The following is a 56,155-nucleotide window of genomic DNA, read 5'->3' as shown; positions in this document are numbered from 1 at the left end:
CTGGTCAGCATGGTCGCGGCCACCGACTCGGTGCCGCCCGAGCTGTTCCCGGCCGAGCTGACCACCTCGGTCACCCTGGCGATGGGCGACGACCGCCACACCGGACGCGAGCTGTGGACCGGCATCGGCGGCGGCCTGCGGGCCTCGGCCCCGATCGTGGTCACCGTCGGCGCCGACACCTTCGACTGGGAGCTGCAGGCCCCGCCGGTCGAGCGCATCTCGGCGATGGCCGAGCGCATGTCGGACCCGCCCGTGGACGTGCGCCGGTGACGCGGCTGCCGCGCACCGTCGCCGCTGCCGCCCTCGTCGTCCTGGCCCTGCCGCTCAGCGGCTGCGGCCTGTTCGGTGGCGACGACGACGAGCAGGACGTCCTCGACATCGAAGCCGGCCAGTGCTTCGTGCTGCCCGACGAGGTGCAGGAGCAGGTCTCCGACCTCGAGCGCGTGGGCTGCGACGAGCCGCACGACCGCGAGTCGTTCGCGGTGATCCCCTACGAGGCGCCCGACGGTGAGACCGACGCCGACGTCTTCCCCGGCGACGAGGCGCTGACGACGTTCGCCGACGGCCGCTGCGCCGACGCCTTCGGCGACTACACCGGTGTGCCCTACCTCGACTCCGACCTCTACTTCACCTACCTGCTGCCCTCGCCGCGCTCGTGGCAGGGCGGCGACCGCGACGTCGTGTGCTTCGCCTTCGACCCCGGGCAGCGCCTGTCGACCTCGCTGCGCGGCGACGCGCCCGCCCCCACCCCGACCCCCAGCTGAGGAGACCGCCGTGCCGAACCCCGTCGTCACCGGAGCCATGGCCATGTGCAGCTTCGGCGTCGCGCCGTCGACGCTCAACTTCCTGCCGACCAAGCGGGTCACCGTCGAGGGTCGACCGGTCGGCACGGTGCCCGACACCATCCCCGCGGTGAACATCCCGCCCTTCGGCATGTGCACGAGCCTGGCCAACCCGCAGGTGGCCGCGGCCACCTCGGCCGCGCTCGGCGTCCTGACCCCGATGCCGTGCATCCCGACGATGGCCGGGCCGTGGAAGCCCGGCGCGACCCGCACCATGGTCGGCGGGCTGCCGGTGCTCGACGCGGCGTCGACGTGCAACTGCGCCTACGGCGGCGTCGTCACGATCTCGATGCCGGGCGCCGTCCGGACCCAGGTGAGCTGACCCGACCGGTCACTCGCTGGTCGAGCCGCCCTGGTTCGCGGAGCGAACCTGGGCGAGTCGAAGCCGCCACGGCCGGTCTGACGTCCGGGCCACGGTGGTCGGGTCGAGAGGTCGCTTCCGGGATCTCGACTCGGTCGACCCGCCAGCGCGGCTCGACCGGCTCGATCAGCGATGGTGGCCCGGCTCGACCGGCGGTGCTCCTAGCGCCGCACGTCGCGCGGCGTGCGCCGCCAGGCCGGGTCGACCCAGGCGAAACGGCCGGGGGCGGGGCGGGTGCCGTCGACCAGCCCGCGCACCATCTGCGCGAGCTCGGCGGCGCACCCCTCGACACCGCGGGAGGTAGGGCCGGCCTCGGCGAGGTGCAGCAGGACGGCGACCAGGCGCAGCCACTGCTCGGGCCCGGCGACGTGCCGGACGTCGGCGCGCGGGTGGGCGCGACGCCAGGGCTGCAGCGCCTCCAGCGTCGCGATGTCGGGGCGGTCGCCGATGAGCGTGAGCTCGTGCACGCGGTCGGGACGACGCGACGGCAGCCGGGCCTCGAGCGGCGCACGGGCCGGGCCGGCGCCGGGCCGGGGCCGGGTGGGTGCCCGCTCCTCGGCCGCGCGCAGGGCGGCGAACGCGCGGAGGGGTCCGTGCCCGGTCTCGGCGTCGCGGGCGTCGCCGCGCTGCTGCTGCCCGGCCGGCGCGTGGTGGCGGGTGCCGCGGGTGCTGCCGGCCGGGACGAGCGAGACCGCCACGAGCCGCAGGTCGCGAGCGACGACCAGGCCCACGACGTCGGCGACGTGGGCGACGAGCGGCGGGTCGGTGTCGAGGCGGAACGTGGACAGGCCGTGCGGGCGCACCCCGTGCTCCTGCCAGGCCCGGCCCACGGTGCTGTGGCCGATGCCGAGGTGCGCGCCCAGGGTGCGGGCGCTCCAGTGCGACAGGCCGGAGGCCCGCGGCGGCGGGCGCAGGGTCGCGGCGACGATCGCGGCGTCGTCGAGCGCGCGGGTGAGCGGCCGGTCGCGGTCGTGCAGGCCGCCCAGGCCGTCGACCTCGTAGCGGTGCAGCCACAGGTGCACGGTCTGACGGGTCGTGCCGAGGGCGGCGGCGACCTCGCTCGGGCTGTGCCCGCGCCCGCTCAGCAGCACCCCGCGCGCACGGACGGCGAGCGCCGACCCGCCCGCGGCCCACGCCGAGAGCTGCGGCACGTCACCGGGCCGGACGACGCGGGCGCGGCCGCGGTGCGTCGGGGGAGCGGCGAGCGGAGCCAGACCCCACGGGTCGGCCGCCACAGTCGCGTCGTCCTGGGACACCCCCATAGGTATATGTAATCAACGGGGGCCAAAGCTCCGCAGGCGAATCGCGAAACCTCAACGATGCAACTGCCCGGACGTCACGTTCGATCTCGTCACCCGACCTTTGCACCCACGCAGCGCCCCACGAAGCGGAGTTCCAGATGCCCACCTACACCGCACCCGGTGTGTACGTCGAAGAGGTTCCCTCTTCGCAGAAGATCCTCTCGGCCGCCCCCACCGCCGTCGCGGCGTTCGTCGGCTTCACCGAGCTGGCCCCGACCGACGACCCGAACGACCCGCAGGGCCTGGCCCCGCGCCTGGTCACCAGCTGGACCCAGTTCGAGAGCCTCTACGGCGGCTTCGCGAAGAACTGCATGCTGCCCCTGTCGGTCTACGGCTACTTCGCCAACGGCGGCTCCATCGCCTACATCTGCCGCGTGCCGAACACCGAGCCCGCCGGTGAGCCGTCGCGCCTCGAGCTCCCGGCCGCCGACCGTGCCCTGGGCCTGCCCGTGGCCGTCACCAGCGTCGAGCCCGACGCCGCCATCACGATCGCCGTCACCACCGACGACATCGGCGACGGCGACGACGAGGGCCCCGCGACCTTCACGATGACCGTGCTCGAGAACGGCGAGCCGGTCGAGACGTTCTCCGGCCTCGGCTTCGCCAAGGGCGACGACAACGTGGCCACCAAGGTCAACGCCACCTCCACCAAGGTCAAGGTCGAGCTCAACCTCGACGACGACGCCGACGTCGCCAGCCAGCTCGAGCTGGTCAAGCCCGGCTTCTACGACCTCGAGAAGGCCGCCCCGGTCCCGGTCGCGGTCAACGGGCGCAAGTTCGCCGGCTCCGAGTCGGCCCGCGCCGGCATCAACGGCCTGGCCGTCGCCGAGGACGTCACGATGGTGATCGTCCCCGACCTGGTCACCGCCGCCACCAAGGAGGACGGCAGCCTGGACCTCGGCCTGTGGAAGGCCGTGCAGACCGCCCTCATCTCGCACTGCGAGCAGAACGGCAACCGGATGGCGGTCCTCGACGCGCCTCCCGGCATGAGCCCGCAGCAGATCAAGGAGTGGCGCAGCGAGGTCGCGATGTACGACTCGGCCTACGCCGCGCTGTACTACCCCTGGATCAAGGTCGAGAACCCGATCGGCGTCAACGGTGACAGCGAGATCCTGATGCCGCCGTCCGGCCACATCGCCGGCGTCTGGGCCCGCACCGACGACACCCGCGGCGTGTGGAAGGCCCCGGCCAACGACACGATGCGCGGCGTGCTCGACATCGAGCGCTCGGTCACCCAGAACGAGCAGTCGCTGCTCAACCCGATCGGCATCAACTGCATCCGTCCGTTCGGCACCCGCGGCATCCGCATCTGGGGCGCGCGCACCCTGGCCTCCGACACCGACTGGAACTACATCAACGTCCGTCGCCTGTTCAACATGGTCGAGTCGACGATCCTCGAGGGCACGCAGTACGCCGTCTTCGAGCCCAACGACATGGCCCTGTGGGAGGGCGTCAACCGCACCGTCAGCGGCTTCCTCCGCGGCCTGTGGACCGCGGGCGCCCTGTCGGGCCTGTCGGCCGACGAGGCGTTCTACGTCAAGTGCGACGCCGAGACCAACCCGCCGGAGTCCATCGACGCCGGCATGCTCGTGGTCGAGGTCGGCATCGCGCCGGTCAAGCCGGCCGAGTTCGTCGTGTTCCGCATCAGCCAGAAGAAGCAGGTCGCCGGCTGATCGCCGGTCACCCCCACCCGACCCCAGACCGCAGAGAAAGCTGAGTACTACCGATGCCCAACGATGCCCTCATCTCGACCGACCCGATCGTCGCGCAGAACTTCTACCTGGAGATCGCCGGCGAGAACATCATCCTGACCGGCGTCTCCGGTCTCGACGTCGAGGCCGACGTCGTCTCCATCCAGCAGGTCGGCAAGACCGGCCGCTCCGAGATGGTCAAGACCCGCGGCAACATCAACAAGGCCGCCGACATCTCGATCACCCGCATGGCGCCCATGGACGCCATGGCGGACCCGATCTGGAAGTGGTTCAAGGACATCCGCGACAAGGGCATGGGCGGCACCGCCCGCACGGCCAACCGCAAGGACGGCTCGATCGTGCTCTACGACGGCGCCTTCGCCGAGGTCGGCCGGTTCAACTTCTCGAAGGGGTGGCCGAGCAAGATCGCGACCGACGCGGTCAGCACCGACTCCAACGAGGCCGTGAAGGAGACCATCACCCTGGTCATCGAGCGCCTCGACAGGGTCAAGTGAGCAGTCTCCGCACCTCGTACGAGTTCACGTTGCCGCGAGGCTACGTGGACGAGGACGGCGGCCTGCACCGCAAGGGCACCATGCGGCTCGCGACGGCGCGCGACGAGCTCGCGCCGTTGCGGGACCCCACGGTGCAGGGCCCGGACGACCCCCGGTTGACCATCCTCGTGCTCACGAGGGTGGTCACCGGTCTCGGGACGCTCGACCAGATCAACTCCCACGTCATCGAGGGCCTGTTCGCCGTCGACCTCGCGTTCCTCCAGGACTTCTACGGGGTCATCAACTTCGGCAACCAGGAGGAGTTCGAGGCGCTCATCGCGGCGCAGGAGTCGACGACGCTCGTCGGCTCGCCAGCCTCGCGGCCGGCGGTCGAGGTCGCGCCGGCCGACGACGTCGCCGAGCCGTCGGAGACGTCGTCCGAGGACTCGTCGGACGACATGTCCGGCGGATCCAGGCCGGGTGTGACCGGGCGGGTCTCGTACGGCGCGGGGTGACCGTGCCGTGATGCGTTATCCGAGCGATGCCATCTGGCAGGAGGTCGCCTACCTGGCGTACCACCTGCACTGGCCGCTCGACGAGCTGCTCGACCTCGAGCACATGGACCGGGTCCGGATGGTGCGGGCGGTCGTCTCCCTGAACGAACGAGCGTGGCAGGTGGTGCGTGAACATGGCCAGTGACAGCGGCGGCGTCGCCGTCGAGCTGCTCGGCGGCGACGTCCCCACCGCCAACCGGTTCCTCTTCGAGCTCGACGGCGTCGAGATCGGCATCTTCCGCGAGCTGCAGGGCCTGCAGGTCACGGTCGGTGTCCACGAGTTCCGCGAGGGCGGGCAGAACGGGTTCTCCCACCGGGTCCCGGGCCGGATGACGTGGCCCAACATCGTCTTCCGGCGCGGGGTCACCGCGGGCAACGCGCTGTTCGACTGGCTCTCGAAGAGCTCGGGCGAGGGCTTCGCGTCGTCCGGCAACAAGCTCACCCGCTCGACCGGCGCCGTGACGGCTCTCGACCACCAGGGCAACCGTCTGCGCGCCTGGGAGCTGATCGACGTCTTCCCCGTACGGTGGAAGGGACCCGACTTCTCCGTCGACAGCCAGAGCCCGCTTGAGGAGGAGCTCGAGGTCGCCCACCACGGATTCCGCGCCTCGACCAAGGTCTGACCCCCACCACCCACGACCGGACGGACGATGACCCAGCAGCACGACCACGAGCGGCCCGAGCCCTGGCTCGGGTCCAGCGTCGTACGCCGGTTGCGCAAGCCCGGCCCGCCGCTGGGTCGACCGTTGCCGACCCGGGTGGGGTCCATCGCCTCGGCGGTCTCCCGCTTCGCCGCGAGCACCTCGCGCCCGGTCGACATCCGCCGCGCGCTGGCCGGGCCCGAGCCGGCCGTCCGGCCCCCGCGGTGGTGGACCGGCCCGTCGACCGACGAGTCCGAGGCGGCGCAGCCCGTCGCCTCGCCCGCCACCTCGCGAGCCTGGCGCACGATCGCGGCGCGGCCGACCAGCGGCTCCCGGCCCGCGCCCTCATGGCGCACGACCGGCCCCGACGCCGCCGTGGTGCGGCGCACGCCCGCGACCGCCGACCAGCCGGACCAGCCGGACCAGCCGGACCAGCCGGACCAGCCGGCCCAGCCGGCCCAGCCGGTCCCGTCGGCCCCGGCGGTTCCGTCCGGCTCGATCGCTCCGTCGTCCGACCCCACCTCGGCCGCACCAGCCGGCCCCGGCGGGCCGGCCGAGGTCGTCGCACCCGACCAGGTGCCGTCGGCAGCGTCCGCGACGTCGGCAGCACCGACCCCCGTTCCCGCCGTCGCCACGGCCCCGGCGTCCGGCGGGCCAGCCCCGGTGCGACGGGCCACGCCGTGGCTCGCCCCGTCGCGACCGGTGGTCGCCGACGACCTCCCTGAGCGCCGGTTGCCGCGGGCCGCGCGCGCCGTCCCGCAGGAGCAGACCTACTCGCCCGGCGGCATCCTCGGCGGACTGACCGCCGAGGTCGCCCAGGTGCGCCGGCACACCGAGGTCCAGGCCGCCGGCCCCATGCTCACCGCGACCGACCACGCCCGGCTCCAGGCCGCGCGCCGCGCAGCCGCGCCGCCGCCCGAGCCGCCCGTGCGGCGCACGCCCACCGCGGCTCGACCCGCGGGTGGCAGCGCACCGGCACCGGCACCGGCACCCGCGCCGGCGGCCCCGTCGACCGCGGCGACCCCCGAGGCGCAGGTCCGGCGCACCGCCGCCACCGGCCCCGACGACGACCACGGTGACGCCGGCCGGGGCGGACCGACCGACCCGCCGACACCGCCGAGCTCCCCGGGCCCGCCCGGCTCCGGACCGGCCCCGACGCCGCCGCCCGCGACCGGACCGACGGCGGCGGCGGACACCCCGAGCCCGTCCCCGTCGGCACCGTCGGCACCGTCCGCACCGTCCGCGTCGTCGGCACTGGCCCCGTCGTCCACGCCGACCACGACGTCAGCGGCGGACACCCCGAGCCCGTCCCCGTCGGCACCGTCGGCACCGTCCGCACCGTCCGCGTCGTCGGCACTGGCCCCGTCGTCCACGCGGACCACGACGTCAGCGGCCTCGGAGGCGCCGACGTCGTCCGACACCCGGCCCGCTGCGCGCGGGATGGACGTTCCCGCGACCATCGCCCGCTCGGCCGACCCCGCGGCACCCGTGTCAGCGGTGTCACCGCCCGCGACACCGTCGTCGACCTCCTCCCCGGCAGCGGGACCCTCGTCGGCCCCTTCGGCGCCGTCGCCCGCAGCCGCGCCGCGCGCGCAGTGGCAGCTGGGGGGAGCCGGTTCGCGGCTCGCCGTGCGCCGCTCCGCGATCCGCCGCCGGGTGCACGGCGTCACGCAGGCGGTCGCGCCGCTGCGTCGCGAGGCCGTGCCGGTGCTCGACGGTGCCGTCCGCGCCGCCGAGCCCGTCGCGGCGGCCGGACCGTCCCTGATCGCCGGCTCGACGCCGGTCTCGGCACCGGCCCTCGCCGGTGCCGCCCGCCGCGAGCAGTGGTCGGCCTCGAGCGTCGTGATGCGACAGGCCGGCCGCACCGCCGCCCGGCCCCTGAGCCGCACCCCGGTCACCACCACCAGCCTCGCCCCCGCGGCTGCTGGTACGAGCCCGACGCAGGCCGGCTCCGCCGCGGTGGCAACCGCGGCGCCCAGGCACCTGCGCGCCGTGGCCCCCGCCGGGCAGCCCGCCGGCCAGCCCGCCGAGGGGCGTCGTGTCGCTCGCACGCCCGCCTCGACCACGTCGCCGACCACACCACCGAGCGCCTCGACGGGCTCGACCGACACTCCTGCGAGCCCCGCGGCCGGCCGCGCCCCGGGCACGTCGCCTGGCACGTCGCCGGACACGTCGTCGGCCGGACCGTCATCGTCGTCGACCACATCGGCGGCGCCCTCGTCGGGCGTCGCGGTGGGCGTTTCGTCGGACCTGCCGTCCGGCGACGGGTCCGGCCGCCCGGCGTCCCTGGCCCGAGCCTTCGCTGCGGGAGCCGCGCCGGCCGAAAGCGTCGTGCCGGCCGGTGCCGACCCGTCCCTGCCGCACGCAGTCGGCTCCCTGCCGACGTCGTCCCCGTCGGGGTTGCGCAGCCTGCGTCGGGTGTGGGGCGGCGAGGCCCTCGCCCCCGCGACGGACATTCGTCGGCTGCCGGTCGGCACCAGCGCGGTCCCAGCCCTGCCGTCCCCGTCCCCGTCGTCGCCGGCGCCGCAGTCGTCGACGCCGCCGAGGGCGACGTCGTCGCCGACGAGCGGACCAGGCCCCGTCGGCAGCGCCCCGAGCCGACCCGGTGCTGCGCCGTCGTCCTCGCCGTCGTCCTCGCCGTCGTCCTCGTCCTCCTCCTCGTCCTCGCCCGCCGAGAACGGTGCCGGTGCCGCGCCTGCCGGACGATCCGCCGAGGTCCGGCGGACGGCGTCCGCCGCCGCGACCGGTGGCTCCGTCGACGGTCCCGGTGCCACCTCGACGATCTCGCCGGCCGCAGTCACGGCCACCGCGCCCACGGCCGCGTCCGAGGTCGCCGCCCCGCAGGTCGCGCGGGTCGTCGGCTCACTCGGGGGCCTGCCAGCACCGCACGCGGCCGCCCCCCACGCCATGGGCGAGCTGTACTCGGTCCGTCGTCTCGCCCGCCACGGCCTCGAGCCGGGACGGGCCCTCGCGACCGCCCTGCCCACGCCGGAGGAGATCAGCCCGGCCACCCGGGGCACGGTCGGCTCGGCGCCGGCAGCGACCGCCTCGACCGGCCGGGGCCGGACGTCGGCCCCGGTCTCGGGACCCGGTGCGACCGTGCTCCGCTGGGCCCGCCCGTCGTCCGTCGGCTCGTCCGTCGGCCCGTCCGTCAACGCGTCGACGAGCGCGAGCAGCCCGAGCGGCGGCTCGCGGGGCTCCTCAACGCCCTTCGCCGCGAGCGCCGCGGCCCGGCCGGGCACGCCCGCCGGCCCGGCCGGCCGGCACACGCCGGCGGCGTCGGCCCTGGCGCCCGGCGTGCTCGCCCCGATGGGACCGGCCGGACCGACCAACGGGCCAGCGGTTCCCGCCGTCGCCCGCACCGCGGCCGGTCGCACGCCGTCGGTCGCCCAGCAGAGCGCCGCGGGCGCCCTGCGGCGCATGACCGTCGCGCCACCACGGGTCAGCATCGCCCCGCGCACCGACGCACCGGCGTCAACCCAGGCCCCGTCGTCCGCGCCGTCCGCGCCCCCCGTGCCCGCCGTGGCCCGGACCCCCGACACCGGCAGCTCGTCGCTCGTCGCGTCGACCGCGCACCTCTTCGGCACCTCGGCGCCGTCCGGGTCACGGCCCGGGGGCGCCGACGCCGACAGCGCTACCGCGGGCGTCGTCCGGCGCCTGATCGCCGGCGAGTCCGGCCACCTCGACCGTCACCACCCGCAGCACGACCTCCCGGGAGGAACCCCCATGCACCCGACGACGCACGGTCAGCCCGACCACCTCGGCGCCGGCACCGGCGCACCCGGCGGCCTCGTGCGGAGGTTGGCCACGGCGGACCACGCGCCCGGGCTCGTCGCCGGTCAGGGCCACGACCACGTGCTCGACGAGGCGACGGTCGGCCGCGGCGGCCTGCACCTGCCCGGCGACGCGATGGACGCGCTCGTCGACGCCGTCGTCGAGCGCATCGAGGAGCGCGTGGTCGACGAGCTCGAGCGGCGCGGACGCCGCCAGGACTGGGGAGTGCTCTGATGGCCGAGCTGGAGAAGGCGTTCCTCGAGATCGAGGGCGGCGCCCGGGTGCCGTGCCTCTACAACCCCGAGACGCTCAGCGTCGGACGCAGCAACAACTGGGTCTCGAACCCGATGCCGGGCAAGGGCGTCGCGCAGCTGCGCTACGCCGGCGCGAGCTCGGGCTGGATGCGCCTCGACCTGTTCTTCGACACCACGGGCGACGGCACGCCGGTCACCAACCACACGGGCAAGATCCTCGGCCTCATGGACGTCGACCCGAACCTGCCGGGCTACGACGAGACGAGCAACAACGCCCGACCGCCGACGGTGACCTTCCACTGGGGCGACCTGCACTCGTTCACCGCCGTCGTCCAGGACCTCCGTCTCACCTTCACCTACTTCTCCTCCAGCGGTGTCCCGCTGCGCGCGCAGATGGCCATCGAGCTGCGCCAGTACGAGGAGTCGCACGCCTTCGGCCCGCAGAACCCGACGTCGGGCACCCCGAAGCCGCACCGCACGCACCGGGTGCTGCCCGGCGAGACGCTCGACCGGATCAGCGCCCGCTACTACGGCGACGCGACCCGGTGGCGCCTGATCGCCGACGCCAACGGACTCGAGGACCCGCTCGCCGTGCGACCGGGCCGCGTGCTCGACGTGCCGCGCCTGGAGGGCTGATGGCCGCCACGGTCACCCCGCACACGCCGGTCCTGAAGATCAACGGGAGCGCGCTGTCGGTCACCTGGCTCGACGCGCTCAGTGCGGCCCGGGTCGACCTCGCGCTCGGCCTCGCCGGCCGCGCGGTGCTGCGCTTCGTCGACTCCGGGTTCGCGCTGTCGTCGTCGAAGGTCGTGAACCTGGGCGACGAGGTCGTGGTGCTGGCCGGCGAGACGCCGCTCATGACCGGCGAGGTCACCAGCATGGGGCTCGAGCAGAACAGCAGCCAGGCACCCGAGCTCGTCGTCACCGTCGACGACCGCTCGTGCCGGCTCGCGGTCGGCACCCAGAACCGGGCGTTCCTCAACCTCACCCACGCCGACCTGATCCGCAAGCTCGTCACCGACGCCGGCCTGACGCTCTCGGCCAGCGGCACCAGCGCCGCGACCCACCCCTACCTCCTGCAGACCGGCTCGAACCTGGCGTTCCTCAACGAGGTGTGTGCCCGGGCCGGCCTGGTGTGGTGGGTCGAGGGGGCCAAGCAGCTCAAGGTCGCGCCCGCCGGGTCGAGCTCCGGGACGGCGACGGTCAAGCTCGGCGAGGACCTGACGGCCTTCTCGGTGCGCGCCACCACGACCGGGCCCGAGTCGGTCGAGGTGCGCGGCTGGAACCCCGAGCAGCAGCAGGCCTTCACCGGCACGCACCAGACCAAGATCGGCCAGGAGTCGAACTTCGTCGCCTCGGCGGCCGGGCGCAAGGCGTCGGCGCGGGGGAGCACCGCGGTCGCCCTCGCGTCACCGTCGCCGATCGACGCCGACGAGGCGACCCTGTTCGCCAAGGCCAAGTTCGCCGAGGCTGCGTCGGCCGCGGTCGTCGCGACCGGCACCGGCTACGTCAACGGCGACCTCACGCTCACCGCGAAGGTCACGGTCGAGAACGCCGGGCCCGCGTCGGGCACCTACACGATCAGCCGGATCGAGCACACCTACGGCCGGTCCGGGTTCACGACCAGGTTCACCGCCGGCCCGGTCCGGCCGACCGGCCTCGTCGACGTCCTCGGGACGACGCGCCCGGGCGCCGGCCTGCAGGTCGGCGGCGTCTTCGCGGCGGTCGTCAGCGACGTCAAGGACCCCGACGACAAGGGCCGCATCCGGGTCGCCTGGAAGGTCGTCGACGACCAGGTCGAGTCGGCCTGGGGTCGCATCGTCACGCTCGGCGCGGGCAAGTCGCGCGGCATGGTGTTCTTCCCCGAGGTCGGCGACGAGGTGCTGATCGCCTTCGAGCACGGCGACACCCGCCGTCCGGTCATCCTCGGCGGGCTCTTCTCGTCGGTGAACACGTTGCCGACCAAGGACGACATCGACCAGGACAAGATCAAGTACCGCCGGATCACCTCCCGGCTCGGTCACGTCGTCGAGCTCGCCGACGGCTCCGCCGAGGCCGACCAGCACATCCTGCTCACCCTGGCGGGCAAGAAGCACAAGATCCGCCTCGGCGCCGACCAGCTCGACGTCGTCACCGACGGCACCCCGATCTCGATGACAAACGGGCAGGCCAAGGTGGTGCTCGCCAAGAACGGTGACATCACGATCGACGGCAACAACATCGAGATCAAGGCCAAGGCCGAGATCAAGGTCACCGCCACCAACAAGGTCACGGTGAAGGGCACCGCGGGCGCCGACCTGCTCGGGGCCCAGGTCAAGGTCAAGGCCGACGGCGTCGCCTCGGTCGAGGCCAGCGGACCGCTGACCATCAAGGGTGCGACGGTGGCGATCAACTGATGAGCGAGATCTCGGTCGCGAGCGACGACGGCTCCTTCATCGGGCGCGGCTTCGGCTGGCCGCTCGGCGTCGACCACACCGGCTCGATCCGGCTCTCGGACGGCGTCGCCGAGCTCGACCGCTCGATCGAGCTGATCTTGATGACCGCCCCCGGTGAGCGGCTCATGCGCCCGCGGTTCGGGTGCCGCATCTGGGACCTGCTCTTCGAGCCCGTCACGCCCAACCTGCTCGGCCTGATCAACGAGGCGGTGCGCGACGCGCTGGCGCAGTGGGAGCCGCGCATCGTCGTCGACGCCGTGCAGAGCCGACCCGACGACGACCAGCCGGCCCTGGTGCAGGTGCACGTGGCCTACCGCGTGCGCGCGACCAACGACCGGCGCAACCTGGTCTACCCGTTCTACGTGATCCCGCACGACGCCGAGTAAGACCCACGCGAAGCCCGAGAGAGAACACGAGCGAGCCCGATGCCCCTCCCCACCCCCGCCCTGGACGACCGGACCTTCCAGGACATCGTCGACGAGGCGAAGCGGATGATCCCGCGCTTCTGCCCCGAGTGGACCAACCACAACGTCTCCGATCCCGGCGTCGCCCTCATCGAGCTGTTCGCGTGGATGAGCGAGATGGTGCTCTACCGGGTCAACCAGGTGCCGGAGCGGCTCTACACGCACTTCCTCAACATGGTCGGCATCCAGCCGTTCCCGCCGTCGGTCGCCTCCAGCAACCTCACGTTCTGGCTCTCCGCGGTGCTCGAGTCGGCGGTCGTCGTCCCCGAGGGCACCGAGGTGATGACGGTGGCCGGCGCCAGCGGCGCCCGCACCGACGCGGTGGTGTTCAGCACCGTCGACGAGCTGGTCATCGCTCCGCCGGTGCTCGAGGCGGCGAAGGTGACGACCGAGCTCGAGGGCCGCGTCGAGGACGTGTGGGACGAGCTGCGCTTCAGCACCGAGGGTGCGCAGGTGTTCGCGTCGTCCACGATGACGCCGGGCGACACGTTCTGCCTGGGCTTCCGCGACACGCTCGCCGGCATGGTGCTGCGGCTCTCGGTCACGGCCGAGGCCGAGGGCATCGGCGTCGACCCGCGCAACCCGCCGATCGCGTGGGAGGTCTGGAACGGCGAGGGCTGGATCGGGGTCGACGTCTACGAGGACACCACGGGCGGCTTCAACCGCGGCGGCGAGATCGTGCTGATGGTGCCGGTGGAGCACCAGCCGATGAGCATCGGCAACCAGTTCGCCTACTGGCTGCGCGCCCGGCTGCTGCCGACCGCGGCCGGTCGGCCGACCTACCAGACCTCGCCGCGGCTGCAGAAGGTCGAGGTCGAGGCCCTCGGCGGCACGGTCCGGGCCGAGCACGCCGAGACGGCCGGTGCCGAGCAGCTCGGCCGCAGCGACGGCTCACCCGCGCAGAAGCACGCGGTCTCGCGCTTCCCGGTGCTGCCGCGCCGTGGCGACGAGACCGTCCGCATCGTCGACGGCGACATCGTCCAGGAGTGGAGCGAGGTCGCCGACTTCTCCGCCTCCGACGCGCGCGACCGGCACTTCGTGTGGGACAGCTCGACCGGCGAGGTGATCTTCGGCCCCCAGGTCCGCTACCCCGACGGGTCCACCCGCCAGCATGGGGCGATCCCGCGCGACGGCGCGTTCATCGAGGTGACCGGCTACCGCCACGGTGGTGGCTCGCGCGGCAACGTCGGCGCCCGCACCCTCACGATGCTGCGCGCCACGGTCCCGTTCGTCAGCGGCGTCACCAACCTGCAGCCGGCCACCGGCGGCGTCGACGCCGAGACGGTCGCCGAGGCCAAGGTGCGGGGCCCGCTCGCGCTGCGCACCGGCCAGCGGGCGGTGACGGCCGGCGACTACGAGCGCCTGACCATCGAGTCGTCGCCGCAGGTCGCGCGGGCCCGGTGCCGCTCGGCCAAGCGCGGCAACGGCACCGTGCAGCTGGTCGTCGTCCCGCAGGTGCGCGGCGACGTCAACCACCACACCATCGACGACTTCGCCATCTCCGAGCCGTTGATGCGCACCATCTCCGAGCACCTCGACCGGCACCGCGTCGTCGGCACCTCGGCCGAGGTGACGACGCCCTTCTACCAGGGCGTGTCGGTCGTGGCGCTCGTGCACGGCGCGCCGGGCCGGCCGGCCGGCCTCGTGCGGCAACGGGCCGTCGACGCGCTCAACCGCTACGTCAACCCGCTCGTCGGCGGCGCCGACGGTGCCGGGTGGCCGTTCGACGCCGACCTCAACGTGGCCAGCGTGACCCAGCTGCTCGAGTCGGTCGAGGGCGTCGACCGCGTCGAGGAGGCGCTGCTGTTCGAGTACGACCTGCGCACCGGTCAGCGTCTCGGCGCGGCCAAGGACGTCGTCCGGCTCGACCGTCAGTCGCTGTTCCTCTCCGCGGCCCACCAGGTCGTCGTCCGGTGAGCAGCCTGGCCAAGACCGCGACGGGGGTGGTCCGGCCCGCCCGCGCGACGCGGCCCGACGACTGGATGCTGCGCCAGCTGCCGGTGCAGATGCTCGCGCACGACTTCTTCGTGCGCTTCGTCTCGATCTTCCAGGAGCTGGGTACCACGCTGCTCGACGACGCCGACAACGTCGAGCGGGTCGTCGACCTCTCGGTCGCGCCCGACAGCTCCATCGCCTGGCTCGGCTCGTGGATCGGGGTCGAGAAGCTCGATGACTCGATGCCCGACGACCTGCGCCGTCGCATCGTCGCGACGTCGGCCCAGACGCTCGCGACCCGCGGCACCGTCGACGGCCTGCGGGCCTTCCTCGAGCTGCTCAGCGGCGGACCGGCCGAGATCGAGGAGGGTGGGGGAGTGTGGCGCGCCGGCGAGGTGCCGCTCGACACGGCCTGGGTGCGCATGCACGTCGCCTCCACCGGCCCGTTGCCCGAGGCGGCCTTCGTCGACATCGTGCGCGACGAGGTACCCGCCCACGTGCGCGCCGAGCTGTGGTCGGGTGACAGGCTGTTGTGGAGCTCCGAGACGGACGACGAGTGGTGAGCGACCGGTGAGCGACCACATGCTGCACGACCCACGAGGTGACCAGATGACCCAGCCCCCGTCGGGCTCCGGCGACGACCGCGAGACCACCGCGCTGCCGATCTCGCAGAGCGGCCGCGAGGTCGTGTGCCCCGAGTGCGGCACCGTCGCCCGGGTCACGGTCAACCGCCGCGAGTCGCTCGACTTCTGCTCCACCTGCGACTTCCCGCTGTTCTGGACGCCGTCGCAGGTCGTCCTCGGCGACGTCGACCTCCAGGCCCAGGCGGCGTTGCGCCGTCTGCCGGGCACCGCCGGCCGCAGCACGGTCGGCTCGCTCGCGTGCCCGCACTGCGCCGAGGCCAACCCGGTCTCCGGCGTGCTGTGCCTGCGCTGCGGCGGCGACCTCCACCCGGTCCTGGCCGCGCCGCCGCCGGCGCCCGCCCCCGAGCCGGCGCCGGCGCTGCCCGAGCCGGAGCCCGAGCCGGAGGGCTTCCCGGCGTGGTGGCTCTACGTCGGCGTCGCCACCATCGCGCTGGTCGTGCTGGTCGCCGTGGTGCTCATCCGGCAGTAGCCGGCCGGCCGGCGGGAGCCGCGAGCCTCAACCGGTGACGACGTAGCGCTCGTCGGTGATCTCGCGTCCCCAGTAGACGGCCTCGCGCAGCTGCGTGACCGTGGCCGTGCGGCCGGTCGCCGCGACGAGGTCGACGGTCTGCTCGGCCGTCAGGCCGGCGCCGTTCGACCAGTGCCCCTCGACGAGCACGAGGCGCCCGTCGGGCGTGAGGAGCCGGGTCCAGCGCTCGAGGACGAGCGCCGGGTCGGGCAGCGCCCACAGCACGTGGCGGCACAGCACGACGTCGCACGAGCCGGCCTCGAGCGGTGGGTGGGCGGCGTCGGCCTGGCGCACCCGCACGCCGGGCACCCCGGCGGTCTTGCCCCGCGCGAGCTCGACCATGCGCGGCGAGAAGTCCACGGCCTCGACCAGGAAGCCGTCCTGGGCCAGCAGCAGCGAGAGGGTGCCCGTGCCGCACCCGAGGTCGGCGACCGTGGCCGGCGCGGGCGGCAGGAGGCCGAGCAGGAGGGCGCGCCACGCGTCGCGGACCCGGGGATCGCGCAGACCGTGGTCGGCGGGCTCGTCGAAGGCGGCCGCCTCGGCGTCCCAGAGCGCGGAACCGTCGTCGTCCGGGTGCACCGGACGACCCTATGCCGTCGGACGGCCCGTGTGCTCGGTCACGGCTTCTCACCCCAAGGGAGTGAGTTCGACAGCATGTCGAGGTTTACGCTCCGATAGTTCGACAAACTTGTTGAACTTCATCGTGGCGGCCTCGACGTAGCGGCCGTCGGACACGAAGGGGAACCCATGACCTCGACACGCGCCTCCCGGGTGGTACGACTGCTCAGTGCCTCCGTCCTCCTGACGGGCCTCGGGCTCGTCGGCACCACCGGCACCGCCTCCGCCGCCCCCGGCAGCAAGCCGCTCGTCAAGGTGCTCGGCGCCGACGGCACCGCGTTCGACGCCAACGCCCACGACTTCGACATCGTCGAGGCCGCCGTGCTCGCCGTCCTGGCCGAGAAGCCGAACAGCCCCCTGGCCCTCATCACCAAGGGCAACCAGCGCCTGACGGTGTTCCTGCCCACCGACGGCGCCTTCCGCCGCCTCGTCAAGGACCTCACCGGCAAGGCCCCCCAGCGCGAGAAGGCCGTCTTCAAGCGTGTCGCCGCCCTGACCGGCGACATCGACACCCTCGAGACCGTCCTGCTCTACCACGTCGTGCCCGGCAAGACCCTGACCTCGCCCAAGGTCATCGCCGCCGCCAAGGCCAACGCCGCCGTCGAGACCGCCGCCGGCGCCAGCTTCGGCGTGCGCGCCGACCCCGGCGGCAAGATCCGCCTCGCCGACGCCGACCGCAACGACAAGGACCCCCGCGCCATCCCGCGCCTGCTCGACATCAACCGCGGCAACAAGCAGGTCGCCCACGGCATCAACCGCGTCCTGCGCCCGCTCGACCTCTGAGCGCGCAGGCCCTCGAACGCCGCCACGCCCGGTGCCTCGATGTCCCCTGACGTCGCTCTCGCGCTGAGCGTGGCGGCCCATGCCGGCTTCCAGCTCACGGTCACCGCGATCGTCTACCCCGCGCTGCTCGAGGTCCCGGCCGATCGTTGGCGCGAGGCGCACGCGCGCCACTCGGCCCGGATCACGCCGGTCGTCGGCGTCGTCTACCTGCTGCTCGCCGGCACCGGTGGGTGGGCGCTCGCCAACGGATGGTCACCGCTCGTGCTGGTGACGGGTGCGCTCATCGCCTCGGTGGTGCTGGTCACCGCCCTGGGGGCGGCGCCGATCCACGGTCGCCTGCGCCCCGACGACGTCGCCCTGCGGCGTCGTCTGCTGCACGTCGACCGCCTGCGGTGCCTCCTCGCGCTCGCCGCGGTGGTGCCGAGCGTCCTCGCGGTCGCCTGATCCACCACCCGGGGCCCCCTGCCACGGGGTGAAGGCACGACGCGGCCCGACGTGGCACGGTCGTCGAGTCGTCCTGCACGACGAGCGGCAGCCCGGTGACCACACCCGGGTCGTCCTTCCCCGATGCACGCGCTCATCAGCTCCACCGCATCCCACCTCTCACCACGGCGCTCGCCCGAGCGCGGAACGGACCCTCCATGCCCGCCATCCTGTTCGGCTCCATCAGCACCCTCGCCGACACCTCCGAGATCCAGCGCGACGCCTTCAACCAGGCCTTCGCCGAGCACGGCCTCGACTGGACGTGGGACCAGCAGGAGTACGCCGGACTCCTCGGCTCCAACGGCGGTCGCGACCGCGTCGCCGCCTACGCCCAGGACCGCGGCGAGGACGTCGACGCCGACGCCGTGCACGCGACCAAGTCGCGCATCTACCAGGAGACGCTGCGCTCGACAGAGATCAGCCCGCGCGAGGGCGTGGTCGACACCATCCGCTCGGCCAAGAGCGACGGTCTCAAGCTCGGCCTGGTCACCACCACGTCGGCCGACAACCTCGCCGCACTGAGCGACGCGCTGCAGGGGCAGGTCGACTTCGCCGACTTCGACGTCGTCGTCGACCAGTCCAAGGTCTCGGCCCGCAAGCCCGACGCGGAGGCCTACACCTACGCCCTCGACCAGCTCGGCGAGCAGGCCGACCAGGCCGTCGCCATCGAGGACAACCAGGGCGGGGTCGAGTCGGCCCGCGCCGCCGGCGTCCAGGTCGTGGCGTTCCCCAACGGCAACACGGCCGGTCACGACTTCGGTGACACCGCGCGCGTGCAAGCGCTCGAGCTCACCGACCTGCGTGGCGCGGCCAAGATCTGAGAGCGACATGAGCACTCCTACCGCCCGGCTGACCGCCACCGAGACCACCTTCCACGTCGAGGCCTACGAGAAGATCGACTACACGCTGCAGTACGTCGCCGGCGTCTTCGACGCCGACCGCCCCGAGCTGGCCGAGGCGTACCGCGACGCCGGGCGCTGCCTCATGGTCGTCGACGAGAACGTGCTGCGCCTGCATGACGAGGCGATCCGGAACTACTTCGGCACCCACGGCATCGAGCTCACCGTGGTGCCCGTGCGCATCGCCGAGACCGCGAAGTCCCTGCGCACCCTGGAGAAGATCGTCGACGCGTTCGCCGAGTTCGGGCTGAACCGCAAGGAGCGCGTGCTCGTCGTCGGGGGTGGCCTCACCACCGACGTCGCCGGTTTCGCCTGCGCGGCCTACAAGCGCAGCACCGACTACCTGCGCATCCCCACGACGCTCATCGGGCTCATCGACGCCAGCGTCTCGATCAAGGTCGGCGCCAACCACGGCAAGCACAAGAACCGGCTGGGCGCCTACCACGCCTCGAAGCAGGTCTTCCTCGACTTCTCGATGCTCCGCACGCTGCCGGTCGACCAGGTGCGCAACGGCATCGCCGAGATCATCAAGATCGCCGTCGTCTCGCACGCCGGCATCTTCGAGTCGCTCGAGAAGTACGCCGAGGACCTCCTGGTCACCTCCTTCGGCCACGCCGACGGCGCCGAGCACCTGCGCGAGGTCGCCGACCGGGTCACCTACGACGCCATCCACACGATGCTCGAGCTCGAGGTGCCCAACCTGCACGAGCTCGACCTCGACCGGGTGATCGCCTACGGCCACACGTGGAGCCCCACGCTCGAGCTGGCGCCCGACCCGCCGCTGTTCCACGGCCACGCGATCAGCGTCGACATGGCGTTCTCGGCCACCATCGCCGAGCAGCGCGGCTACATCAGCACGAGCGACCGCGACCGCATCCTCGCGCTGTTCAGCTCGGTCGGCCTGGCGATCGACAGCCCGTTCCTGACCGCCGACCTGCTCGAGAAGGCCACGGGCTCGATCCTGCAGACGCGCGACGGCCTGCTGCGCGCCGCCGTCCCGAAGCCGATCGGCACCTGCCACTTCGTCAACGACCTCACCGTCGACGAGCTGGTCCAGGTGCTCGAGGTGCACAAGGGCGTCGCGTCCGGCTACCCACGCGGCGGCGAGGGCGTGGAGCAGTACACCGCGCGCGAGTCGTGACGACGACCGGAGTGCCCGCGCCCCGGCCGGTGACGCCGGTCGGCATCGCCGCCGAGCTCCTCGACCTGGTGGTCGAGCGGCTCGACGGCGTGCCGGACGACGTCCACGCCGACCTGGCGAGGGCGCGGGACATCGTCGGCGGGCTCGACGACTACCTCGCGTGGTGCACCACGCCGGCCTCGCCCGACCTCGACCTGCTGGAGGCGCGTACCCGGGCCGAGGCCTGGGACGCCGGTCTCGAGCAGGAGATGCTCTCGGGCCACGTCGAGGGTGCGTTCCTGCGCATGCTCGTGTCGATCACCCGGGCGCGCCGGGTGCTGGAGATCGGCATGTTCACCGGCTACTCGGCCCTCGCCATGGCCGAGGCACTCCCGGACGACGGGCGCCTGGTCGCGTGCGAGGTCGACGAGCGGGCCGCCGCGATCGCCGCCGACGCCTTCGCGCAGAGCCGTGCCGGCTCGCGCATCGAGGTCCGTCTCGGCGACGCCCGCGCCGCGCTCGAGGACCTCGCCGCCGAGGGCGAGACGTTCGACCTCGTCTTCGTCGACGCCGACAAGGCGGGCTACACCGGCTACCTCGACGCGTTGCTCGAGACCGGACTGCTCGGCGTCGGGGGAGTGCTGGCGGTCGACAACACCCTCATGCAGGGCGAGCCGTGGGTCGGCACCGCGCTGTCCGGCAACGGTGCCGCGGTCGCGGCGTTCAACGCGGCCGTGGCCGCCGACGACCGTCTCGAGCAGGTGCTGCTGCCGCTGCGCGACGGAGTGACGCTGGCGCGGAGGGTCTCGTGACCCTGGCCGCGCGGGCCCGGTCGGTGGCCGCCATCGCGCTCCTCGAGGCCACGCTGCCGCTCAACCTGGCCCTGGTGGGTGCCGCGATGGCCCGTCGTGGCCGGCGTCAGCCGCGCCCCGAGCTCGGGCCCGACGCTCGTCGTACCGTGCTGATCAGCGGCGGCAAGATGACCAAGGCGCTCGTGCTGGCCCGGCTCTTCCACGCGGCCGGGCACCGCGTCGTGCTCGTCGAGACCGAGCGCTACCGCTGGACGGCGCACCGCTTCTCCAACGCCGTCGACGCTTTCCACGTGGTGCCGGACGCGTCGTCCGACGACTTCGCGGAGGCGGTGCTGCGCATCGTCAAGGACGAGGAGGTCGACGTCTGGGTCCCGGTCTCCAGCCCGGCGTCGAGCCTGCCCGAGGCCCAGGCCGCCGAGCGGTTGGCCGGGCACTGCGAGGTGGTGCACCTCGACACGGCGCACTTGGCGCTCGTCGACGACAAGCACGCCTTCGCCGAGATGGCCGAGGCCGTGGGGCTGCCGATGCCGGCGACCCACCGCATCACCGACCCTCGGCAGGTGCTGGACTTCGACTTCGCAGCCGCTCCGGGGCCGTGGGTGCTCAAGAGCATCCCCTACGACCCCGTGCGTCGACTCGACCTGACGCCGTTGCCGCGACCGACGCCGTCCGAGACCGAGGCGTTCGTGCGCGACCTGCCCATCTCGCCCGAGCAGCCGTGGATCCTGCAGGAGCTGCTGAGCGGCACCGAGTGGTGCACCCACGGCACCGCCCGCGACGGGCGGCTGCAGGTCTGGGCCTGCTGCCGCTCGTCGGCGTGGCAGCTGACCTACGAGCAGGTCGACCACCCGGCCGTGCGGGAGTGGGTCGAGCGGTTCGTCGGTGCTTACGGACTGACGGGTCAGGTCTCGTTCGACTTCATGGAGGGCCAGGACGGCGTCGTGCGGGCCATCGAGTGCAACCCGCGTACCCACTCGGCGATCACGCTCCTGGCCGGCCGGCCCGAGGTCGCCGCGGCCTACCTCGACGACGGTGCCGACCCGGTCGCACCACCCGTCGGCGGCCGCCCGACCTACTGGCTGCACCACGAGCTGTGGCAGGCGCTGCGGCACCCCTCGACGGCGCCCGCCCGCCTGCGCACGGTGCTCCGTGGCACCGACGCCGTGCTCGACGGACACGACCCGTTGCCCTTCCTCGCGCTGCACCACGTCCACCTGCCGTCGCTGCTGCTGCGCAACCTGCGCGCCGGGCGCTCGTGGCTCAAGATCGATGTCAACATCGGCAAGCTCGTCGAAGCGGCGGGGGACTGACGTGGCCCGGACCTTCCTGCACCTCACGGGCTCGGCGGTCGACCCGCTCCTCGACGACGTCTCGCGGCTCTACGCGCGCGGTTGCCTCGACGCGATCGGCCACGACGGCGACCGGCACGTGCTCGCCCACGTCTCGCCCGGGGGCGCGTGGCGCTTCCCGCGCGACCTCGACGACGAGACGCTGCGTCGCACGCCGCCGCTCACCCTCGCCGAGGCGGTGGCCCGCATCAACGAGATCGACCCCGACGTCGCTCTCCCGCAGATGTTCTGCCGTCCGGGCATGACGACCTACCGCGGCCTGCTCGAGCTGCTCGGCGTCCCGTACGTCGGCAACCGCCCGGCCGCCATGGCGATCGGCGCCGACAAGCCGCACGCCTCCGCGCTCGTCGCCGCGGCCGGCGTCCGGGTGCCGGAGTCGCAGGTGGTGCGGGCCGGTGACCCGCTGCGGCTGGAGCTTCCCGTCGTGGTGAAGCCCGCCGACGCCGACAACTCGCTCGGAGTCACCCTCGTGCGCGATGCCTGCGCCTACGACGCCGCGGTCGCCGCGGCCTGCGAGCACGCCGAGCGGGCGGTGGTCGAGCGCTACGTCGAGCTGGGCCGCGAGGTCCGGTGCGGCGTCGTCGAGGTCGACGACGGCCTGGTCGCCCTCCCGCTCGAGGAGTACGCCGTCGACGCCGACACCAAGCCGGTGCGCGACCACGACGACAAGCTGCGCCGCGACGACGGCGGCGCGCTCGGCCTCGTCGCCAAGGACGCCGCGCACGCCTGGATCGTGCCGACCGACGACCCGGTCACGGACGCCGTGCAGGCGGCCGCACTGGCGGCCTACGAGGCCCTCGGGTGCCGCCACCACGGACTGTTCGACTTCCGGGTCGACCCCGACGGAGTGCCCTACTTCCTCGAGGCGTCGCTGTACTGCTCCTTCGCCCCGTCGTCCGTGGTGGTCACCATGGCCGAGGCGGCCGGCATCTCGCTGCGTGACCTGCTCGACCTGTCCGTCGACCTCGCCCTGCGAAAGGGGACCCCGTGAAGACAGAGGTGCTCGACCCCGTCGGCGTCCGCATCACCGACGTGTCGGTGGCCGACGACCCGACCGCGCTGGTGCCCGTGCTGCGCGACCTGCTGGCCGAGCACGGCGTCGCCGTGCTGCCCGGCCAGATGCTCGACGACGACGCCTTCCTGGCGTTCCTGCGCGGGTTCGGCGACCTCACGTTCACCGAGGGCGAGACGCCGCTGGCCGGCTACCCCGACCTCAACGTGATCAGCAACGTCGGACGGTGGGACTCCGCCACCCCGCCGAAGAGCTCGTTCCACGTCGACACCAGCTACGTCAGCCGGCCCCCGTCGTACACCGCGTTGCGGGCGGTGCAGGTGCCCGCGTCGGGCGGCGCCACCCAGTTCAGCAACCAGTACCGCGCCGCCGAGACCCTGCCCGCCGACGTCCGCGAGCTCGTCGAGGGGCGCACGATCACCCACGTCGTCACCGGGGTCGACCTCGGCCCCGACGAGGAGTCGCAGGCCGAGCACCCGGTGCTGCGCCCGCACCCGGTGACCGGTCGCGAGGCGCTCTACCTGACCACCCCGACTCGGTGTGCCGCGGTCAGCGGGATGGACCAGGCCGCCGGTGACGAGCTCGTGGCGACCCTGCTGGCCCACTCGACCCGGGCCGACAACGTCTTGTCCCACGCCTGGGCCCAGGACGACCTGGTCATCTGGGACAACGCGTGCGTGCTGCACCGCGCCGACCACGCGGGCGTGGTGGGTGACCGGGTGATGCACCGCGGCATGGTGGCCGACTACGCCTGAGGCGCGGTTCCGACGGGCGGCCCGGGCGACGGGGCGAGGTCGACGAGCCCGGCGAGGTAGCCGGCGAAGCCGCCCGGTGTGCGGCCCCGTAGTCGCGACGACGTGGCGATGATGCTCCTCGCGGCACCCGCTCGTGCGCCGTCGGCGAGCAGGCGCCGTACGAGGTCGAGGTCCTCGCGCTCGCCCAGGGCAGCGAAGCCGCCCACGGCGTCGTACGACGACAGACGGAACCCGAGGTGGGCGCCGTGCACGCCGACCCGGCCGTCGTCGTGCGCCACGTGCCACCGATCGAGCACGATCTTCGGTGCGGTGGCGTCGGGCTCGACGCGGCCGAGGACGACGTCCGCGCCGGAGTCGGCCTGACAAACTTGATCGGTCAGTACGTCCGGCAGAACGATCGAGTCGGCGTCGGTGCTGAAGACCCAGGTCCGCTCTGACGGCACGACGCCGCCCTGCTCTCGGGAACGGGCCCACTCGATCCCGGCGGCGCGCGCGGCGCCCACGTTGCGGTGGGCCACCTCGACGACCTCGAGGTCGCGACCACGGCACACCGCGAAGCTCTCGTCGGTGCACGCGTCGAGGACGACGGTCGTGGTGACGCGCACCGAGGGCATGGTCGTCCGCAGGTGCTCGACGGCCGCCGCCAGCGAGTCGAGGCACGCCGGGAGCAGCTCGACCTCGTCGTGCACCGGGACGACGACGTGCAGGGTCTCGATGCGGTCGGGCGGGCGGCTCACGACGAGGGGTCCGGTCGCGACGACGACGGCCCGAGGACGACGAGCTCGACGTCGCGGTCGCGGTAGACGCCGACCTCGCCGAGGCCAGCCCGCTCGAGGTGTGCGCGGAGCCGGACGTGCACGTCGGCGCCGTCCATCGGCCAGCCGACGACCTCGTGACGCCAGTGGCACAGGACGACGTCGGCGTGCGGGGCGCCGTCGACGATGGCCGTCGCGAGCCCGCCGAGCCCACGGGGGCTGAGGAAGTAGCCGACCTCCGAGACCACGACCAGGTCGAAGCCGCTGGGCGGCAGCTCGTCGTCCCAGGGCCGGGCTGCGTCGCGCAGGAGCAGCTGGACCGCCGGGAGGTCCGACGTACGGGCCCGGGCCCGGTCGAGGGCGGCCGGGCTCGTGTCGGTGCCGACGACGGCGTCGCAGCGCGCGGCGAGGTCGGCGGTGAGCGCGCCGGTCGAGCACCCGACCTCCCACGCGCGCCGGTAGCGGGCGCGGGGGAGCGCGGCCAGCAGCAGTGCGCGCTTGCGCCGCTCGTACCACCGCTGTTCGGCGCCCCAGGGCTCGTCGTGCTCGCGATGGAGGTCGTCGAGCGCCCGGTCGGCGGGCTCCTCCTCGACGAAGACCTCGTCGCCCTCGAAGTGGGTGAGCAGGTCGGGTCCGAGCAGCACCTCGTCGCCGACCGCGTCCGACAACGGCGACACCTGGCTCGTGTGGGCGGCGATCGCGCGCCGCTTGGCCGAGCGGGCGTCGTCCGGGAGCGGGAGCAGGCGCAGGTCGACCCACGGCAGGTCGCCGGGTGCGCGCCAGTGCCACGACCAGACGGGGTAGCCCAGCACCCGGCACCCCGTCCGCGCGGCGGCGACGACGCAGGCCTCGCCGGCGGTGTCGTGGTCGGGGTGGCCGTCGTGGCGCCACGGCCCGACGAGCAGTGCGTCGCGGCCGTCGCCGACGACGGCGACGAGCTCGCGCACGAGCCCGGGCAGGTCGTCGGCCAGTGCCCCGTCGCAGCGGTCGAGGTGGCGCACCCGCGCTCGCGGGGCGACGGCGAGGGCAGCGGCCTCCGACTCCGCCCGGCGCCGCGCCGCCAGGACGTCGCGTGGATGCGTGGGCGAGCGCGGGTGGCTGCCCTCACCCGCGGTCGCGACGACGACGTCGACCGCCAGGCCGGCGGCCTCGGCCACGTGGGTCAGCCCCGCGGCGCCGAGCGACTCGTCGTCGGGGTGCGCAGCCACGACGACCAGGCGTCGCACGGGCCCGCCGTCCGCGCCGACCAGGTGCAGCGGGGTCACGTCGTCCCACTCGGGTCTTGCGGCCCACGCGGCGGCCGTGGTGCCCGTCGAGTCGTGGGTCCAGGTCACCGCTCCTCCAGGAGCAGCCGGCCCAGGCCGGCGAGGTCGCGCTCGCCGTGGTGCTGGCGCAGGTAGAGGCGCAGGTCGGCGACGCGGGCGGCGTGGTCGGCCTCGGCCACGAGCGGCTGCGGTCCCAGGGCCCGGTCGACGCGGCCGAGGACCTCGGCGCAGGCCGAGGCGACGACGGCGCGGGTTCGGGCGCCGAGCACGACGGCATCGCGCCCGGTCGCCTGCCCGGCGTCGACGGCGGCCGCCGCGCCGGCGAGGGCCGAGCGGGCGGCGTGCAGCGCCGCGTCGACGGCCCCGAGGTGCAGGAGCGCGACCTGGTCGGGCTCGCGCCCGGACGGCCGCGCGAGCCGGCGCCACAGCCCGACGGCGCCGCCGAACCAGACCGCGGCCACACCGATGCCGCCCCACGCGAAGCCGTCGCGTCCGACGTACCAGCCCGGCGGCCCCACGGCCTCGACCGGCACGTCGTCGAGGCGGATGCCGGTGCTGCGCACGTCGGGCAGCCCGTGCCCGATCCAGGGCTCGTCGAGCAGCGTCACGCGCTCGTCGTGCAGGGGGACGACGAACAGACCGCGCCGGTCGCCGTCCCAGGCCGTGACGAGCGCATGGCTCAGCCGGCCTGCCAGCGAGCACCACGGCTTCGTGCCGGTCAGGGTCCACCCGGCGTCGGTCCGGCGCGCGTCGACGCGGACGTCGCGGCCCTCGGCGGCGTACACGCCCCAGGTGCGTCCGTCGGCCGCGACCAGTCCGGCCTGGTCGAGGATGGCGAGCGCGTCGAGGTGCGGCTCGACCGTGCGGGCCAGTTGGAGCCCGCGGGCGCCGAGGGAGGCGAGCAGCTCCCACAGCACGACGGTGCGCCCACCACCGGGCGTCGGGAGACGCGGCCCCCACGCCCGTGCCCAGTCGAGGTGTCCGGGAACGTCGCGGTCGTCCGCCGGTGCGTCGTCGAGCGCCGCCCGCAGCAGGACCCGCTCCGGGTCGGGGTGCGCGACGTCGCTCAACGTCACCGGGGCCACAGGCTCTCTCACGGGGTCGACCACGTGTGGCATTGCACCGGCTCGAGCGGTCGGGCGCCTCTGCCCGAGGGGGTGATTGTCATCGCCGACGGGTGAGGGCGTCGTCGGCGACGTGGTCGCGCGGGAGGTCGGTGATCAGGAGTGCGTCGGGCATGCCACCCGGTACCCACCTGTCGATCGCCGAGCGGCGGGCGCGGTCGGCGGCCGCCGGGGCGCGGAGTACCCGGTGCACCGGGTGTTCCCGACGTTCTCGGGTGTTGCAACACCTGGGAACGTCGTGCAGTCCCTGAGGAGGTCGGGGCGGATCGCGGCGTCCGTCCGACGGACGTCGACCCCCACGGGGTGGACCGATCACCCGGAGCCCCGACGCACGGTGGAGGGACGACCACGTCATCGACGAGAGGCAGCACCCGTGAACGACCGTGAACCCGGCGACCACTTCGACCACCCCGAGCGGCCCTCGGTGGAGCAGCCGCTGAACGGCCCGCGCCGCGGGCGGTGGGGTCCGCTGCTGCTCACGGTGGTCGTCTTCGCCGTGCTGATCGCGCTCTACCTGCTCGGGACCAACGTGGTGAAGCTGGACTGATCGCGGCCCGGTCGCGGACCTGGCGGCGGCGGCGCAATTCCCTTTCACCACTTGGGGTGTCGCTCTCCGGGTGGTCGCTCTCGGGGTGTCCCTGCCCACGCCGTCGGGGTGGCACCGTCGACGGCCTGATGACATCCAGTCCACGATCAGCCGCGCCACCTCGGCCGGCCGCCCGCCCGGAGGCGACCGCCCGTCGTCCAGCCGCCGCGCAGGCCCTCACGGTCGGGCCGCGGCCGGAGCACGTTGCCCGGGTCGTCGCCCGATCGCGGGCCGCGCAGCACCACGGCGTCGACCATCCGGGCGACCGCCCGGTCGTAGACGGCGGGCAGCACGCGGAAGCCGGCGACGGCGAGCAGGTTGGCCGGTCCGACGTGCTGGGCGCGGCGCGGTCGGTCGAGCCGGCGCACGCACGCGTCGGCGACCCGCTCGGGCGAGACGACCGGCGGCGGAGCCGAGCCCACACGGCCGGCGTAGGTGGCGGCCTGGCGGTAGATGGGGGTGTCGACCGCGCCGGGCAGCACGAGGCTCACGTGCAGGCCGCTCTCGCGCCGCACCTCGTTCTGCAGGGCCCGCACGAGCCCGAGCTGACCCCACTTGGCCGCGCAGTAGGCGCCCATCGACGGCACGGCGATCTCGGCGAGCAGCGAGCTGACCACGACGAGGTGCCCGCCGCCGGCGTCCCGGAAGCGCGGCAGGAGCGCGCGGGCCAGGTTGGCGGTGCCGTCGACGGCGACGTCGACGATGTGCTCGAGGATCTCGGGCTCGACCTGCTCGACCGTTCCGTAGGCCATGGACTGCGCGGTCGTGACGGCGCCGTCGACGCCACCGTACGCCGTCACGCCGGCCGCGACGGCTCGTTCGACCGCCTCGGCGTCGGTGACGTCGGCCGGGGCGACGACCGCCGGACCGGGCAGCTCGGCGGCGACGGCGTGCAGCCGCTGCTCGTCGCGGGCGACCAGCACCAGCCGGTCGCCGCGTTCGCTCAACCGGCGCGCGACGGCCAGGCCGATGCCGCTGGTGGCACCGACGACGACCACGGACCTCGAGTTCTCAGACATGACCTCGACGCTAGGTGCGCACCCGCCCCCGGCGTCTCCACCCGGAAGGGGAACCCATGATCAACCTGTTCTCGGAGCGACGACGCCCCGGACTCGTCGTCGTCGTCACCGGCGCCAGCAGCGGCATCGGTGAGGCGACCGCCCTGCGCGCGGCGCACGAGGGACACCACGTCGTGCTGGTCGCCCGGCACGAGGACACCCTCGCCGCCGTGGCCGACGAGTGCCGGACGGCGGGCGCGGCGTCGGCCGAGGTGGTCACCGCCGACGTCGCCGTCGACGACGACGTCGCGGCGATGGTCGAGCGGGTGCTCGAGGTGCACGGCCGCATCGACGCGGTGCTGCACTGCGCCGGCGTCGTCAGCTACGGCCGCACCGAGGACACCTCGGCCGACGACTTCGCCCAGGTCGTCGGCACGAACCTGCTCGGCACCGCATCGGTCGCCCGGCACGTCGTCCCCGTGCTGCGCCGCCAGAAGCGCGGTGACCTCGTGATCGTCGGCTCGCTGCTCGGTCACATCGCGGTGCCGGAGATGACGCCCTACGTGGTGAGCAAGTGGGGCGTGCGGGCGCTGGCCCGCCAGCTCCAGGTCGAGAACATCGACCTGCGCGACGTCCGGATCAGCCACGTGTCGCCGGGCAGCGTCGACACCCCGATCTACGACAGCGCCCTCGACGACGCCGGGGGCGTCAACACCCCGCCCCCGCCGACCATCAGCCCCGAGCGCGTGGCCCGGGTGGTGCTCGGCCAGGTCGGCTCGCGCCGGCCCGGCGCGGTGCGCGACGTGCAGACCGCCCTCACCAACTACGGGGTGCTGGCGGTGTTCCGGGGAGCGCCCTGGGCCTATGACCGCCTGGTCGGCCCGGTGTTCGAGATCGCCTCGCGCCGCACGGGTTCGCGCGATGAGTGACGGCCTACGGGCGACCGCCCGTCGCTTCGGCGTCACCGACCCCCAGCCCTGGCAGCTCGACGCGGCCCGCGCCGCCGTCGCCGGCCGGGACGTCGTGCTCGTGGCGCCCACCGGGGGTGGCAAGTCGCTGGTCTACCAGCTCGCCGGGCTCGAGCGCGACGGCTGGACGCTCGTCGTCTCGCCGCTCCTGGCGCTGCAGTTCGACCAGATGGCCCACCTCGAGGACGCCGGGGTGCGCGCCGCCCGGCTCAGCTCGGCCGAGGGCGTGCGACGGCGCCGCGAGGTGCTCGACGCCGTCACCGCCGGCGACCTGGACGTGCTGCTGCTCGCCCCCGAGCAGCTGGCCGGCGACGCCGGCGACCGCCTCGCCGAGCACCCGCCGAGCCTCGTCGTCGTCGACGAGGCGCACTGCGTCTCGGAGTGGGGCCACGACTTCCGCCCCGACTACCTGCGGCTCGGCCATCTCGTGCGGCGGCTCGGCGACGCCCCGGTGATCGCGATGACCGCCACCGCCGCGCCGCCCGTGCGCGACTCCATCGTCGACCGGCTGGGCCTCGACGACCCGGTGGTGGTCACGACCGACCTGCGCCGCCCGAACCTGCGCTACGCCGTCGTCCAGGTGCCCGACCGCGACCGCCAGGTGCAGGAGGTCGTCGACCGCGTGAACGACCACCCGGCGGGCTCGGCCGGCATCGTCTACGCGCGCACCCGGCGGTCTGCCGAGGAGGTCGCGGGGGCGCTGCGCGACGCCGGTCGCGATGCCCGGCACTTCCACGCCGGCCTGAGCCGTCGCGAGCGAGACGACGTCCAGCGGGCCTACATGGACGGCGAGATCGACGTGCTGGTCGCGACGTCGGCGTTCGGCATGGGCATCGACAAGGCCGACGTGCGGTTCGTCGTCCACGTCGAGGCGCCGCCGTCGCTCGACGACTACGTGCAGGAGAGCGGGCGGGCCGGGCGCGACGGCGAACCGGCCGACGTCGTGCTCGTGCACCGGCCCGAGGACCTCTCGCTGGGTCGCTTCTTCGCCGCGGGCGTCCCGCGACGGGCCACGGTCGAGAAGGTACTCGCGGCGGTTCGTCGCGACGTCGCGTCCGACGACCTGCCCGACGAGACCGGGATGAGCCGGCGCGCGGTCACCCAGGTGCTCAACCTCGTCGACCTGGCCGACGAGCCCACGGTCGCCGCGGTGCGCGCCCGGGCCGAGGCCAGACGGCGCCTCGAGCGGTCGCGCGTCGACCTGGTGCGCGAGTACGCCGGCAGCTCGCGCTGCCGCACGTCGGTGCTGCTCGGCTACCTCGGCCAACCGGTCGATCCTTGTGGCTGCTGCGACAACTGCGTGGCCGGGGTCGCCGGTGACGAGGTGGTCGACGACGAGCTCGGCGCGGCGACGATCGAGCACCCCGAGTTCGGTCGCGGCACGGTCGTCGAGACCGAGGAGGACCGGGTCACCGTGCTCTTCGAGGAAGCCGGCTACAAGACCCTGCTGCGCGACATCGTCGTCGACCGCGGGCTCGTGACCGACGCCTGATCCCACTCCTCGGGGTGGGGGTCGGCCGTCGCGCGCCGGTTACCGGTCGATCGAGCGACCGCTCGCCACCGACGAAGAGGAGCACCGACATGACCGACCAGCAGCAGGACGACGGCACCCGCAAGGTGGCCGAGCTCGTCGACCAGGCGCGGATCTGCATGCTCACCACCATGACCGCCGACGGCACGCACGTCAGCCGTCCGATGGCGCTGCAGGACGTCGAGTTCGACGGCGACCTGTGGTTCTTCGCGCTCGACGACTCGGCGAAGGCCGAGGAGATCCGTCGCAACCCGCAGGTCAACGTGGCGTTCGCCGACGACAAGCACCAGGCCTGGACCTCGGTCTCCGGCACGGCGGACCTCGTCCACGACCGAGCCCGGATGGAGGAGCTGTGGGCCCCGCCGCTCAAGGTGTGGTTCCCCGACGGCGTCGACACCCTCGGGGCCGTCCTCATCCGCGTCCGGGCCGAGACCGCGGAGTGGTGGGAGGCGTCGAGCTCGCGCACGCGTCGCCTGATCGGCTCCGTGCGGGCCGCGGTCACCGGCGACCCGGGCAAGTTCCCGGCCGAGAACCACACCGAGCGACTCGGGTGACCACCCGCCCGACCGCGGCGCCCGACGGCGACGTCGAGCCCGACCCCGATCCCGACTCGCCGACCGACCTGAGCGCCCGCTCGCGCTCGTTCGTGCTGCGCAAGACGGTCGCGGAGTTCTCCAAGGACCAGTGCACCGACCTGGCCGCGGCGTTGACCTACTACGCCGTGCTCGCCCTCTTCCCGGCCGCGATCGCCCTGACGTCGCTGCTCGGCCTGGTGGGCCAGGGCACGTCGGCCGTCGACGAGGTGCTCGACATCCTCGCCCGGCTCGGTGCCGGCGGCGTCGTCGAGTCGATCGGGCCCACGCTGCGCGACCTGAGCTCCTCGCAGGCGGCCGGTCCGGCGCTCGTCATCGGTCTGCTCGGTGCCCTGTGGTCGGCGAGCGGCTACGTCGGTGCCTTCGGGCGCGCGATGAACCGCATCTACGAGAAGGACGAGGGGCGACCGATCTGGAAGCTCCGCCCGGTGATGCTGCTGCTCACCACCGTGCTCGTCGTCCTGGTGGCGGCGGTGCTGGCGGCCCTCGTGCTGACCGGGCCGGCAGCCCAGGCCGTCGGTGACGCGATCGGGCTGGGCGGCACGGCCGTGATGGTCTGGGGCATCGTCAAGTGGCCGGTCCTGCTCGGTGTGGTGGTGCTGATCGTCGCGCTGCTCTACTACTTCACGCCCAACGTGAAGCCGCCGGCGTTCCGGTGGCTCAGCGTGGGCGCTGTGCTGGCGATCGCGGTATGGGTGCTCGCCAGCGTCGCGTTCGGCTTCTACGTGGCCAACTTCTCCTCCTACGACAAGACCTACGGCGCCCTCGCCGGTGTCGTGGTGTTCCTGCTGTGGCTCTGGATCACCAACCTGGCCCTGCTGTTCGGCGGCGAGCTCGACGCCGAGCTCGAACGAGGCCGCGAGCTGCAGCGCGGCGAGCCCGCGGAGGACGAGATCCTGCTGCCTCACCGCGACACCCGGCAGCTGGAGAAGCGGGCCGAGAAGGCCCGGCAGCGCGACCGCGAGGCGAAGGCGATCCGGCGCGGGGAGGACTGAGGCGGAGGTCGAGCCGGTTTCACCCGTTCGAGAACGCCTGGTCACCCGCGCGGATGGGCAGCCCCGGGGAGTGCCGTCACTACGGTCGAAGGACAGACGGCACCCCCACAGCCGTACCCGTCGAAACAGCCGGCGGAACCGTTCTCGTCTTGTTCGGAGCCCCCGATGACCGCACCGCCGACGTCTGCGCGCCCTCGGGCCGTCGACCAGCCCGCCCGCGACCTGACCGACCACGACGACCGCACCGAGGTGGTGCTGACCCCTCTCGGTGCCCGCGGCGCCGCCACGCGGCTGAGCCGGTCGGAACGCTCGCAGCGCACCGCACGCCTGCTGCAGCTCGCCGCCGCGGCCGACGGTGGCGAGCGCGTGGCCCTGCTCGACGAGGTCGTCGTCCTCAACTGCCGGGTCGCCGACGCCGTCGCGTCGCGCTACCGCGACCGCGGCGTGGCCTACGAAGACCTGCAGCAGGCGGCCTACGAGGGCCTGGTCAAGGCCGTGCACCGCTTCGACGGGGACCACGCCGACGACCTGCTCACCTTCGCCGTCCCGACGATCCGGGGCGAGGTGCAGCGCTACTTCCGCGACCGGTCGTGGATGGTGAGGCCGCCGCGCCGCATCCAGGAGCTGCAGCAGCGCGTCAGCGCGACCATCGCGGCCCAGTCGGCGACCCTGGGTCGCGAGCCCACCGACGCCGAGGTCTGTGCCGAGCTGGGCATCGGGCCGGAGGAGCACGCCGAGGTGGTGCGTGCCTTCGGCTGCTTCCGTCCCTCGAGCCTCGACCACCCGCTGTCGGACGACGACGGCTCGGCCACGGTCGGCGACGTCCTCGCCGACGACCGCGAGTCGCACGGGGCCGCCGAGGCCCGGGTCGTGCTGGGGCCGGCCGTGCGCCGGCTCGGCCCGCGCGACCAGCGCCTGGTCTTCCTGCGGTTCTTCGAGGAGCGCACACAACGCGAGATCGGTGCCGAGCTCGGGCTCACACAGACCCAGGTCTCGCGTCAGCTGGAGCGGGTGCTCCGCGACATCCGCACGGTCGTCGACGGTCGGACGGACAGCATGTCGTCCGAAATTCGGTCGGCGTAGCTCGCCGCTCACCTCAACTGGTGAGGTTGGGCCGAGCACGGACGGTTACCGGGCCGCATGACACCCCCGAAGCCGTCCGACGTGGCCCGCACCGTGAAGGAGACCGTCGAGGACGTGGTCGACAAGACCGTCGACAAGGCCCAAGAGCTCGTCGACCCTCTCGCGCCCGGGCTCCCGGCGCCCGAGCAGCCGTCCCTCGAGGAGCCGACGGAGCCCCGGGGCCCGTTGGACCCCAAGCCCGACCAGGGCACGCCCACACCGCTCACGCCCACCGGTGCCGCGCTCGAGGCTGAGCCCACCCGGTTCGCCCAGCAGGGTCCGTACCTGACCACGGCGACCGGGGTCCGCGTGCGCGACTCGGACCACTCGCTCAAGGCCGGACGCCGCGGCCCCACGCTGCTGCAGGACCACCACCTGCGCGAGAAGATCAGCCACTTCGACCACGAGCGGATCCCGGAGCGCGTCGTCCACGCCCGCGGTGCGGCGGCGCACGGCACCTTCGTGGGCTACGGCACGGCGACGCCGGTCTGCCTCGCCGGGGTGTTCGCCGAGGGCAAGCAGACCCCGGTCTTCGTGCGGTTCTCGACCGTGCTCGGCTCGCGCGGCTCGGCCGACACGGTGCGCGACACCCGCGGCTTCGCGGTGAAGTTCTACACCGACGAGGGCAACTGGGACCTGGTGGGCAACAACATCCCCGTCTTCTTCATCCAGGACGGGATCAAGTTCCCCGACGTCATCCACGCCGGCAAGCCGCACCCCGACCGCGAGATCCCCCAGGCGCAGAGCGCGCACGACACGTTCTGGGACTTCGTGTCCCTGCACACCGAGGCTCAGCACCACACGCTGTGGAACATGTCCGACCGCGGCATCGCCCGGTCGTACCGGATGATGGAGGGCTTCGGGGTCCACACCTGGCGGCTCGTCAACGCCGAGGGCAAGACCTCGCTGGTCAAGTTCCACTGGAAGCCCGTGCTGGGGGTGCACTCCCTGGTGTGGGAGGAGGCGCAGATGCTCGGCGGGATGGACCCCGACTACCACCGCCGTGACCTCGCCGACGCCATCGAGTCCGGTGCGTACCCCGAGTGGGAGCTGGGCATCCAGGTCTTCGACGACAACGACGAGCAGACCTTCGAGGGCATCGACCTGCTCGACTCGACCAAGCTCGTGCCCGAGGAGATGGCGCCGGTCCAGCCCATCGGTCGGTTGACGCTCGACCGCAACGTCACGAACTACTTCGCCGAGACCGAGCAGGTCGCGTTCTGCACCAGCCACGTCGTGCCGGGCATCGACTTCACCGACGACCCGCTGCTCCAGGCGCGCAACTTCTCCTACACCGACACCCAGCTGACGCGTCTCGGTGGGCCGAACTGGCAACAGCTGCCGATCAACCGCCCGCACGCACCGGTGAACGACATGCTGCGCGACGGTTACGGGCAGCAGGCCGTGCACGGCGGCGTCGCCCCCTACAAGCCCAACTCGCTCGACGGCGGCTGCCCGTTCTTCGCCGGCGCCGACGTCAGCGCCATGGCCGACCTGCCGGTGCGCGTCACCGAGGCGGTCAAGGAGCGGGCCAACCCCGCGTCGTACGACGACCACTTCAGCCAGTCGCGCCTGTTCTGGCTGAGCATGACCCCGGTCGAGCGCGAGCACATCGTCGCGGCGTACACCTTCGAGCTCAGCAAGGTCTACGAGCAGGCGATCAAGGAGCGTCAGCTGCGCGCGCTGGCCAACATCGACCCCGTCCTGTGCCGCGAGGTGGCCGACGGTCTCGGCCTCGCAGCGCCCGAGCCCACCGTCGAGCTGCTCGACGCCGACCCGAGCCCCGCGCTGTCGCAGGTCGGTGGCACGTGGCCGGCCTCGGGTCGCATGATCGGCATCGTCGTCGACGCCGACTCGCCGGAGAGCCTCGAGGGCCTGCGCTCATTGCGTCGCGCCGTCGACGCCGCCGGCATGGTGCCCCTGGTGTTCGCGGCCCGCGGTGGCGAGATCGACGGACAGCCCGTCCAGCGGACCTTCGCTGCGGGCCGCTCGGTCGAGGTCGACGCGCTGCTGCTGGCCGGCTGCCCGGCGCCCGGCCGTGACGCGGCGCCCGCTCGCGAGGCGAAGGCCGGGGCGGCCGGTGCGCCGGGCCTCGACCCACGGGTCGCCCTGCTGGTGCAGGAGTGCTTCCGCCACGCCAAGGTGATCGGTGCCTGGGGCACGGGCGGCGACGCCGTCACCGCCGCTGGGGTCGATGCCGGGGCCGCGGGCATCGTCCTCGGCGACGAGCCGGCCGAGGTGTTCGCCGAAGTGCAGGAGCAGCTCGGTGAGCACCGTGTCTGGGACCGCTTCCGCCCGTCCCCGGCCGTCTCGTGAGCACGAGGACGCGCATCGTCGAGGCCACGCCCTCCGAGGTGTGGGACGTGCTGGCCGACGGCTGGCTCTACCCGGTGTGGGTGGTCGGTGCGTCCCGCATGCGCGAGGTCGACGACCACTGGCCGGACGCCGGCGCGAAGCTGCACCACTCGGTCGGCGTGTGGCCGGCACTCATCGACGACACCACCGAGGTGCTCGACTCGGTGCGCACGCAGCACCTGCGCCTGCGCGCCCGCGGCTGGCCCGCCGGCGAGGCCGAGGTGGAACTGCGGCTGGTGCCCCACGACACCGACACCGAGGTCTCGATCACCGAGGACGTCGTCAAGGGCCCCGGGCTGCTGATGCCCAAGCCGCTGCGCGACGTCCAGATCGCGATCCGCAACACCGAGACGCTCAAGCGGCTGGCCTACATCGCCGAGAACCGGTGATGGGTCGATGATGGACCAGTGACGGCGTACGACGCGGTGGTGGTCGGCGGCGGGCCCAACGGGCTCGTCGCCGCCAACCACCTCGCCGACGCGGGCTGGTCGGTGGTGGTGCTGGAGGCGCAGGCCGAGGTCGGCGGCGGCGTGCGCAGCGACCGCGAGCTGCACCCCGACTTCGTGCACGACACCTTCAGTGCGTTCTACCCGCTCGCCCCGCTCTCGGTGGGCCTGCGCACGCTCGAGCTCGAGCGGCACGGCCTGGTGTGGGAGCACGCGCCGGCCGTGCTCGGGCATCCGACCCCTGACGGCCGGTGGGCCCTCCTGCACCGTGACCGCACCGTGACCGCCACCCTCATGGACGAGCAGCACGCCGGCGACGGCCAGGCCTGGCTCGACCTCTGCTCCCTCTGGGACCGCATCGGCGAGCCGCTGCTCGACGGCGTGACCGGTCCGTTCCCACCGGTGCGGGCCGGGGCCCGCGTCCTGGCGGCCATCACCCGGGCCGGCGGGCTCGACGTCGTCCGGACGCTGCTCACGCCGGCGAGCGCGATCGGGCACGGCGACTTCGGCGGCGACGCCGCGCGGCTGCTGCTCAGCGGCAATGCCGGGCACGCCGACATCCCCGTCGGAGCGCCGGGTTCGGGCGTCTTCGGCCTGCTGCTGACCATGCTGGGCCAGACCGTCGGCTTCCCGGTGCCGCGGGGCGGTGCCGGCGAGCTGACGGCCGTGCTCCGTCGGCGTCTCGAGGGCGCCGGTGGCGTCGTGGTGACCTCCGCCGAGGTGACCTCGATCGAGGTCCGCGACGGGCGCGTGACAGGGGTGCGGGTCGCCGGGGGCGAGCGGTACGCCGCGCGCCGCGCGGTCGTGGCCGACGTGTCGGCCCTGCACCTGTTCGGCGGCCCGGGCCGCGGCGGCCTCCTCGCCGAGGAGCACGTGCCCGCCGGGGTGCGCCGCGGCATGCGGTCGTTCGAGCTCGACCCGGGCACGGTGAAGGTCGACTGGGCGTTGTCCGGACCCGTCCCGTGGGCTGCGCCTCCGCCCTACGCGCCCGGCACGGTGCACGTCGCCGACTCGGTCGACGCCATGGCGCTGTCCCTCGCGAAGGTCGCCGCTTATACGATCCCGGCCGACCCCTTCCTCCTCACCGGGCAGATGACCACGAGCGACCCGAGCCGGTCCCCGGCCGGCACCGAGTCGTTCTGGGCCTACACCCACGTCCCGCAGGACGACGGCCCCGTCATCGACGAGCACGACCAGATCACCGGCGCCTGGGACCGCGACGACTGCGAGCGGATGGGTGACCGCATCCAGGCCCGCATCGAGCGGCTCGCGCCCGGCTTCGGCGACCTCGTCGTCGCCCGCCGAGTGCTGGGGCCGCACGAGCTCGAGCACCGCAACGCGAACCTGGTCGGCGGGTCGCTGAACGGCGGCACCGCGCAGCTGCACCAGGAGCTCGTGCTGCGGCCGGTGCCGGCACTGCTCGGCCGGCCCGGGACCGGCGTCCGCGGCCTCTACCTCGGCTCGGCCTCGGCCCACCCGGGCGGCGGCGTGCACGGGGCACCGGGCCACAACGCCGCCCGGGCCGCGATCGCGGGGGAGCTGCGGCACCGGCTGACCCGCGGTCACCTCTGAGGGGGAGACTCGGCGGCACCGTTCCGGGGCACCTCGTGGAGTGACCCTCACCCATGACGCGTCGACGCGTGTCCTCACCGTCGCCAGCGTGCCTGCCGGGCACGTCTACGTGCGCCACCTCGAACCGCTGCCGGACGACGCCGACGGAGCCGTGCGCCGACTCGCCGACCCACCCGCGCGCGGCACGACCACCCCGGCCGGTGCGTCGTGGTGGCCGCCGGCGATGCTCGACGCGGCCTGGGTCGAGGCGCACGGGGCGACCATCGACGTGCTGCACGTGCACTTCGGCTTCGACGCCCTCGAGCCCGCCGAGCTGCAGCAGGTCGTCGACGCCCTGCGACGCCACGGCGTCCCGCTCGTCTACACGGTCCACGACCTGCGCAACCCGCACCACGTCGACCGGACGGCGCACGACGCCCAGCTCGACGTGCTGGTTCCTGCGGCCGACGCCCTCGTCACCCTGACGCCGGGGGCCGCCGAGGAGATCCGGCGGCGGTGGGGCCGGGAGGCCGTCGTCGTGCCGCACCCGCACGTCGTCCCGTTCGAGACGATGCGGAAGGTCCGCTCGATGCGCGAGGTCGGACGACGCGCGCACGGCGGTCGCCCGTTCCGCGTGGGCCTGCACCTGAAGAGCCTGCGTGCCTCCATGGCTGCGGAGCGGGTGGTGGCGACGCTGGTCGACACCGTCGCCCCCCTGCCGGACGCCGTGCTGCAGGTCGACGTCCACCGCGACGTGCTCGAGCCGACCTTCGTGCGGCACGACGCGTCGCTGACCCGCCTGCTGCGCACGCACGCCGACGCGGGGCGTATCGACCTGCGGGTGCACGACTACTTCAGCGACGACGACCTGTTCGACTACCTCGCCTCGCTCGACGTGTCGGTGCTGCCGTACCGCTTCGGCACGCACTCGGGCTGGCTGGAGGCCTGCCGCGACCTCGGGACGACGGTGGTCGCGCCGAGCTGCGGCTACTACGCCCAGCAGGGCCCCGTCCGTACGTACGTGCACGACGAAGACCACTACGTCGCCACCTCGCTGACCGACGCGGTCAGGAGCGCGTGGGCGGACCGCCGCGACCTCGGCACGACCGTCGAGCAGCGACGCCGGCAGCGGCGCGAGGTCGCCGCCGCGCACGAGCGGATCTACCGCGGGGTCACGGCATGAGGATCTGTCTCGTCGCCTCCAGCCGCTTCCCGATCATCGAGCCGTTCGCCGGCGGGCTCGAGGCCATGACCCACGGCCTGGCCGCCGAGCTGGTCCGCCGCGGCCACGAGGTCACGCTGTTCGCCGCCCCGGGCTCCGACCCGGCGCTGCCGGTCACCTACCTCGGCACCGCCTCGTTCGAACCGAGCGAGGCCGCGATGCGCGACGTGAACGCTCCCTCCCGGGGAGCCCTGGCCGAGCACCACGCCTACCTGGCGCTCATGCTGCGCCTGGCCCGTACCGGCACCGCCGAGTTCGACGTGGTGCACAACAACAGCCTGCACCACCTGCCGGTCGCGATGGCGCCGGCGCTCGGCGTCCCGCTGCTCACGACGCTGCACACGCCCCCGCTCCCGCTGATCGAGTCGGCCATCCACCTCGGCCCCAACCCCGCCTCGTTCGTCGCCGTGTCCGCGCACACCTCCGACACCTGGTCGCACGTGGTCCACAGCGAGGTCGTCCCCAACGGCATCGACCTCGCGCGCTGGCGCTTCGGTCGTGGCGGTGGTCCCGCCGTCTGGTCGGGCCGCCTCGTGCCCGAGAAGGCGCCGCACCTGGCCATCGACGCGTGCCGTCGGGCCGGCCTCGGTCTCGTGCTGGTCGGGCCGGCTCACGACCGCGACTACTTCGACCGCGAGGTCGCACCCCGCCTCGGCGGCGGCGTCGAGTACCGCGGGCACCTCGACCACCGCGAGCTGGCCCACCTGCTGCGCGCCGCCTCGGTCGCTGTCGTGACCCCCGACTGGGACGAGCCCTACGGTCTCGTGGCCTCCGAGGCGATGGCCTCCGGGACGCCGGTCGCGGGCTACGCGCGCGGCGGCCTCCCGGAGGTGGTCGGCGTCGAGGGCGGCGTGCTGGTCGAGCCCGGCGACCAGGCGGCCCTGGCCCGGGCCATCCGCGACGCGCGCCGTCTCGACCGCGCGGCCGTGCGTCGGCACGCGGAGCGGACCTGCTCGCTCGAGCGGATGGTCGACGACTACGAGCGCTGCTACGCCGCGCTGACCCACGAGCCGGTCGCGGCATGAGCTCCGAGGCCGTCGAGCACGTCGGCTACTACGTGCACCACGTCGGACGCGGTCACCTGCACCGCGCCACCGCCCTCGCCCGGCACCTGGCCGAGACCGGCGGGCCGGTGCTGACCGGGCTGTCGTCGCTGCCGCGGCCCGACGACTGGCCCGGCGGCTGGGTCGAGCTGCCGCGCGACGACGACGGGGAGCCGGTGGGTCAGACCGCCCGCAACCGCCTGCACTGGGCGCCCCTGGGCCACGACGGTCTCCGGGCCCGCACGTCGGCGATCTCGGGCTGGATCGAGGCGGTGCGTCCGCGGGCGTTCGTCGTCGACGTCTCGGTCGAGGTCACGCTGCTCGTGCGGCTGCACGGCGTGCCGGTGGTCTCGGTGGTGCAGCCGGGGCACCGCGACGACCCGGCTCACCTCCTCGGGCTGGAGGTCGCCGACGCGCTGGTCGCCTTCTGGCCCGCCGAGGCGCACGGCATGCTCTGCGGCGTCCCGGTCGCGGTCAAGGAGCGCATCCGCACGGTCGGTGCCCTGTCGCGCTTCCCGGCCGCCGCCGACGACGCCGACGACGACGCCGACGACCTGGTCGGGCGGACGACGGGCCGCCGGGCGGTGCTCATGGTCGGGGGAGGCGGGCACGCCGACCTGCCCGAGCGCGTCGGTGAGTGGACCGTGACCGTGATCGGCGGCGCGGCGGGGCCGTGGGTCGACGACCCGTCGCCGCTGCTGCGCGACGCCGACGTGGTGATCACCCACGCCGGCCAGAACGCGCTCGCCGAGGTGGCCGCGGCCCGTCGTCCCGCGGTCGTGGTGCCCCAGGAGCGACCGCACGACGAGCAGGTCACCACCGCCGCCGTGCTGCGCGACGGCCCGTGGCCGGTCGTCGTGCTCGACACGTGGCCTAGTGACGACGAGGCCCTCGAGAAGGCGGCGATCCTCGACGGCGCCGCGTGGGCCGCGTGGTGCGACGGTCACGCGGTCGAACGCTTCGCCGACGTCGTCCGCGAGACCGCCGGGATGCCGCGGTGACCCGCGTCGGCGTGGTGACGATCGCGCACGGCCGGCGCGGCCACCTCGACGCCCAGCACCGGTCGTTGGCCCTCGGACGACGTCGTCCCGACCACTACGTCGTCGTCGCGATGGACGACCCGGCCCTCGACGTCGCCACCCACCGCGGGCTCGTGCGCGACGTCATCCACGTGCCCGGCGTCGAGCAGGGCCTGCCGCTGGCCGCCGCTCGCAACCGCGGCGTCCAGCACGTGCTCGACGCCGGCGCCGACGTCGTCGTCCTGCTCGACGTCGACTGCCTCGCCGGAGCCGGTCTCGTGGCGTCGTACGCCGAGGCGGTGCGTCAGGCTCCCGACCGCATCTGGTCGGGGCCCGTGACCTACCTGGGGCCCGACGTGTTCGTCTCGCACCCGGCCGAGCTCGACGGCTTCGACGCACCGCACCGGGCCCGTCCGGCTCCCGCCGTGGGGGAGCAGGTGCGCTCGGGGGACCCGAACCTGTTCTGGTCGTTGTCCTTCGCGACCTCGCCCGCGACGTGGCGCCGGGTCGGTGGCTTCCACGAGGCCTACGTCGGCTACGGCGGCGAGGACACCGATTTCGCACGACAGGCTGGCGCGGCCAGGGTCGAGCTGTGGTGGCTCGGCGGGGCGCGGGCCTACCACCAGCACCACACGGTCAGCTCGCCACCGGTCGAGCACCTCGACGCCATCCTGCGCAACGGCCGACTCTTCCGCGAACGCTGGGGTGAGTGGCCCATGGCCGGGTGGCTGTCGGCCTTCGAGGAGCTCGGTCTGGTGCGCCGCGACGGTGACGACTGGATCGCCGCGAGTGCCGCTGCTGTCTGACGACGATCAGCGCCGGCGGCGCTGACCGCCCGTCGTCACAGGAAGCGGTCGGCCGTCAGCGGCAGGTCGCGCACGCGGACCCCGGTCGCGTGCCAGGCCGCGTTCGCGATCGCCGCGGCCGTGCCGACGATGCCGATCTCGCCGATGCCCCGCCCGCCGTACGGCGTCACGAGCTCGTCGCTCTCGTCGAGCCATTCGGCCGACAGGTCCTGCGGCACGTCGGCGTGCGCGGCCACGTGGTAGGTCGCGAGGTCCTGGGTGACGGTGTGGCCGAACCGGGGGTCGCGCACGCCGTCCTCGTGCAGCGCGCCGGAGAGGCCCATGAGCAGGCCGCCGTAGAGCTGGGAGCGCGCGGTCGTGGGGTTGACCACCCGACCGACCGAGTAGGTGCCGTGCAGGCGGGTGCAGCGCACCTCGCCCGTCCAGCGGTCGACGCGGACCTCGGCGAAGACGGCGCCGAAGGAGTGCAGGGAGTGGTTCTCCATGTCGGGGTAGGACTCCGTGGTCGCGACGGTGTGCAGGCCCGCCTCGGGCGCGGGGCCGTGGTCGGCGCGGAACTGCTGGGCGGCCTGGGTGATCGCGGTGCCCCACGAGCCGGTGCCGGCCGACCCGCCGGCGACCGTGGCGACCGGCAGCGAGGTGTCGCCGATGGCCAGGTCGATGCAGCCGACCTCCACCCCGAGGGCGTCGGCCGCGATCTGGCGGAGCACGGTGCGCGCGCCGGTGCCGATGTCGACCGCGCCGATGCCGACGGCGTAGCGCCCGTCGGCGCGGGACTCGATGCGGGTGGCGTTGCCGGGCATCCAGAGCGCCGGGTAGGTGGACGTCGCGACCCCCGTGCCGACGTACCAGTCGCCGTCGGTGCGCGTGCCGGGTTCTGCCGGACGGTCGGCCCAGCCGAACCGCTCGGCGCCGCGTTGCAGGCACTCGACGAGACGGCGGTCGTTCCACGGGTTGCCGGTCTCCGGGTCGGTGGCGGGCTCGTTGCGCACCCGCAGGTCGACCGGGTCGACGCCACAGGCCTCGGCGAGCTCGTCCATCGCGACCTCGTGCGCGAAGACGCCCGGCATCTCACCGGGCGCGCGCATCCACGACGGCACGGCGACGTCGAGCGCCGCCACGCGGTGCGTCGTGCGGCGCGCCGGGGCCGCGTAGAGCATGCGGGCCGCCGTGGCGGTCTGCTCGACGAACTCCTTGTGCGCCGACGTCTGGCTGACGGCGTCGTGCTCGACCGCGAGCAGCCGTCCGTCGGGTTCGGCCGACAGCCTGATGTGCGAGCGCGTCTCGGTGCGGTAGCCGGTGAGCGCGAACATCTGCTGCCGTGTGACCGCGAGACGAACCCACCGACCGGGCAGCGTCATGGCGGCGAGCGCGGCGGCCATCTCGGGGGAGTGGGGCAGGCCCTTGCTGCCGAAGCCGCCGCCGACGTAGGGCGCGCGCACCCGCACCTGGTCCTGCTCGAGCCCGAGCATCGGGGCGAGGGTCTTCGCGACCGGGTGGACGCCCTGCGTGGAGTCCCACAGGGTCAGCCGCTCGCCGTCCCAGTGGGCGGAGGCGGCGTGCGGCTCCATGGGGGAGTTGTGCTCGTGCGGGGTCGTGTAGCGCTGCTCGACGACGACGGACGCCGCGGACCGGGCGGCGTCGAGGTCGCCGTCGGCCCAGTCGGTCTCGTGGCCTGCGTTGACCTCGTCAGGCGCGGCCAGCCCGCCGTCGTCGAGAGCGGCGACGTGGGGCTCCTCGTCGACGTGCACCCGCATCAGCCGGGCGCCCTCGCGGGCCGCCTCGGCGGTCTCGGCGAGCACCACGGCCACGATCTGCCCGCGGTGGTGGATGCGGTCGTCCTGCAGGATCGCGAGCTCGGCGTCGTCGGTCTCGACCAGCCGGGGCGCGTTGGTGTGGTCGACGACCGCCACGACGCCGTCGTGGCGCAGGGTGTCGGCGGCGTCGATGCGGAGCACGCGGCCCTTGGCCACGGGTGCACCGACCAGCCAGGCGACGACCGGATCGGTGATGCCGTCGTCGGTGCCGTGCTCGACGGCGTACAACGCCTGACCGGTGACCTTGAGCGGCCCGTCGACCCGGTCGTGGTGGGTGCCCACCGCGCGGGTGGTGATCGGCTCGGCGGTGCTCATCGCGCGTCCTCCCTCGTGACGGCCAGCCGGGTCAACGCCCGGGCGGTGATGCCGGTCAGCATGGCGATCTTGTAGTGGTTCTCGGACGTCGTCGCGGCTGGCCGCAGCTCCTCCGCCACGGCGTCGCGGACTCGCTGCTCCTCCAGCGGGCCCCCGAGCAGCAGCTGCTCGGCGGTGCGAGCCCGCCACGGCTTGTGCGCGGCCCCGCCCCAGGCGATGCGGACGTCGACCACGTCGTCGCCGGCCAGCTCGAGCGCGGCGGCGACGGAGACCAGGGCGAAGGCGTACGACGCCCGGTCGCGGGCCTTCTCGTAGGTCGAGCGACGCGCCGCCGACGACCGGGTCAGCTCGACGGCGGTGACGAGCTCGCCGTGCTCGAGCGTGGTGTCGCGCTCGGGGTGGTGGCCGGGCAGGCGGTGCAGCTCGTCGAAGGGCACCCGGCGCTCACCCTCGGGGCCCAGCACGACGACCTCGGCGTCGAGGACACTCATCGCCACGGCCATGTCGGAGGGGTGGACGGCGACGCAGGCCTCGCTCGCTCCGAGCACCGCGTCGTAGCGTCCGTAGCCGCCGATCGCCGAGCACCCGCTACCGGGCTCGCGCTTGTTGCACGGCGTGGTCGCGTCCTGGAAGTAGACGCACCGCGTCCGTTGGAGCAGGTTGCCGGCCGTCGTGGCCTGGTTGCGGATCTGCCCGGAGGCGCCGGCCAGCAAGGCACGGCTCAACGCCGGGAAGTCGCGACGGATGACCGGGTGGGCGGCGAGGTCGCTGTTGCGCACAGCGGCGCCCACCCGCAGGCCGGTCTCGGTCTCCTCGACCGTGTCGAGGCCGAGGCGGTTGACGTCGACGAGTCGATCCGGTGTCGTGATGCCGAGCTTGAGGTGGTCGACGAGGTTGGTCCCGCCGCCGAGGTAGCAGGCCCCGGGGTGGCCCGTGACCGCCTCGACCGCCTCGGCCGCGCTCGTGGGTCGGAGGTAGGTGAGCTGCTTCACCGGACCGCCTCCGTGGTCTCGGCGGCCTGTCGGGCGGCCGCGACGATGCCGGCGTAGGCCCCGCAGCGGCAGATGTTGCCGCTCAGCCGTTCGCGCACCTCGTCGTCGGTCAGCGCGACCGCCCCGGTTTCGCCGGACAGGTCGTCGGTGACATGGCTGGGTTGGCCCTGGGCGACCTCGTCGAGCATGCCGACGACCGAGCAGACCTGGCCCGGCGTGCAGTAGCCGCACTGCAGGCCGTCGTGGTCGAGGAACGCCTGCTGCACCGGGTGCAGGTCGTCGGGCGACCCCAGGCCGGCCGCGGTCACGACCTCGGCGCCGTCGTGGGCCACGGCCAGCGCCAGGCACGACAGGCTGCGGCGTCCGTCGAGCAGCACGGTGCACGAACCGCACTGGCCGTGGTCGCACCCCTTCTTCGGTGACGTGACCTGCAGACGCTCGCGGAGCGCGTCGAGCAGGGTGGTACGGACGTCGACCTCGACCTCGCGGTCGCGGCCGTCGACACGGAGTCTGATGAGCGCGGTCGGGCCGCTGGGCTCTGCCATGTGCTCACTCTCCTGCGCCGACGCGGGCGGCGGCACGTCCCTGCGGGCGAGCCCGTCGGGGTGGAGCGCCGTCGTCGTGTGACGAGCGACTCGTCCGCGACTCCCGCGACTCCACGCACGGGTGAGCCGGGACGATGTGTCCGAGTACTACAACATTCACATGGCCATCATCGGATTTCTCGTGTTCGGACTCGTCGTCGGCGCGCTCGCTCGTCTCATCAAGCCCGGGAAGCAGAACCTCGGCATCGTGGGTACTCTCGTCCTGGGTGTGCTCGGGTCGCTGATCGGTGGCGTCGTCGCCTCGGCCATCGGCACCGGCGACATCTTCGAGCTCAACATCATCGGCGCGATCGTCGCGATCATCGCCGCGGTGCTGCTCATCGGCGTCGTCGAGAGCCTCATGGGCCGCAACAAGTCCGCGCACGTCTGAGTCACCCGCTCCACCGCCGGTCCGCCGGCACCGTCCGCCGCCGCCGCCGTCTGCCTCGTGCAGGCACGGCGGCGGCTGTGCGTCCACCGCCGGCCGGGATGACCGGCCGGGTGGTCCGGCCCGACCCGCCGGTGGCCGATCCTGGTCCGATGGAGAGCCTGCCGCGCCGCCGCCCGTCCGTGCTCGCCCGGGGGTTCGCCGTCGGGCTGGCGAGCGGGGCGCGGAGCACGCTCGGGCTCGTGCCGCCGTCCATCGGACCCGCTAGTCGCTGGCCCCAGGTCGTCGCCGCCGGCCTGGTCGCGACCGAGCTGGCCGTCGACAAGCTCCCCGTGACCCCGAGCCGGCTCGCCCCTCCGCCCTTCACGGCCCGAGTCGTGCTCGGCACCGTCGGTGCCGCGACCCTGGCCCGGCGCGAGGAGGCCGGTTGGGTCCTGCCCGCCGCGGCGGGTGCGATCGGTGCCGCCGCCGGCACGCTGGGCGGAGCGGCGCTGCGTCACGCAGGGGCCGAACGCGGCGTCACGTGGCCGGCGGCACTGCTCGAGGACGCGGTCGCGCTCGCCCTCGTCCGCTGGGCCTGCGGCTGAGGCCCCGGGTCGCCCCGCCGGGTGAGGCTCGCCCAGGCACGTCTGGGCACCGGTCGACGAATGTCCACCACCGGAGACAGACCCGAAGGAGCACGATGAGAGCCGTCACCTGGCAGGGCCGCAACGACATGCAGGTCATCGACGTCCCCGACCCGCGGATCGAGGAGCCGACCGACGTCGTCGTCCGCATCACCTCGACCGGGTTGTGCGGCAGCGACCTGCACCTCTACGACCCGCTGACGCCGTTCATGACCGAGGGCGACGTCGTCGGCCACGAGCCGATGGGCGTCGTCGAGGACGTCGGGGCCGAGGTCACCGCGCTGGTGCCCGGCGACCGGGTCGTCGTCCCGTTCAACGTCTCGTGCGGCACCTGCTGGACCTGCAGCCGCCACCTTCACAGCCAGTGCGAGACCACGCAGAACCGCGAGCACGGCACCGGCGCATCGCTCTTCGGCTACTCCAAGCTCTACGGCCAGGTGCCGGGCGGCCAGGCCGAGGGCCTGCGCGTGCCGTTCGGCAACACCCTGCCGATCAAGATCCCCGACGGCGCACCCGACGAGCGCTACCTCTACCTCTCCGACGTGCTGCCGACCTCGTGGCAGGCCGTCGACTACGCGCACGTGCCGGACGGCGGGTCGGTGCTCGTCCTGGGGGCCGGGCCGATCGGCGACATGAGCGCGCGGATCGCCCTGCACCAGGGCAAGCGGGTGATCGTGGTCGACTCGGTCCCCGAGCGGTTGGCGCGCGTCGCGGCGTGGGGCGCCGAGGTGATCGACACGAACGAGATCGACGCCGACGACGTGCCCGACCGGGTGCGTGAGCTGACCGACGGCCGGGGCACCGACTCGGCCATCGACGCCGTCGGCATGGAGGCCCACGGCTCACCGGTGGCCGAGGCGGCCCAGAAGTCGCTGCGCTTCCTGCCCAAGAAGCTCGCCGAGATGCTCATGCAGAACACCGGCTCCGACCGGCTCGACGCGCTCTACACCGCCTTCGAGGCCGTGCGGCGCGGCGGGACCGTCTCGATCTCCGGCGTCTACGGCGGTGCCGCCTCACCGATGCCGATGCTGCAGCTGTTCGACAAGCAGCTGACGCTGAAGATGGGCCAGGCCAACGTGCACCGGTGGAGCGACGAGATCCTCGACCTGCTGCAGCGCGACGAGGACGTGCTCGGCGTGGAGGACTTCGCCACCCACCGGCTGCCGCTGGAGGAGGCACCGGAGGCGTACCGCAAGTTCCGCGACAAGGAGGACGGCATGGTCAAGGTCGTCTTCAAGCCGTGAGGCCGTCGACCCTGGGCGTGGCCCGCTGACCCCGCCACGACGCGCCGCCCGCGCGCCCCAGCGGCTGCTCGACGTCCGGACGATCTACCACGAGCCCGACATCGAGTCCTGGGACCGGGCGAGGCAGGTCCTCGCCCGGTTCCCGGACGCCGAGCGCGTCGAGGTGCGTGCGCACGGAGACATCCCCGGGTTGTACGGCAATCCCGGGGGCGTGCGCGACTGGGTGCGCACGAAGCGGCAGGTGCTGGTGCTGGGCGAGAAGAAGAGCCTGAGCGCGCGGCCGAACGGCCGCTCCGCCGACTTCATCGCGCCCTCGACGTCGAACGGGTGCGCGATGGCGTGCGGCTACTGCTACGTGCCTCGGCGCAAGGGGTACGCCAACCCGGTCACGGTGTTCGTCAACATCGAGAAGATCCTCGGCTACCTCGAGCGGCACGTCCGCCGGCAGGGCCCGAAGCCCGGCCCCAACCAGTGTGACCCGGTCGACTGGGTCTACGACCTCGGCGAGAACGGCGACTGCTCGCTCGACGCCGTGGTCTCCGACAACGTGCGCGACCTCGTCGACCTGTTCGCCCGCACCGACGGCGCCAAGGCCAGCTTCGCCACCAAGCTCGTCAACCGTGACCTGCTCGACTGGGAGCCCCGCGGCGGCACCCGCGTGCGCTTCTCGATCATGCCCGAGCGGATGTCGCGCCTGCTCGACCTGCGCACCTCGCCGATCGCCGAGCGGCTCGCCGCCGTCGACGACTTCGTCGAGGCCGGCTACGAGGTGCACCTCAACCTGAGCCCGGTCGTCGTCCATGAGCACTGGGTCGCGGAGTGGCGCGAGCTGCTGCAGCAGGTCGACGCCGCGCTCGGACGGCGGGCGAAGGCCCAGCTCGCCGGCGAGATCATCTTCCTCACCCACAACGAGGCGCTGCACGAGGTCAACCTGGGCTGGCACCCCCGCGGCGAGGACGCCCTGTGGCGCCCGGACCTGCAGGAGGGCAAGACGAGCCACAGCGGCCAGGAGAACGTGCGGTACCGGGCGCGGTGGAAGGCGAAGTGGCGCGACGACCTCCTCCGTCTGATCGCGGAGGAGACGCCCTACCTCACGGTCCGTTACGCCTTCTGACCGGACGCACGACGCCGCGCCGGCCCGGGCGGGCCGACGCGGCGTCTGTGTGATCGATGCGGGTCAGGGCTTGACCGTGATGGTCGCGACGCCGACCTTGACGTCCTGGCTGAGGGCGTCGATGCCGAAGGTGCTGTTCAGCAGGTCGGCCGCACCCTGGGTCAGGAACACGCCCGAACCCGTCAGGACGACGTCCTGGCCCGCCTCGACCGTCGGCGGCTTCAGCGTGGTGCCGTTGAGGCGGAAGATCGGGATGCTGGTGGCGGCGACCTTGCCGTCGACCGCGACGTCGCCGTAGACGATCGAGGCGACCGGGTCGACGTCGAAGTTGCCGACGGTGACGGTCGTGCCACCGGCCTCCAGGTTGAGCCCGGAGTTCTCGTGCTGGATCTGGCCCACGACGTAGTCGGGGGTGGTGCCGGGCTCGAACAGGCCGACGTTGCCACCGGTGATCGGGAACGAGATCGTGTCGCCGTCGAGCTTGGCCTCCTTGAACGGCGACGGCGTCACCATGAGGTCGGTGAGGGCCTGCAGGAAGCCGGGGTCGAGCTTGACCGCGGTCGTGCTGCCCTTGTTCTGGCTGAGGTCGGTGATCTGCGCGACGTACTGGATGCTCTGGCTGCTGCTGTCGCCCGAGCCGGAGCTGTTGCCGCCGTCGTTGTCCTCGCTGCCGCAGGCGGCGAGCGGGACGGCGAGGAAGAGGAGGCCGACGGTCCCGGCCAGGGCCTTCTTGGTGATGCGTGTGTTCATGGTGGTGCTCCTGTCGGAGTGGGGGCGCGACGTGCGCTGTCAGCAAGGTGTTCGACGACGCCGCCCGACCGGATTGCCACCCACCAGGGTGGTGCACGTCTCACCGTAGGCTCGCCGGGTGCGCGTCCTCCTCACCGGCTCGGCCGGTTTCATCGGAACTGCCGTCGGATCGACCCTGGAGGCGTCCGGACACGATGTCGTCCGGATCGACCTCCTGCTGCCCCAGGCGCACGGACGCGACGCCGCCGCGCCACCGGGTACCCAGGTGCTCGACGTCCGCGACGCCGGTGAGTGGCGCGGTGTGCTCGACGGCGTCGACGTGGTTTGCCACCAGGCGGCCGTCGTCGGTGCGGGCGTGGCCGTCTCCGACCTGCCGGCGTACGCCTCCCACAACGACCTCGGCACGGCCGCGCTGCTGGCGGCGATGCACCAGGCTGACGTCGACCGGCTGGTGCTGGCCTCGTCGATGGTCGTCTACGGCGAGGGTCGCTACGCGTGCGCCGAGCACGGGGTGCGGGTGCCCGGACCGCGGCGCGTCGAGGCTCTGGAGGCCGGCGACGTCGAGAACCACTGCCCCGACTGTGACCGGGCCCTGGGCTGGGAGACCGTCGACGAGGACGACCGCCTCGACCCGCGCAGCTCCTACGCGGCCAGCAAGCTCGCCCAGGAGCACTACGCGTCGTCGTGGGTGCGCCAGGCCGACGCCTCGGCCGTGGCGCTGCGCTACCACAACGTCTACGGACCGGGCATGCCCCGCGACACGCCCTACTCGGGCGTGGCCGCGATGTTCCGCTCCTCGCTCGAGCGTGGTGAGTCGCCGCAGGTCTACGAGGACGGCGGCCAGGTACGCGACTTCGTGCACGTCGACGACGTCGCCCGGGCCAACCTGGCCGCGGTCGAGGCGGTGGGCACCGGTGCGCTCCCGCCTTACCGGGCCTACAACGTCGCCTCCGGCACCCCCGTCACGATCCTGGACGTCGCCCGCCTGGTGGCCTCGGGCGTGCCGGGCACGACGCCCGAGCCCGAGGTCACCGGGGGCTACCGCCTGGGCGACGTGCGCCACGTCGTCGCCTCGCCGGCGCGGGCCACGGCCGAGCTCGGCTTCACCGCCGAGGTGCGCCCCGAGACCGGCCTCCCGGCCTTCGCGACGGCGCCGCTGCGCGGTTGATCGTCGCGGCGGCCACCACTGTGGTCACCACTGGGTGAACACGGTCTGCTGCAGCACGATCGCCGTCGCCACCTGCACCGCGAGGGCCGGACGCCGCCAGCGCTCCGGCAGCAGCACGGCCGAGACGAGCAGCCACGGCACCCACGGCAGCCAGATGCGCTCGACCTCGGACTTGCTCATCCCCGACAGCGTGGCGACGAGCAGCGAGACCGCCGCGCCCAGCGACAGGAGCACCGCCGTCCGGCGCTCACCGACCGCGCCGCGCACCGTGGCCCGGACCCGCGGCACGGCGCAGGCGACACCGACGCCGACGACCGGCCCGGCCGAGACGAGCAGCGCTCCGAGGTTGGCCCAGACCCAGTACGACTGGGGGCGGAGCCCGCCGAGGCCGGCCTGGTAGCGCGCCGTCAGCGGACCGTACGCCTCCCACCACCAGAAGCCGAACGCGCCGAACACGACGGTCACGACCAGGGCCCCACCGACCGCCCAGGGCAGGGGCCGCCACGAGCGGACCGCCGCGAGCACGGCCAGGGCCACCGGGCCAATCAGCACGAGTCCGTAGGACATGAAGACACCGAGTCCGAGGAACAGCCCGGCGACCAGGCCCCAGCCGATCGTGCCGCGGCGTGCGGTGGCCGAGGCCGCGAGCGCCAGGAAGGCCAGCCCCCACGTGGTCACCGCCGCGAAGACCGCGTCGGCCGAGACGGCCATGAGCACCGCGGCCGGGGTGAGCACCAGGAACGGGGCCGCGCGCCGCGCGACCTGCTCGGCACCGAGCGCGCGCAGGGCCACGAGGGCACCGGGGGCGGTGGCCGCGGCCACGACCGTGACCGCGAGACCGACGCCGTAGGGGGAGCCGATCCCGAGCCGCACGAGCGCGACGAAGAACAGCAGGGCACCCGGTGGGTGCCCGGCCACGTGCACCGGCCAGCTGTCGGGCTCGCCGTAGGTGATGCGGCCGATGTAGCCGTCGAGCAGCGCCGGGACGTCGGTGACGGCCTGCGCCGTCTGCAGGTACTCGTCGGGCGCCGCCTCGACCCGGGCGATGCCCTCCGAGCCGTCGACGTAGGCGAGGGCGAGGAGCCACCCCAGGCCCACCACGTAGGTCAGCAGGAGCAGCACCGGCCAACGCACCGTGCAGGCCAGGCGGGGGAGGACCAGCCAGGCGAGGACGCCGAGGACGACGACGCGCACCGTCTCCGGCGACGTCCACGGCTTCACGTCGACGTAGCCGCGCAGGGGCGGCACCCGGTCCTCGCCGGGCCACGGGCGGCGCGACAGGGTCTCGATGTCGAGCAGGTCCGGCAGCCGGAACGACAGCACGAGGAGCAGCCCCGTGAGCGCGAGGCCGACCCACGCGGCGCGGGCGACGGCGCGTGGGGCGGGCGGAGCCGGCTCGGTCATCAGTCGTGACCCTACGAGCACCTACGTCGCCGGTTGGGGTGGGGCGCGGCCTTGTCCGAGGTCCCTAGCGTTGGTCGGACGATGCCGACGCCCGACGTGCAGTGCGACCTCGTCCTGCCGTGCCGGGACGAGGCTCCGGCGCTGCGTGCACTCCTACCGCTCGTGCCGCCTCAATTCTCGGTGGTCGTCGCCGACAACGGCTCCACCGACGGCACCGCCGACGTCGCCCGACGCCTCGGCGCCCGGGTGGTCACCGAGCCGACGCCGGGCTACGGCGCCGCCGTCCAAGCCGGACTCGAGGCCGCGACGAACCCGTACGTGGCCTTCATGGACGGAGACGGGTCGTTCGACCCCCTGGAGCTGGTCGGGTTGCTCGCCGACGTCCGTGAAGGTCACGCCGACATCGCCGTCGGACGACGCCGTCCGACGGGCCGAGGCGCGTGGCCGTGGCACGCCCGCGCCGGCAACGCGCTCATCGTGGCCTGGCTGCGCCGCCGCATCGACCTCGACGCGCACGACATCGCCCCGATGCGGGTGTGCCGGCGGCAGGCCCTGCTCGACCTCGACGTCCGCGACCGTCGGTTCGGCTACCCCGTCGAGATGCTGCAGAAGGCGACGGCGGCCGGGTGGCGGTTCACCGAGCACGACGTCGCCTACCACCCCCGCGCCGAGGGCACGCGCTCCAAGGTGTCGGGCTCCGTCGTCGGCACCGTGCGCACCGCGCGCGACTTCGCGAAGGTGCTCGCCCGATGAACCCCTGGACACTCCTGGTGGTCGCCAAGGCGCCCGTGGCCGGGCTCGCCAAGACCCGCCTCGCGGCCGAGGTCGGCGACCGGTGCGCCGCAGACCTCGCCGCGGCCGCTCTCCTCGACACGCTCGAGGCGGGCGCGTCGGCGCCCCGCCTCGTCGTCGCCCTGACCGGCGACCTCGACCGGGCCGAGCGCCGCGACGACCTCGAGACGGCACTCGGCACGGCCACCGTCGTCGCGCAGCGCGGCGACGGCTTCGACGAACGCCTCGCCGCGGCGCACACCGACGCCGGGCCCGGGCCCGTCGTCCAGGTCGGCATGGACACCCCGCAGGTCACCGCCGACCTGCTGGCCGAGGTGGCGGCCGGTCTCGAGACCCACCACGCCGTGCTGGGCCCGGCCGACGACGGCGGGTGGTGGGTGCTGGCGCTGCGCGACCCCGCCGACGCCGAGGCCCTCGCCGGCGTGCCGATGTCGACCGACCACACGTTCGACGACACGGTCGAGGCGCTGCGCACGCGTGGTCTCGACGTCGCGACCGCGGCCGCCCTCACCGACGTCGACACCGTCGCCGATGCCGGCGTCGTGGCCGGCCGCGCCCCCGCCACCCGGTTCGCGCGAGCCTGGCGGCGCGTGCAGGAGGAGGTCGCGTGACCGACCAGATCAATCGTCCTCTGGAGCCTCGTGCCGACAGCTTCAGCGCCGTCTTCGCACGGGCCCTGCGTGGTAGCCCGTGCGACGTCGTCGGGCTCGACGACGCGCCCTACCGGCTGCCGATGACCGCGTGGACCCGCGAGGCCGACGATGCCGACCGCGCCGTCCTCGCGCTGTGCGACGGCCCGGTGCTCGACGTCGGCTGCGGGCCCGGCCGCATGGCCGCCGCGCTCACCCGGGCCGACGTCCTGGCGCTCGGCATCGACGTCGTGCCCGAGGCGGTCGTGCAGGCCGTCGGACGGGGGGCCCCGGCGCTGCGCCGCAGCGTGTTCGAGAAGCTGCCCGGCGAGGGCCGCTGGAAGACGTGCCTGCTGGCCGACGGCAACGTCGGCATCGGGGGCGACCCGGTCGGCCTGCTGTCCCGGTTGCGCGAGGTGCTCGCTCCGGCGGGCCGCGTCGTCGTCGAGGTCGCGCCGCCCGGCGTCCCGGCCAAGACGGTGTGGGCGACGATCGCCGACGACGAGTCGTCGAGCAGCCCGTTCCGGTGGTCGGTCGTCGGCCTCGACGACATCGCCGAGGTGGCGAGCGCCGCCGGGCTAGGGGTGCGCGAGGTCGAGTGCCACCACGACCGGTGGGTCGTCGTCCTCGAGCCGGCGGAGTGAAGCTGCGCCGGGTGCCGTGACGTCGTCGCGACGCCCAGCTCTGCTCGCCAGGCGCTGCGGCGCCAGACCAAGGGTGGAGCTCCTGCTCGCGTCGGTCGACCGCCCGGCCACGGGCTCAGGCGGCCGACCGGCGTCCGCCCGAGGTCACTTCTGCAGGAAGTCGAGCAGTGCGCGGTTGAACTCGTCGGCGTGGCTGACGTTGCACCCGTGCGGGGCGCCCTCGAGCACCACGAGCTCGCTGCCCGCGATGGACTCGTGGGTGCGCTTGCCCGAGCCCTCGAACGGCACGGTGGCGTCGCTGTCGCCGTGGATGACGAGCGTCGGCACGGTGATCTTCGACAGGTCCTCGCGGAAGTCGGTGCCACCGAAGGCGTCCATGCAGCCGAGCGCGGCGCCCTGGTCGGACCGCTGCGCGAGGGCGAGGGCCTTCTGTCGCTCCTCCTCGCTGACCTTGAGGTCGCCACCCGCGGAGTAGAAGTCGGTGACGAAGCCGTCGAAGAACGCGTCACGGTCCTGCTCCAGACCCGAGCGCATCTCAGCCGCGGCGTCCTGGTCGAGCGGTCCGTCGGGGTTGTCGTCGCCCTTGAGTAGGTAGGGCGGCACCGCCGCGGCGAAGACCACGCTGTGCAGCCGGTCGGTGCCGTACGCCGAGGCGTAGCGGGCGACCTCGCCGCCGCCCATCGAGAAGCCCACAAGGGTGACGTCGTTCAGGTCGAGGTCGGCGAGCACGTTGTCGAGGTCGCCCGCCAGGGCGTCGTAGTCGTAGGCGTCGCCCGGGTCGGACTGTCCGAAGCCGCGCCGGTCGTAGGCGACCACGCGGTAGCCGGCGTCCTTGAGAGCCGGCACCTGGGCGCTCCACGACTCCGCCGACAGCGGCCAGCCGTGGATCAGGACGACCGGCCGTCCGTCACCGCCGCTGTCGGTCACGTGCAGGTTGCGGCCATCTGTCTTCTCATCGCTCATGGCTCATGATTAGTCCGCCTCGTCGTCGCGCCCGCCCATCCGCGAGGGTGGGACGCCCGGATTTCACCCGGGTGGGGGAACGGCGCCGGAGGCCCTCCGCGCGTTCAGGACTGCGGGTCGGCCTCGCCGTACCCGTGGCTGGTGGCCCAGAGCACGGCCCGGGTGCGTGACGTCGTCCCGATCTTGCGGTAGGTGCTGCGCACGTAGGTCTTGACCGTGTTGATGCTGAGGCCGAGCTCGGTGCCGATCTCGATGTTCGACAGCCCCCGGGCGACCAGCTCGAGGATGTCGTTCTCGCGCTCGGTGAGCCCGACGTCGTTGATGCGGGTGGGATGGGGCGCCTCGGCGTCCTCGGTGTGCACGACGGCGCGCTGCGCGGCCAGCCGGGTGACCTGCTGGCGTTCGAGGTGGTCGAAGATGTCCTGACCGACCCCGGTCCTGGTGTCGGGCGTGAGCGAGCGCGAGAGGTCGCGGCCGGTGATGATGCGCTCGATCGTGTCGACCAGCTGCGGGCCCGTCAGCGTCTTGGGGAGCACGACCCGGGACTCGCGAGGGCCGTGGCGGTAGCTGTCGATCGGGTCGTCGCCGCTGCCGAGCTGCTCCACGACCCCGTGCGG

The 56,155-nt window shown here is 73.7% G+C and carries 58 protein-coding genes (2 of these 58 only partly in view); 44 read left to right on the top strand and 14 right to left on the bottom strand.

The window, feature by feature from the left end; genetic code table 11:
• The 3 genes in view from ABFT23_RS18265 to ABFT23_RS18255 are tightly spaced (at most 10 nt apart) and all read left to right on the top strand, a layout consistent with a single transcriptional unit that may run on beyond the window.
• Positions 1-270 carry the final stretch of a DUF4255 domain-containing protein gene (locus ABFT23_RS18265; RefSeq protein ID WP_347897752.1) on the top strand. It extends 309 nt beyond the left edge of the window, so the window shows 270 of its 579 coding nt (coding positions 310-579); the start codon falls outside the window, past its left edge; its stop codon occupies positions 268-270.
• Positions 267-764, top strand: coding sequence for a septum formation family protein (locus ABFT23_RS18260; protein ID WP_347897750.1), 498 nt, complete (start codon positions 267-269; stop codon positions 762-764). The genes ABFT23_RS18265 and ABFT23_RS18260 overlap by 4 nt, the downstream gene beginning before the upstream one ends.
• 10 nt (positions 765-774) lie before the next feature.
• The gene (locus ABFT23_RS18255; RefSeq protein WP_347897749.1) at positions 775-1,164 is read left to right on the top strand and encodes a DUF4280 domain-containing protein; all 390 of its coding nucleotides are present in this window, start codon (positions 775-777) and stop codon (positions 1,162-1,164) included.
• A gap of 200 nt (positions 1,165-1,364) precedes the next feature.
• On the opposite strand, the gene ABFT23_RS18250 is transcribed toward ABFT23_RS18255, so the two are convergent.
• Complete coding sequence (locus ABFT23_RS18250) at positions 1,365-2,459, bottom strand: helix-turn-helix domain-containing protein (RefSeq protein WP_347897747.1); 1,095 nt, start codon at positions 2,457-2,459, stop codon at positions 1,365-1,367.
• Between the two features lie 143 nt (positions 2,460-2,602).
• Between ABFT23_RS18250 and ABFT23_RS18245 the strand changes: the two genes are divergently transcribed.
• The 12 genes from ABFT23_RS18245 to ABFT23_RS18190 are packed head-to-tail and all read left to right on the top strand — an operon-like array spanning position 2,603 to position 15,859.
• Complete coding sequence (locus ABFT23_RS18245; RefSeq protein ID WP_347897745.1) at positions 2,603-4,177, top strand: phage tail sheath family protein; 1,575 nt, start codon at positions 2,603-2,605, stop codon at positions 4,175-4,177.
• A 53-nt stretch (positions 4,178-4,230) separates the two neighbouring features.
• Positions 4,231-4,710, top strand: a complete 480-nt coding sequence (locus ABFT23_RS18240; RefSeq protein ID WP_347897743.1) for a phage tail protein — start codon at positions 4,231-4,233, stop codon at positions 4,708-4,710.
• Positions 4,711-4,754: 44 nt separating this feature from the next.
• Positions 4,755-5,204 (top strand): hypothetical protein, encoded by a 450-nt coding sequence (locus ABFT23_RS18235; protein ID WP_347897742.1) that lies wholly within the window; start codon positions 4,755-4,757, stop codon positions 5,202-5,204.
• A gap of 10 nt (positions 5,205-5,214) precedes the next feature.
• Entirely contained in the window at positions 5,215-5,388 is a 174-nt protein-coding gene (locus ABFT23_RS18230) for a DUF6760 family protein (protein ID WP_347897741.1), read from the top strand.
• Entirely contained in the window at positions 5,378-5,866 is a 489-nt protein-coding gene (locus ABFT23_RS18225) for a phage tail protein (protein ID WP_347897739.1), read from the top strand. The genes ABFT23_RS18230 and ABFT23_RS18225 overlap by 11 nt, the downstream gene beginning before the upstream one ends.
• Positions 5,867-5,893: 27 nt before the next feature.
• Complete coding sequence (locus ABFT23_RS18220) at positions 5,894-9,892, top strand: hypothetical protein (protein WP_347897737.1); 3,999 nt, start codon at positions 5,894-5,896, stop codon at positions 9,890-9,892.
• Positions 9,892-10,548: a CIS tube protein gene (locus ABFT23_RS18215; RefSeq protein ID WP_347897735.1), complete on the top strand. Its 657-nt coding sequence runs from the start codon at positions 9,892-9,894 to the stop codon at positions 10,546-10,548. Before ABFT23_RS18220 ends, ABFT23_RS18215 begins: the two co-directional genes overlap by 1 nt.
• Complete coding sequence (locus tag ABFT23_RS18210) at positions 10,548-12,308, top strand: phage baseplate assembly protein V (protein WP_347897734.1); 1,761 nt, start codon at positions 10,548-10,550, stop codon at positions 12,306-12,308. The genes ABFT23_RS18215 and ABFT23_RS18210 overlap by 1 nt, the downstream gene beginning before the upstream one ends.
• On the top strand, positions 12,308-12,733 hold the full coding sequence (locus tag ABFT23_RS18205; RefSeq protein ID WP_347897732.1) for a GPW/gp25 family protein: 426 nt from the start codon (positions 12,308-12,310) through the stop codon (positions 12,731-12,733). The genes ABFT23_RS18210 and ABFT23_RS18205 overlap by 1 nt, the downstream gene beginning before the upstream one ends.
• 39 nt (positions 12,734-12,772) lie before the next feature.
• On the top strand, positions 12,773-14,728 hold the full coding sequence (locus ABFT23_RS18200) for a putative baseplate assembly protein (RefSeq protein WP_347897730.1): 1,956 nt from the start codon (positions 12,773-12,775) through the stop codon (positions 14,726-14,728).
• On the top strand, positions 14,725-15,309 hold the full coding sequence (locus ABFT23_RS18195) for a phage tail protein (RefSeq protein WP_347897729.1): 585 nt from the start codon (positions 14,725-14,727) through the stop codon (positions 15,307-15,309). Before ABFT23_RS18200 ends, ABFT23_RS18195 begins: the two co-directional genes overlap by 4 nt.
• Before the next feature lie 46 nt (positions 15,310-15,355).
• On the top strand, positions 15,356-15,859 hold the full coding sequence (locus ABFT23_RS18190; protein ID WP_347897727.1) for a hypothetical protein: 504 nt from the start codon (positions 15,356-15,358) through the stop codon (positions 15,857-15,859).
• 27 nt (positions 15,860-15,886) lie between these two features.
• Here the strand turns inward: ABFT23_RS18190 and ABFT23_RS18185 are convergent, their stop codons facing one another.
• Positions 15,887-16,477, bottom strand: coding sequence for a class I SAM-dependent methyltransferase (locus tag ABFT23_RS18185; RefSeq protein WP_347897726.1), 591 nt, complete (start codon positions 16,475-16,477; stop codon positions 15,887-15,889).
• A 168-nt stretch (positions 16,478-16,645) separates the two neighbouring features.
• On the opposite strand from ABFT23_RS18185, the gene ABFT23_RS18180 reads away from it, so the two are divergent.
• The 8 genes from ABFT23_RS18180 to ABFT23_RS18145 all read left to right on the top strand — a co-directional run bounded on the left by ABFT23_RS18180 (position 16,646) and on the right by ABFT23_RS18145 (position 23,729).
• Entirely contained in the window at positions 16,646-17,299 is a 654-nt protein-coding gene (locus ABFT23_RS18180) for a fasciclin domain-containing protein (RefSeq protein ID WP_347897724.1), read from the top strand.
• A 39-nt stretch (positions 17,300-17,338) separates the two neighbouring features.
• The gene (locus ABFT23_RS18175) at positions 17,339-17,743 is read left to right on the top strand and encodes a hypothetical protein (RefSeq protein WP_347897722.1); all 405 of its coding nucleotides are present in this window, start codon (positions 17,339-17,341) and stop codon (positions 17,741-17,743) included.
• Positions 17,744-17,940: 197 nt separating this feature from the next.
• Complete coding sequence (locus ABFT23_RS18170) at positions 17,941-18,603, top strand: HAD family hydrolase (protein WP_347897720.1); 663 nt, start codon at positions 17,941-17,943, stop codon at positions 18,601-18,603.
• A 7-nt stretch (positions 18,604-18,610) separates the two neighbouring features.
• A complete protein-coding gene (locus ABFT23_RS18165) occupies positions 18,611-19,822 on the top strand; it encodes a sedoheptulose 7-phosphate cyclase (protein WP_347897718.1) in 1,212 nt (403 codons plus the stop codon).
• Positions 19,819-20,613 (top strand): O-methyltransferase, encoded by a 795-nt coding sequence (locus tag ABFT23_RS18160; protein WP_347897716.1) that lies wholly within the window; start codon positions 19,819-19,821, stop codon positions 20,611-20,613. Before ABFT23_RS18165 ends, ABFT23_RS18160 begins: the two co-directional genes overlap by 4 nt.
• The gene (locus ABFT23_RS18155; RefSeq protein WP_347897714.1) at positions 20,610-21,923 is read left to right on the top strand and encodes an ATP-grasp domain-containing protein; all 1,314 of its coding nucleotides are present in this window, start codon (positions 20,610-20,612) and stop codon (positions 21,921-21,923) included. The genes ABFT23_RS18160 and ABFT23_RS18155 overlap by 4 nt, the downstream gene beginning before the upstream one ends.
• Position 21,924: 1 nt before the next feature.
• Positions 21,925-22,953: a D-alanine--D-alanine ligase family protein gene (locus ABFT23_RS18150; RefSeq protein WP_347897712.1), complete on the top strand. Its 1,029-nt coding sequence runs from the start codon at positions 21,925-21,927 to the stop codon at positions 22,951-22,953.
• On the top strand, positions 22,950-23,729 hold the full coding sequence (locus ABFT23_RS18145; RefSeq protein ID WP_347897711.1) for a TauD/TfdA dioxygenase family protein: 780 nt from the start codon (positions 22,950-22,952) through the stop codon (positions 23,727-23,729). The genes ABFT23_RS18150 and ABFT23_RS18145 overlap by 4 nt, the downstream gene beginning before the upstream one ends.
• Here ABFT23_RS18145 and ABFT23_RS18140 read toward each other — a convergent pair.
• From ABFT23_RS18140 to ABFT23_RS18125, 4 genes are all read right to left on the bottom strand, one after another.
• Entirely contained in the window at positions 23,720-24,466 is a 747-nt protein-coding gene (locus tag ABFT23_RS18140) for a glycosyltransferase (RefSeq protein WP_347897709.1), read from the bottom strand. The genes ABFT23_RS18145 and ABFT23_RS18140 overlap by 10 nt on opposite strands.
• Positions 24,463-25,818 (bottom strand): PIG-L family deacetylase, encoded by a 1,356-nt coding sequence (locus tag ABFT23_RS18135; RefSeq protein ID WP_347897707.1) that lies wholly within the window; start codon positions 25,816-25,818, stop codon positions 24,463-24,465. The genes ABFT23_RS18140 and ABFT23_RS18135 overlap by 4 nt, the downstream gene beginning before the upstream one ends.
• Positions 25,815-26,825, bottom strand: a complete 1,011-nt coding sequence (locus ABFT23_RS18130) for an acyl-CoA dehydrogenase family protein (RefSeq protein WP_347897705.1) — start codon at positions 26,823-26,825, stop codon at positions 25,815-25,817. The genes ABFT23_RS18135 and ABFT23_RS18130 overlap by 4 nt, the downstream gene beginning before the upstream one ends.
• Positions 26,826-26,913: 88 nt before the next feature.
• Complete coding sequence (locus ABFT23_RS18125; protein WP_347897703.1) at positions 26,914-27,066, bottom strand: hypothetical protein; 153 nt, start codon at positions 27,064-27,066, stop codon at positions 26,914-26,916.
• A gap of 180 nt (positions 27,067-27,246) precedes the next feature.
• Here ABFT23_RS18125 and ABFT23_RS18120 point away from each other — a divergent pair, with 180 nt between their 5' ends.
• Positions 27,247-27,420 carry a hypothetical protein gene (locus ABFT23_RS18120; RefSeq protein WP_347897702.1) on the top strand — a complete coding sequence of 58 codons (174 nt, stop codon included), beginning with the start codon at positions 27,247-27,249 and terminating at the stop codon, positions 27,418-27,420.
• A 146-nt stretch (positions 27,421-27,566) separates the two neighbouring features.
• On the opposite strand, the gene ABFT23_RS18115 is transcribed toward ABFT23_RS18120, so the two are convergent.
• Positions 27,567-28,478, bottom strand: coding sequence for an SDR family NAD(P)-dependent oxidoreductase (locus ABFT23_RS18115; RefSeq protein WP_347897700.1), 912 nt, complete (start codon positions 28,476-28,478; stop codon positions 27,567-27,569).
• Positions 28,479-28,534: 56 nt separating this feature from the next.
• On the opposite strand from ABFT23_RS18115, the gene ABFT23_RS18110 reads away from it, so the two are divergent.
• The 12 genes from ABFT23_RS18110 to ABFT23_RS18055 all read left to right on the top strand — a co-directional run bounded on the left by ABFT23_RS18110 (position 28,535) and on the right by ABFT23_RS18055 (position 42,108).
• On the top strand, positions 28,535-29,386 hold the full coding sequence (locus tag ABFT23_RS18110; RefSeq protein WP_347897698.1) for an SDR family NAD(P)-dependent oxidoreductase: 852 nt from the start codon (positions 28,535-28,537) through the stop codon (positions 29,384-29,386).
• Positions 29,379-30,917, top strand: a complete 1,539-nt coding sequence (locus tag ABFT23_RS18105; RefSeq protein WP_347897696.1) for a RecQ family ATP-dependent DNA helicase — start codon at positions 29,379-29,381, stop codon at positions 30,915-30,917. Before ABFT23_RS18110 ends, ABFT23_RS18105 begins: the two co-directional genes overlap by 8 nt.
• Positions 30,918-31,006: 89 nt before the next feature.
• A complete protein-coding gene (locus tag ABFT23_RS18100; RefSeq protein WP_347897694.1) occupies positions 31,007-31,510 on the top strand; it encodes a pyridoxamine 5'-phosphate oxidase family protein in 504 nt (167 codons plus the stop codon).
• Positions 31,507-32,544: a YihY/virulence factor BrkB family protein gene (locus ABFT23_RS18095; protein ID WP_347897692.1), complete on the top strand. Its 1,038-nt coding sequence runs from the start codon at positions 31,507-31,509 to the stop codon at positions 32,542-32,544. Before ABFT23_RS18100 ends, ABFT23_RS18095 begins: the two co-directional genes overlap by 4 nt.
• A 165-nt stretch (positions 32,545-32,709) precedes the next feature.
• On the top strand, positions 32,710-33,627 hold the full coding sequence (locus tag ABFT23_RS18090; RefSeq protein WP_347897690.1) for a sigma-70 family RNA polymerase sigma factor: 918 nt from the start codon (positions 32,710-32,712) through the stop codon (positions 33,625-33,627).
• A gap of 57 nt (positions 33,628-33,684) precedes the next feature.
• Positions 33,685-35,982 carry a catalase gene (locus ABFT23_RS18085; protein ID WP_347897688.1) on the top strand — a complete coding sequence of 766 codons (2,298 nt, stop codon included), beginning with the start codon at positions 33,685-33,687 and terminating at the stop codon, positions 35,980-35,982.
• Complete coding sequence (locus tag ABFT23_RS18080; RefSeq protein WP_347897687.1) at positions 35,979-36,410, top strand: SRPBCC family protein; 432 nt, start codon at positions 35,979-35,981, stop codon at positions 36,408-36,410. The genes ABFT23_RS18085 and ABFT23_RS18080 overlap by 4 nt, the downstream gene beginning before the upstream one ends.
• Before the next feature lie 18 nt (positions 36,411-36,428).
• A complete protein-coding gene (locus ABFT23_RS18075) occupies positions 36,429-38,039 on the top strand; it encodes a phytoene desaturase family protein (protein WP_347897686.1) in 1,611 nt (536 codons plus the stop codon).
• Between the two features lie 88 nt (positions 38,040-38,127).
• Positions 38,128-39,201 (top strand): glycosyltransferase, encoded by a 1,074-nt coding sequence (locus tag ABFT23_RS18070; protein WP_347897683.1) that lies wholly within the window; start codon positions 38,128-38,130, stop codon positions 39,199-39,201.
• Complete coding sequence (locus ABFT23_RS18065) at positions 39,198-40,265, top strand: glycosyltransferase family 4 protein (RefSeq protein ID WP_347897681.1); 1,068 nt, start codon at positions 39,198-39,200, stop codon at positions 40,263-40,265. The genes ABFT23_RS18070 and ABFT23_RS18065 overlap by 4 nt, the downstream gene beginning before the upstream one ends.
• Complete coding sequence (locus tag ABFT23_RS18060) at positions 40,262-41,284, top strand: glycosyltransferase (RefSeq protein ID WP_347897679.1); 1,023 nt, start codon at positions 40,262-40,264, stop codon at positions 41,282-41,284. The genes ABFT23_RS18065 and ABFT23_RS18060 overlap by 4 nt, the downstream gene beginning before the upstream one ends.
• A complete protein-coding gene (locus ABFT23_RS18055) occupies positions 41,281-42,108 on the top strand; it encodes a glycosyltransferase family 2 protein (protein WP_347897677.1) in 828 nt (275 codons plus the stop codon). The genes ABFT23_RS18060 and ABFT23_RS18055 overlap by 4 nt, the downstream gene beginning before the upstream one ends.
• Before the next feature lie 35 nt (positions 42,109-42,143).
• On the opposite strand, the gene ABFT23_RS18050 is transcribed toward ABFT23_RS18055, so the two are convergent.
• From ABFT23_RS18050 to ABFT23_RS18040, 3 genes are read right to left on the bottom strand one after another with little or no spacing between them, the layout of a single operon-like run.
• Complete coding sequence (locus ABFT23_RS18050; RefSeq protein ID WP_347897675.1) at positions 42,144-44,240, bottom strand: xanthine dehydrogenase family protein molybdopterin-binding subunit; 2,097 nt, start codon at positions 44,238-44,240, stop codon at positions 42,144-42,146.
• Complete coding sequence (locus tag ABFT23_RS18045) at positions 44,237-45,232, bottom strand: FAD binding domain-containing protein (protein WP_347897673.1); 996 nt, start codon at positions 45,230-45,232, stop codon at positions 44,237-44,239. The genes ABFT23_RS18050 and ABFT23_RS18045 overlap by 4 nt, the downstream gene beginning before the upstream one ends.
• On the bottom strand, positions 45,229-45,777 hold the full coding sequence (locus ABFT23_RS18040; protein WP_347897671.1) for a 2Fe-2S iron-sulfur cluster-binding protein: 549 nt from the start codon (positions 45,775-45,777) through the stop codon (positions 45,229-45,231). The genes ABFT23_RS18045 and ABFT23_RS18040 overlap by 4 nt, the downstream gene beginning before the upstream one ends.
• 160 nt (positions 45,778-45,937) lie before the next feature.
• On the opposite strand from ABFT23_RS18040, the gene ABFT23_RS18035 reads away from it, so the two are divergent.
• The 4 genes from ABFT23_RS18035 (at position 45,938) to ABFT23_RS18020 (ending at position 49,188) form a co-directional block, all read left to right on the top strand.
• On the top strand, positions 45,938-46,207 hold the full coding sequence (locus tag ABFT23_RS18035) for a GlsB/YeaQ/YmgE family stress response membrane protein (protein WP_347897669.1): 270 nt from the start codon (positions 45,938-45,940) through the stop codon (positions 46,205-46,207).
• 149 nt (positions 46,208-46,356) lie between these two features.
• The gene (locus tag ABFT23_RS18030) at positions 46,357-46,791 is read left to right on the top strand and encodes a hypothetical protein (protein WP_347897668.1); all 435 of its coding nucleotides are present in this window, start codon (positions 46,357-46,359) and stop codon (positions 46,789-46,791) included.
• Positions 46,792-46,886: 95 nt separating this feature from the next.
• Entirely contained in the window at positions 46,887-48,074 is a 1,188-nt protein-coding gene (locus ABFT23_RS18025) for a zinc-dependent alcohol dehydrogenase (protein ID WP_347897666.1), read from the top strand.
• A gap of 25 nt (positions 48,075-48,099) precedes the next feature.
• Entirely contained in the window at positions 48,100-49,188 is a 1,089-nt protein-coding gene (locus tag ABFT23_RS18020) for a spore photoproduct lyase family protein (RefSeq protein WP_347897968.1), read from the top strand.
• A 63-nt stretch (positions 49,189-49,251) separates the two neighbouring features.
• On the opposite strand, the gene ABFT23_RS18015 is transcribed toward ABFT23_RS18020, so the two are convergent.
• Complete coding sequence (locus tag ABFT23_RS18015) at positions 49,252-49,938, bottom strand: hypothetical protein (RefSeq protein WP_347897664.1); 687 nt, start codon at positions 49,936-49,938, stop codon at positions 49,252-49,254.
• A gap of 118 nt (positions 49,939-50,056) precedes the next feature.
• Here ABFT23_RS18015 and ABFT23_RS18010 point away from each other — a divergent pair, with 118 nt between their 5' ends.
• A complete protein-coding gene (locus ABFT23_RS18010; protein ID WP_347897662.1) occupies positions 50,057-51,106 on the top strand; it encodes an NAD-dependent epimerase/dehydratase family protein in 1,050 nt (349 codons plus the stop codon).
• A 24-nt stretch (positions 51,107-51,130) separates the two neighbouring features.
• Here ABFT23_RS18010 and ABFT23_RS18005 read toward each other — a convergent pair whose 3' ends face one another.
• On the bottom strand, positions 51,131-52,510 hold the full coding sequence (locus tag ABFT23_RS18005) for a hypothetical protein (protein ID WP_347897660.1): 1,380 nt from the start codon (positions 52,508-52,510) through the stop codon (positions 51,131-51,133).
• Positions 52,511-52,591: 81 nt separating this feature from the next.
• Between ABFT23_RS18005 and ABFT23_RS18000 the strand changes: the two genes are divergently transcribed.
• From ABFT23_RS18000 to ABFT23_RS17990, 3 genes are read left to right on the top strand one after another with little or no spacing between them, the layout of a single operon-like run.
• Positions 52,592-53,263 carry a glycosyltransferase family 2 protein gene (locus ABFT23_RS18000; RefSeq protein ID WP_347897658.1) on the top strand — a complete coding sequence of 224 codons (672 nt, stop codon included), beginning with the start codon at positions 52,592-52,594 and terminating at the stop codon, positions 53,261-53,263.
• The gene (locus ABFT23_RS17995; protein WP_347897657.1) at positions 53,260-53,913 is read left to right on the top strand and encodes a TIGR04282 family arsenosugar biosynthesis glycosyltransferase; all 654 of its coding nucleotides are present in this window, start codon (positions 53,260-53,262) and stop codon (positions 53,911-53,913) included. The genes ABFT23_RS18000 and ABFT23_RS17995 overlap by 4 nt, the downstream gene beginning before the upstream one ends.
• Positions 53,910-54,575, top strand: a complete 666-nt coding sequence (locus ABFT23_RS17990; RefSeq protein WP_347897655.1) for a class I SAM-dependent methyltransferase — start codon at positions 53,910-53,912, stop codon at positions 54,573-54,575. The genes ABFT23_RS17995 and ABFT23_RS17990 overlap by 4 nt, the downstream gene beginning before the upstream one ends.
• 144 nt (positions 54,576-54,719) lie before the next feature.
• Here the strand turns inward: ABFT23_RS17990 and ABFT23_RS17985 are convergent, their stop codons facing one another.
• Positions 54,720-55,538, bottom strand: coding sequence for an alpha/beta fold hydrolase (locus tag ABFT23_RS17985; protein WP_347897653.1), 819 nt, complete (start codon positions 55,536-55,538; stop codon positions 54,720-54,722).
• A gap of 104 nt (positions 55,539-55,642) precedes the next feature.
• Positions 55,643-56,155: the 3' portion of a response regulator transcription factor gene (locus ABFT23_RS17980; RefSeq protein ID WP_347897652.1), read on the bottom strand. It continues 225 nt past the right edge of the window; the window shows 513 of its 738 coding nt (coding positions 226-738); the start codon falls outside the window, past its right edge — the gene reads right to left on this strand; its stop codon occupies positions 55,643-55,645.

The sequence above is a fragment of the Nocardioides secundeburneus genome, from assembly GCF_039939255.1.
GTDB lineage: Bacteria > Actinomycetota > Actinomycetes > Propionibacteriales > Nocardioidaceae > Nocardioides.
This window is presented reverse-complemented; position numbering and strand designations above follow the sequence as displayed.

Coding starts and splice junctions, on each gene's coding strand:
- ABFT23_RS18170 (WP_347897720.1), top strand. CDS start 17,941: ATGCCCGCCATCCTGTTCGGCTCCATCAGCACCCTCGCCGACACCTCC.
- ABFT23_RS18180 (WP_347897724.1), top strand. CDS start 16,646: ATGACCTCGACACGCGCCTCCCGGGTGGTACGACTGCTCAGTGCCTCC.
- ABFT23_RS18165 (WP_347897718.1), top strand. CDS start 18,611: ATGAGCACTCCTACCGCCCGGCTGACCGCCACCGAGACCACCTTCCAC.
- ABFT23_RS18200 (WP_347897730.1), top strand. CDS start 12,773: ATGCCCCTCCCCACCCCCGCCCTGGACGACCGGACCTTCCAGGACATC.
- ABFT23_RS18030 (WP_347897668.1), top strand. CDS start 46,357: ATGGAGAGCCTGCCGCGCCGCCGCCCGTCCGTGCTCGCCCGGGGGTTC.
- ABFT23_RS17995 (WP_347897657.1), top strand. CDS start 53,260: ATGAACCCCTGGACACTCCTGGTGGTCGCCAAGGCGCCCGTGGCCGGG.
- ABFT23_RS18210 (WP_347897734.1), top strand. CDS start 10,548: ATGGCCGCCACGGTCACCCCGCACACGCCGGTCCTGAAGATCAACGGG.
- ABFT23_RS18100 (WP_347897694.1), top strand. CDS start 31,007: ATGACCGACCAGCAGCAGGACGACGGCACCCGCAAGGTGGCCGAGCTC.
- ABFT23_RS18245 (WP_347897745.1), top strand. CDS start 2,603: ATGCCCACCTACACCGCACCCGGTGTGTACGTCGAAGAGGTTCCCTCT.
- ABFT23_RS18175 (WP_347897722.1), top strand. CDS start 17,339: ATGTCCCCTGACGTCGCTCTCGCGCTGAGCGTGGCGGCCCATGCCGGC.
- ABFT23_RS18115 (WP_347897700.1), bottom strand. CDS start 28,478: ATGTCTGAGAACTCGAGGTCCGTGGTCGTCGTCGGTGCCACCAGCGGC.
- ABFT23_RS18035 (WP_347897669.1), top strand. CDS start 45,938: ATGGCCATCATCGGATTTCTCGTGTTCGGACTCGTCGTCGGCGCGCTC.
- ABFT23_RS18190 (WP_347897727.1), top strand. CDS start 15,356: ATGACCCAGCCCCCGTCGGGCTCCGGCGACGACCGCGAGACCACCGCG.
- ABFT23_RS18105 (WP_347897696.1), top strand. CDS start 29,379: ATGAGTGACGGCCTACGGGCGACCGCCCGTCGCTTCGGCGTCACCGAC.
- ABFT23_RS18110 (WP_347897698.1), top strand. CDS start 28,535: ATGATCAACCTGTTCTCGGAGCGACGACGCCCCGGACTCGTCGTCGTC.
- ABFT23_RS18050 (WP_347897675.1), bottom strand. CDS start 44,240: ATGAGCACCGCCGAGCCGATCACCACCCGCGCGGTGGGCACCCACCAC.
- ABFT23_RS18220 (WP_347897737.1), top strand. CDS start 5,894: ATGACCCAGCAGCACGACCACGAGCGGCCCGAGCCCTGGCTCGGGTCC.
- ABFT23_RS18025 (WP_347897666.1), top strand. CDS start 46,887: ATGAGAGCCGTCACCTGGCAGGGCCGCAACGACATGCAGGTCATCGAC.
- ABFT23_RS18000 (WP_347897658.1), top strand. CDS start 52,592: ATGCCGACGCCCGACGTGCAGTGCGACCTCGTCCTGCCGTGCCGGGAC.
- ABFT23_RS17985 (WP_347897653.1), bottom strand. CDS start 55,538: ATGAGCGATGAGAAGACAGATGGCCGCAACCTGCACGTGACCGACAGC.
- ABFT23_RS18015 (WP_347897664.1), bottom strand. CDS start 49,938: ATGAACACACGCATCACCAAGAAGGCCCTGGCCGGGACCGTCGGCCTC.
- ABFT23_RS18005 (WP_347897660.1), bottom strand. CDS start 52,510: ATGACCGAGCCGGCTCCGCCCGCCCCACGCGCCGTCGCCCGCGCCGCG.
- ABFT23_RS18225 (WP_347897739.1), top strand. CDS start 5,378: ATGGCCAGTGACAGCGGCGGCGTCGCCGTCGAGCTGCTCGGCGGCGAC.
- ABFT23_RS18205 (WP_347897732.1), top strand. CDS start 12,308: ATGAGCGAGATCTCGGTCGCGAGCGACGACGGCTCCTTCATCGGGCGC.
- ABFT23_RS18085 (WP_347897688.1), top strand. CDS start 33,685: ATGACACCCCCGAAGCCGTCCGACGTGGCCCGCACCGTGAAGGAGACC.
- ABFT23_RS18230 (WP_347897741.1), top strand. CDS start 5,215: ATGCGTTATCCGAGCGATGCCATCTGGCAGGAGGTCGCCTACCTGGCG.
- ABFT23_RS18240 (WP_347897743.1), top strand. CDS start 4,231: ATGCCCAACGATGCCCTCATCTCGACCGACCCGATCGTCGCGCAGAAC.
- ABFT23_RS18065 (WP_347897681.1), top strand. CDS start 39,198: ATGAGGATCTGTCTCGTCGCCTCCAGCCGCTTCCCGATCATCGAGCCG.
- ABFT23_RS18060 (WP_347897679.1), top strand. CDS start 40,262: ATGAGCTCCGAGGCCGTCGAGCACGTCGGCTACTACGTGCACCACGTC.
- ABFT23_RS18040 (WP_347897671.1), bottom strand. CDS start 45,777: ATGGCAGAGCCCAGCGGCCCGACCGCGCTCATCAGACTCCGTGTCGAC.
- ABFT23_RS18215 (WP_347897735.1), top strand. CDS start 9,892: ATGGCCGAGCTGGAGAAGGCGTTCCTCGAGATCGAGGGCGGCGCCCGG.
- ABFT23_RS18090 (WP_347897690.1), top strand. CDS start 32,710: ATGACCGCACCGCCGACGTCTGCGCGCCCTCGGGCCGTCGACCAGCCC.